The sequence below is a fragment of the Pelomonas caseinilytica genome, from assembly GCF_021353235.1.
Taxonomy (GTDB): Bacteria; Pseudomonadota; Gammaproteobacteria; order Burkholderiales; family Burkholderiaceae_C; genus Pelomonas; species Pelomonas caseinilytica.
In genome coordinates this window covers 389866-446106 of sequence record NZ_JAJTWT010000005.1, presented here as the reverse complement: position 1 = coordinate 446106, position 56241 = coordinate 389866, and the positions used below count along the sequence as shown (strand labels likewise).

At 67.2% G+C, this 56241-nt stretch carries 51 protein-coding genes, 2 tRNA genes, 1 pseudogene and 1 riboswitch (2 of these 55 cut by a window edge); of the genes and pseudogenes, 22 read left to right on the top strand and 32 right to left on the bottom strand.

The genetic code is table 11. The annotated features are described in order from the left end of the window. The 5 genes and pseudogenes from LXT12_RS14900 to LXT12_RS14880 form a co-directional block, all read left to right on the top strand. A protein-coding gene (locus LXT12_RS14900) for an ABC transporter permease/substrate-binding protein (protein ID WP_233392969.1) crosses the window boundary here: on the top strand, positions 1-1127 show its 3' portion. It extends 430 nt beyond the left edge of the window; only the last 1127 of its 1557 coding nucleotides appear in the window; its start codon lies off the left edge, out of view; its stop codon occupies positions 1125-1127. A 188-nt stretch (positions 1128-1315) separates the two neighbouring features. Further along, on the top strand, positions 1316-1726 hold the full coding sequence (locus LXT12_RS14895) for a DUF4398 domain-containing protein (protein WP_233392968.1): 411 nt from the start codon (positions 1316-1318) through the stop codon (positions 1724-1726). A 33-nt stretch (positions 1727-1759) separates the two neighbouring features. Continuing rightward, a complete protein-coding gene (locus tag LXT12_RS14890) occupies positions 1760-2701 on the top strand; it encodes an OmpA family protein (protein WP_233392967.1) in 942 nt (313 codons plus the stop codon). 71 nt (positions 2702-2772) lie between these two features. Then, positions 2773-3255 (top strand): annotated as a pseudogene (locus tag LXT12_RS14885) (DUF1003 domain-containing protein); the annotation flags it as partial. A 279-nt stretch (positions 3256-3534) separates the two neighbouring features. Continuing rightward, positions 3535-4257, top strand: coding sequence for a Crp/Fnr family transcriptional regulator (locus LXT12_RS14880; protein WP_233392966.1), 723 nt, complete (start codon positions 3535-3537; stop codon positions 4255-4257). A 54-nt stretch (positions 4258-4311) separates the two neighbouring features. Here the strand turns inward: LXT12_RS14880 and LXT12_RS14875 are convergent, their stop codons facing one another. Beyond that, positions 4312-5217 (bottom strand): sensor histidine kinase, encoded by a 906-nt coding sequence (locus LXT12_RS14875; RefSeq protein ID WP_233392965.1) that lies wholly within the window; start codon positions 5215-5217, stop codon positions 4312-4314. Positions 5218-5432: 215 nt separating this feature from the next. Here LXT12_RS14875 and LXT12_RS14870 point away from each other — a divergent pair, with 215 nt between their 5' ends. Continuing rightward, entirely contained in the window at positions 5433-6089 is a 657-nt protein-coding gene (locus tag LXT12_RS14870) for a BON domain-containing protein (protein ID WP_233392964.1), read from the top strand. Between the two features lie 35 nt (positions 6090-6124). On the opposite strand, the gene arsA is transcribed toward LXT12_RS14870, so the two are convergent. From arsA to LXT12_RS14845, 5 genes are all read right to left on the bottom strand, one after another. Next, complete coding sequence (arsA, locus tag LXT12_RS14865) at positions 6125-7885, bottom strand: arsenical pump-driving ATPase (protein ID WP_233392963.1); 1761 nt, start codon at positions 7883-7885, stop codon at positions 6125-6127. 13 nt (positions 7886-7898) lie between these two features. Beyond that, positions 7899-8267 (bottom strand): arsenite efflux transporter metallochaperone ArsD, encoded by a 369-nt coding sequence (arsD, locus tag LXT12_RS14860; RefSeq protein WP_233392962.1) that lies wholly within the window; start codon positions 8265-8267, stop codon positions 7899-7901. 360 nt (positions 8268-8627) lie between these two features. Next, complete coding sequence (locus LXT12_RS14855; RefSeq protein ID WP_233392961.1) at positions 8628-8909, bottom strand: helix-turn-helix domain-containing protein; 282 nt, start codon at positions 8907-8909, stop codon at positions 8628-8630. Continuing rightward, complete coding sequence (locus LXT12_RS14850; RefSeq protein ID WP_233392960.1) at positions 8906-9244, bottom strand: type II toxin-antitoxin system RelE/ParE family toxin; 339 nt, start codon at positions 9242-9244, stop codon at positions 8906-8908. Before LXT12_RS14850 ends, LXT12_RS14855 begins: the two co-directional genes overlap by 4 nt. A gap of 566 nt (positions 9245-9810) precedes the next feature. Then, positions 9811-10062 carry a helix-turn-helix domain-containing protein gene (locus LXT12_RS14845; RefSeq protein WP_233392959.1) on the bottom strand — a complete coding sequence of 84 codons (252 nt, stop codon included), beginning with the start codon at positions 10060-10062 and terminating at the stop codon, positions 9811-9813. Between the two features lie 156 nt (positions 10063-10218). Between LXT12_RS14845 and LXT12_RS14840 the strand changes: the two genes are divergently transcribed. The 5 genes from LXT12_RS14840 to LXT12_RS14820 all read left to right on the top strand — a co-directional run bounded on the left by LXT12_RS14840 (position 10219) and on the right by LXT12_RS14820 (position 14274). Next, positions 10219-10812: a transposase gene (locus tag LXT12_RS14840; protein ID WP_233392958.1), complete on the top strand. Its 594-nt coding sequence runs from the start codon at positions 10219-10221 to the stop codon at positions 10810-10812. A 5-nt stretch (positions 10813-10817) separates the two neighbouring features. Beyond that, entirely contained in the window at positions 10818-11312 is a 495-nt protein-coding gene (locus tag LXT12_RS14835) for an RNA polymerase sigma factor (protein WP_233392957.1), read from the top strand. A 53-nt stretch (positions 11313-11365) separates the two neighbouring features. Next, positions 11366-12364: a FecR family protein gene (locus tag LXT12_RS14830; protein ID WP_233392956.1), complete on the top strand. Its 999-nt coding sequence runs from the start codon at positions 11366-11368 to the stop codon at positions 12362-12364. 489 nt (positions 12365-12853) lie between these two features. Beyond that, positions 12854-13285: a hypothetical protein gene (locus tag LXT12_RS14825; RefSeq protein ID WP_233392955.1), complete on the top strand. Its 432-nt coding sequence runs from the start codon at positions 12854-12856 to the stop codon at positions 13283-13285. Next, on the top strand, positions 13282-14274 hold the full coding sequence (locus tag LXT12_RS14820; RefSeq protein ID WP_233392954.1) for a relaxase/mobilization nuclease domain-containing protein: 993 nt from the start codon (positions 13282-13284) through the stop codon (positions 14272-14274). The genes LXT12_RS14825 and LXT12_RS14820 overlap by 4 nt, the downstream gene beginning before the upstream one ends. 250 nt (positions 14275-14524) lie before the next feature. On the opposite strand, the gene LXT12_RS14815 is transcribed toward LXT12_RS14820, so the two are convergent. After that, positions 14525-14728 carry a hypothetical protein gene (locus tag LXT12_RS14815; protein WP_233392953.1) on the bottom strand — a complete coding sequence of 68 codons (204 nt, stop codon included), beginning with the start codon at positions 14726-14728 and terminating at the stop codon, positions 14525-14527. Between the two features lie 480 nt (positions 14729-15208). Between LXT12_RS14815 and LXT12_RS14810 the strand changes: the two genes are divergently transcribed. From LXT12_RS14810 to LXT12_RS14800, 3 genes are all read left to right on the top strand, one after another. Continuing rightward, entirely contained in the window at positions 15209-16417 is a 1209-nt protein-coding gene (locus tag LXT12_RS14810) for a Druantia anti-phage system protein DruA (protein WP_233392952.1), read from the top strand. A 2862-nt stretch (positions 16418-19279) separates the two neighbouring features. Further along, the gene (locus tag LXT12_RS14805; protein ID WP_233392951.1) at positions 19280-20365 is read left to right on the top strand and encodes a hypothetical protein; all 1086 of its coding nucleotides are present in this window, start codon (positions 19280-19282) and stop codon (positions 20363-20365) included. Between the two features lie 20 nt (positions 20366-20385). Then, on the top strand, positions 20386-26034 hold the full coding sequence (locus LXT12_RS14800) for a DEAD/DEAH box helicase (RefSeq protein ID WP_233392950.1): 5649 nt from the start codon (positions 20386-20388) through the stop codon (positions 26032-26034). Positions 26035-26218: 184 nt separating this feature from the next. Here the strand turns inward: LXT12_RS14800 and LXT12_RS14795 are convergent, their stop codons facing one another. The 19 genes from LXT12_RS14795 to LXT12_RS14705 form a co-directional block, all read right to left on the bottom strand. Then, a complete protein-coding gene (locus tag LXT12_RS14795; protein WP_233392949.1) occupies positions 26219-27292 on the bottom strand; it encodes an ATP-binding protein in 1074 nt (357 codons plus the stop codon). Positions 27293-27471: 179 nt separating this feature from the next. Further along, positions 27472-28863: a HipA domain-containing protein gene (locus LXT12_RS14790; protein ID WP_233392948.1), complete on the bottom strand. Its 1392-nt coding sequence runs from the start codon at positions 28861-28863 to the stop codon at positions 27472-27474. Then, positions 28860-29156 (bottom strand): helix-turn-helix domain-containing protein, encoded by a 297-nt coding sequence (locus tag LXT12_RS14785; protein ID WP_233392947.1) that lies wholly within the window; start codon positions 29154-29156, stop codon positions 28860-28862. The genes LXT12_RS14790 and LXT12_RS14785 overlap by 4 nt, the downstream gene beginning before the upstream one ends. A 216-nt stretch (positions 29157-29372) precedes the next feature. Then, positions 29373-30644: a tyrosine-type recombinase/integrase gene (locus tag LXT12_RS14780; RefSeq protein WP_255763614.1), complete on the bottom strand. Its 1272-nt coding sequence runs from the start codon at positions 30642-30644 to the stop codon at positions 29373-29375. A gap of 173 nt (positions 30645-30817) precedes the next feature. Beyond that, positions 30818-30893: transfer RNA gene (locus LXT12_RS14775), tRNA-Lys, on the bottom strand. Between the two features lie 72 nt (positions 30894-30965). Beyond that, positions 30966-31041, bottom strand: a tRNA-Lys gene (locus LXT12_RS14770). 69 nt (positions 31042-31110) lie between these two features. Further along, positions 31111-31899: a tRNA threonylcarbamoyladenosine dehydratase gene (locus tag LXT12_RS14765; RefSeq protein WP_233392945.1), complete on the bottom strand. Its 789-nt coding sequence runs from the start codon at positions 31897-31899 to the stop codon at positions 31111-31113. Then, positions 31899-32678 carry a tol-pal system protein YbgF gene (ybgF, locus tag LXT12_RS14760; protein ID WP_233392944.1) on the bottom strand — a complete coding sequence of 260 codons (780 nt, stop codon included), beginning with the start codon at positions 32676-32678 and terminating at the stop codon, positions 31899-31901. The genes LXT12_RS14765 and ybgF overlap by 1 nt, the downstream gene beginning before the upstream one ends. After that, complete coding sequence (gene pal / locus LXT12_RS14755; protein ID WP_233392943.1) at positions 32678-33214, bottom strand: peptidoglycan-associated lipoprotein Pal; 537 nt, start codon at positions 33212-33214, stop codon at positions 32678-32680. Before pal ends, ybgF begins: the two co-directional genes overlap by 1 nt. A gap of 74 nt (positions 33215-33288) precedes the next feature. Beyond that, positions 33289-34578, bottom strand: a complete 1290-nt coding sequence (gene tolB, locus LXT12_RS14750) for a Tol-Pal system beta propeller repeat protein TolB (protein WP_233392942.1) — start codon at positions 34576-34578, stop codon at positions 33289-33291. Between the two features lie 89 nt (positions 34579-34667). After that, positions 34668-36155 (bottom strand): ribonuclease G, encoded by a 1488-nt coding sequence (gene rng, locus LXT12_RS14745; RefSeq protein WP_233392941.1) that lies wholly within the window; start codon positions 36153-36155, stop codon positions 34668-34670. A gap of 46 nt (positions 36156-36201) precedes the next feature. Next, positions 36202-36804, bottom strand: coding sequence for a Maf family protein (locus LXT12_RS14740; RefSeq protein ID WP_233392940.1), 603 nt, complete (start codon positions 36802-36804; stop codon positions 36202-36204). Further along, a complete protein-coding gene (gene rlmH, locus LXT12_RS14735; protein ID WP_233392939.1) occupies positions 36797-37264 on the bottom strand; it encodes a 23S rRNA (pseudouridine(1915)-N(3))-methyltransferase RlmH in 468 nt (155 codons plus the stop codon). The genes LXT12_RS14740 and rlmH overlap by 8 nt, the downstream gene beginning before the upstream one ends. Next, entirely contained in the window at positions 37264-37935 is a 672-nt protein-coding gene (rsfS, locus tag LXT12_RS14730; protein ID WP_233392938.1) for a ribosome silencing factor, read from the bottom strand. Before rsfS ends, rlmH begins: the two co-directional genes overlap by 1 nt. Then, positions 37936-38523, bottom strand: coding sequence for a nicotinate (nicotinamide) nucleotide adenylyltransferase (gene nadD / locus LXT12_RS14725; RefSeq protein WP_233392937.1), 588 nt, complete (start codon positions 38521-38523; stop codon positions 37936-37938). After that, entirely contained in the window at positions 38520-39467 is a 948-nt protein-coding gene (gene hemF, locus LXT12_RS14720) for an oxygen-dependent coproporphyrinogen oxidase (protein WP_233392936.1), read from the bottom strand. Before hemF ends, nadD begins: the two co-directional genes overlap by 4 nt. Continuing rightward, entirely contained in the window at positions 39464-40084 is a 621-nt protein-coding gene (locus LXT12_RS14715; RefSeq protein ID WP_233392935.1) for a 1-acyl-sn-glycerol-3-phosphate acyltransferase, read from the bottom strand. Before LXT12_RS14715 ends, hemF begins: the two co-directional genes overlap by 4 nt. After that, positions 40081-41361, bottom strand: coding sequence for a phosphoribosylamine--glycine ligase (gene purD, locus LXT12_RS14710; RefSeq protein WP_233392934.1), 1281 nt, complete (start codon positions 41359-41361; stop codon positions 40081-40083). Before purD ends, LXT12_RS14715 begins: the two co-directional genes overlap by 4 nt. Positions 41362-41364: 3 nt before the next feature. Further along, complete coding sequence (locus tag LXT12_RS14705) at positions 41365-42087, bottom strand: YebC/PmpR family DNA-binding transcriptional regulator (protein WP_233392933.1); 723 nt, start codon at positions 42085-42087, stop codon at positions 41365-41367. A gap of 86 nt (positions 42088-42173) precedes the next feature. Here LXT12_RS14705 and LXT12_RS14700 point away from each other — a divergent pair, with 86 nt between their 5' ends. The 4 genes from LXT12_RS14700 to LXT12_RS14680 all read left to right on the top strand — a co-directional run bounded on the left by LXT12_RS14700 (position 42174) and on the right by LXT12_RS14680 (position 48158). Then, complete coding sequence (locus LXT12_RS14700; protein ID WP_233392932.1) at positions 42174-43751, top strand: helicase HerA-like domain-containing protein; 1578 nt, start codon at positions 42174-42176, stop codon at positions 43749-43751. 121 nt (positions 43752-43872) lie between these two features. Then, complete coding sequence (locus tag LXT12_RS26760; protein WP_255763613.1) at positions 43873-45432, top strand: methyl-accepting chemotaxis protein; 1560 nt, start codon at positions 43873-43875, stop codon at positions 45430-45432. 80 nt (positions 45433-45512) lie between these two features. Beyond that, positions 45513-46322, top strand: coding sequence for a hypothetical protein (locus LXT12_RS14685; RefSeq protein ID WP_233392931.1), 810 nt, complete (start codon positions 45513-45515; stop codon positions 46320-46322). Between the two features lie 69 nt (positions 46323-46391). Continuing rightward, positions 46392-48158 carry a glutamine--tRNA ligase/YqeY domain fusion protein gene (locus LXT12_RS14680; RefSeq protein ID WP_233392930.1) on the top strand — a complete coding sequence of 589 codons (1767 nt, stop codon included), beginning with the start codon at positions 46392-46394 and terminating at the stop codon, positions 48156-48158. Between the two features lie 21 nt (positions 48159-48179). Here the strand turns inward: LXT12_RS14680 and LXT12_RS14675 are convergent, their stop codons facing one another. Continuing rightward, a complete protein-coding gene (locus LXT12_RS14675; protein WP_233392929.1) occupies positions 48180-48878 on the bottom strand; it encodes a substrate-binding periplasmic protein in 699 nt (232 codons plus the stop codon). Positions 48879-49067: 189 nt separating this feature from the next. Next, complete coding sequence (locus LXT12_RS14670) at positions 49068-49286, bottom strand: hypothetical protein (RefSeq protein WP_233392928.1); 219 nt, start codon at positions 49284-49286, stop codon at positions 49068-49070. A gap of 297 nt (positions 49287-49583) precedes the next feature. On the opposite strand from LXT12_RS14670, the gene LXT12_RS14665 reads away from it, so the two are divergent. Beyond that, positions 49584-50093 (top strand): hypothetical protein, encoded by a 510-nt coding sequence (locus tag LXT12_RS14665; protein WP_233392927.1) that lies wholly within the window; start codon positions 49584-49586, stop codon positions 50091-50093. 33 nt (positions 50094-50126) lie between these two features. Here the strand turns inward: LXT12_RS14665 and LXT12_RS14660 are convergent, their stop codons facing one another. Beyond that, positions 50127-52364 carry a S9 family peptidase gene (locus LXT12_RS14660; protein ID WP_233392926.1) on the bottom strand — a complete coding sequence of 746 codons (2238 nt, stop codon included), beginning with the start codon at positions 52362-52364 and terminating at the stop codon, positions 50127-50129. Between the two features lie 177 nt (positions 52365-52541). Between LXT12_RS14660 and LXT12_RS14655 the strand changes: the two genes are divergently transcribed. Further along, a complete protein-coding gene (locus LXT12_RS14655; protein WP_233392925.1) occupies positions 52542-53222 on the top strand; it encodes a Crp/Fnr family transcriptional regulator in 681 nt (226 codons plus the stop codon). Here the strand turns inward: LXT12_RS14655 and LXT12_RS14650 are convergent. Genes LXT12_RS14650 through LXT12_RS14640 form a run of 3 tightly spaced genes read right to left on the bottom strand, consistent with a single transcriptional unit; the run spans position 53216 to position 55207 of the window. Beyond that, positions 53216-54160 carry a tRNA dihydrouridine synthase gene (locus tag LXT12_RS14650; RefSeq protein WP_233392924.1) on the bottom strand — a complete coding sequence of 315 codons (945 nt, stop codon included), beginning with the start codon at positions 54158-54160 and terminating at the stop codon, positions 53216-53218. The two genes, LXT12_RS14655 and LXT12_RS14650, sit on opposite strands and share 7 nt — an antisense overlap. Next, the gene (locus tag LXT12_RS14645; protein WP_233392923.1) at positions 54157-54666 is read right to left on the bottom strand and encodes a M48 family metallopeptidase; all 510 of its coding nucleotides are present in this window, start codon (positions 54664-54666) and stop codon (positions 54157-54159) included. Before LXT12_RS14645 ends, LXT12_RS14650 begins: the two co-directional genes overlap by 4 nt. A 49-nt stretch (positions 54667-54715) precedes the next feature. Next, entirely contained in the window at positions 54716-55207 is a 492-nt protein-coding gene (locus LXT12_RS14640; RefSeq protein ID WP_233392922.1) for a 6,7-dimethyl-8-ribityllumazine synthase, read from the bottom strand. Between the two features lie 87 nt (positions 55208-55294). Next, a riboswitch (FMN riboswitch) is annotated at positions 55295-55447 on the bottom strand. A gap of 56 nt (positions 55448-55503) precedes the next feature. On the opposite strand from LXT12_RS14640, the gene LXT12_RS14635 reads away from it, so the two are divergent. Both LXT12_RS14635 and LXT12_RS14630 read left to right on the top strand, forming a co-directional pair. Then, positions 55504-55779 carry a 2Fe-2S iron-sulfur cluster-binding protein gene (locus tag LXT12_RS14635; RefSeq protein WP_233392921.1) on the top strand — a complete coding sequence of 92 codons (276 nt, stop codon included), beginning with the start codon at positions 55504-55506 and terminating at the stop codon, positions 55777-55779. 147 nt (positions 55780-55926) lie between these two features. Next, positions 55927-56241: the 5' portion of a lysophospholipid acyltransferase family protein gene (locus tag LXT12_RS14630; protein WP_233392920.1), read on the top strand. The gene runs 276 nt beyond the window's last position; 315 of the gene's 591 nt are visible here — the first part of the coding sequence; its start codon is at positions 55927-55929; its stop codon lies off the right edge, out of view.

The window sequence follows — 56241 nt, the reverse complement described above, 5'->3', positions numbered from 1 at the left end:
CGATCTCCGAGCTGGCCGCGCGGGCACCCGCCCTCGAGCCGGGATTCAAGCTGGGCCTGTCCCACGAGTTCATCGCGCGGGCCGACGGCTGGCCGGCGCTGCAGCGCGCCTACGGCCTGCCGCAGAAGGCGGGCGCGGGGCTGGACCATGGCCTGGCCTACCAGGCCCTGGCCAGCGGCGAGGTCGACCTCATCGACGTCTACACCACCGACGCCCAGCTCGCCCGCCAGCCGGTGCGCGTGCTGCGCGACGACCGCGGCTTCTTCCCCCGCTACGACGCCGTGCTGCTGATGCGCGAGGGGGTAGACGAGCGCCCGCTGCAGCGCCTGGCCGGCCGCCTGCCCGAGGCTGCCATGATCCGCCTGAACGCGGCGGCAGAGCTCGAGGGCCGGCCCTTTGCCGAGGTGGCGCGCGGCTTTCTGCAGCAGGCGGCGAGCGCGCCGGCATCGGCGGCAGCGGTCGCCGATGCGGCGCCGGGCCTGACGGCGCGACTGCTCGCACCCGACCTGGCGCGGCTGCTCGGCCAGCACCTGGCACTGGTGCTGGCCTCGCTGGCCCTGGCCGTGGCGGTGGCCGTGCCGCTGGGCATCGCCGCCCACCGCCTGCCGCGCCTGGCCGGCCCGGTGATGGCAGGCGTCGGCCTGCTGCAGACCCTGCCCTCCCTGGCGCTGCTGGCCTTCCTCATCGCCCTGGTGGGCCGCATCGGCTTCGTGCCGGCGCTGCTGGCCCTCTTTGTCTACGCGCTGCTGCCCATCGTGCGCAACACCCATGCCGGCCTGCAGGCCGTGCCGGACGGCCTGCGCCAGGCCGCGCTCGCCCTGGGGCTCACGCGCGGGCAGGCGCTGCGGTCCATCGAACTGCCGCTGGCCTTGCCGACGCTGATGGCCGGCGTGAAGACGGCGGCCGTCACCAACGTCGGCACGGCCACCGTCGCGGCCTTCGTCGGCGCGGGCGGCCTGGGCGAGCGCATCGTCGCGGGGCTGGCGGTCAACGACACGACCCTCATGCTGGCCGGTGCCCTGCCGGCCGCGGCTCTGGCGGTCGTGGTGCAGGCGGTGTTCGACGGCCTGGAGCGGTGGTCCAGGGGCGCTCGCCCGGCCGGCTTCGCCACCGCACAGCAGCGTTAGGCACCGCTCAACGCCGCGCCGCGGCGCCACCTGCTCCGGGCAGCGTGCGCTGGCGGACAGACATGCGCAAGCGCATCCCCCAGAGTCCGTCACACAGCGCGCTGAAGCGGGACAGTCCCCGGCAGGCACTGGGTTGCCGGACTTCCCGGCGCGTCGCCGCCACTGCGGCCTGACCCCGAGGAACCCTGATGAACTCGACCTCCCACCCCCTCTCCCCGCCTGGCGCCACGCGCTTCACCTTCCAGGGGATGGCCGCAGCCACGGCCGCCGTCCTGCTGCTCGGCGCCTGCGCCACGACGCCTCAGGCGCCACCGCAACTCGCCGTGGCCGAAGCCGCCGTGCTGCGCGCCAGCACCCCCTCCACGGCCACAGATGCACCTGCCGAGTTGCGCGTGGCCCAGGACAAGCTCGCCGCGGCCCGCGCCGCCGTTGCCGCCGGCGACACCGAGCGCGCCCGCCGGCTCAGCGAGCAGGCCGATATCGATGCGCGCGTGGCCGAACTCCATGCCGAGGCCGTGCGCTCGAACAAGGCGGCGCAGGAGTCGCAGTCCGCGGCTCGCGCCCTCGCCGAAGAAATCCAGCGCAAGGCGGTCCGTTGACCGCCCGCCCCACTTCACCCTGAAAGACATGCCATGAACACCCGTTTTCCCCTCACTCCGAACCGTCCGTTCGCGCTGGCCGGCCCGGTTGCCGCTGCCTGCCTGGCCCTGCTGGCCGCCTGCTCGTCCATGCCGGCCCGCAATGCCGCGCTGGACCAGGCCCACAGCCGCCTGGATGCCGCCCAGTCCCAGCCCAAGACCGTGGCACTGGCCGCGGACGAACTGGCCCGTGCCCGGGACGCGCTGCGGCGCGCCGACCAGGCCCAGGTCCAGGGTGGCGACGTGGCCCAGGTGAACCACCTGTCCCATCTCGCCCTGCAGCAGGTGGTCATCGCCGAAGAGACGGCGGCCAGCCGCAGCGCCCAGGCGGTGGTGGCCGGCGCGGCAGCCGAGCGCGACCGCATGCGCCTGGAGCTGCGCACCCGCGAAGCCGACACGGCGCTCTCGCAGAAGTCCGCCGCCGAGGCGGCCAGCGCCGACAAGACGGCGCAACTCGCCCGGTCCGAGGCCGACACCCAGGCCGAGCGTGACCGCGTCGCGCGGCGCGACCAGACCGTGAGCGACCTCCAATCGCAGTTGCACGAGATGAACGCCCGCGACACCGACCGCGGCGTCGTCGTCACGCTGGGCGACCTGCTGTTCGACACCGGCGACGCCGAGCTGCGCCGCGATGGCCAGCACCGCATGGATCAGTTGGCCAGCTTCATGAAGCGCTATCCGGACCGGCATGCCTCCATCGACGGCTACACCGACAACGTCGGCAAGGCGGCTTCCAACCAGGTGCTGTCCGACCGCCGCGCCCGCGCCGTGCGCGTGGCGCTGATGGACCTGGGCGTGCCGGGCAGCCAGCTCAGCACCCAGGGCTTCGGCGAGCAGCGCCCGGTGGCCAGCAACGGCACCTCGGCCGGCCGGCAGATGAACCGCCGCGTCGAGGTGGTGTTCGCCCGCGAGGCGGGGGACCAGGTCCGCAAGTGAGCGCGTCCGCGGCGGCTGGCAGCGGCTGGCGCCGACCCGACGACCTCCACGACGACCAAGCGGCCGCCCTGATGGGGCGGCCCTTCGCCGAACTGGACGCGCGGGCGCAGCGCGTGGCGCTCCACATCGGGCAGCGCCTGCCGATCTCCCGGCATCCTCCGGCCGCGGCAACGCCCACGCCCGGACAGCGCGCGGCCGACGCGGTCACCGCCTTCGGCGGTTCATGGGTGTTCGTGGGCCTGTTCGCGGCCATCATGGTGGCCTGGGTGGCGATCAACGTCGGCCTGCTGGCGCTGCACGGCAGCACCTTCGACCCCTACCCCTTCATCCTGCTCAACCTCTTCCTGTCCATGCTGGCGGCCGTGCAGGCGCCCATCATCCTGATGTCGCAGAACCGCCAGTCCGAGAAGGACAGGGACTCCGCGGGACACGATTACGAGGTCAACCTCAAGGCCGAGCTGGAGATCATGCTGCTGCACGACAAGCTCGACCAGTTGCGGCAGCAGCAATGGAGCGAGCTGCTGGCGCTGCAGGCCGAGCAGATGCGGCTGCTGGCCGTCTGCGCGGCCGCCTGCGCCCACCCGCCGATGCCGGCCGCGCCCCGACCGGCGGGCCGGGCCGAGGCAGGCGCGCAGCAATGGAGAGGCCGGCCAGACGGCGGCCCGGAGTTCGCTCGCCACGGCACGGTGCGCCCGGTGCTGGTAGCCGCCGGCACCGGCCTGGCGATGGCCTGGCTGATGCGGGCATGGCGCCGCCGTTGACGGGAGGGCATGCCGGAGCCGCTGGGTGCGTTGCCGCACAGCCTAGCTGGCAGGTTGCACGCAGACTGGCTCATGATTGCCAACCAGTTGCTCGATCACCTGCCGGCCGCCGAATTGCGGCGCCTGCTCGCCAGTTGCGCCCAGGTGCCGCTGCTGGAGGGCCAGCCGCTGGCCAGCCAGGACAGGCCCTCGCATGGGCTGCTGTTCCCGCTGCAGGGCTTCATCTGCCTCGTCACGTCGCTGGATGCCCATTTGCCGGTGCAGGTGGGCATGGTCGGCCGCGAAGGCGTGCTGGGCGTGCAGTTGCAACTGGGCGTGGCGGCCAGCCCCGTGAGCGCCCTCGTACAGGAAAGCGGCCAGGCCTGGAGCATGACGGCCACCACGCTGCGCCGCGCGCTGCCGGTCAGCCCGGGCCTGCGGCGGCTGCTGATGCGCTATCTGGGCGTGCAACTGCGCCATTCGGTCACGGCCGCATCCTGCCTGCACTTCCATGCCTTGCAGGCGCGGCTGGCGCGCTGGCTGCTGATGGGGCAGGACCGCGCTCAGGGTGACGGCTTCGCGGTGACGCAGGAGGAGCTGGCCCACCTGCTGGGCGTGCGGCGCGTGGGCGTGACGGTGGCGGCGAGCGGGCTGCAGGAGGCGGGCCTGATCCGGTACCACCGCGGCTGGATGGAGGTCTGCGACCGCGCAGGCCTGGAGCGCGCGGCCTGCAGCTGCTACGCGCAGGACCTGACGAGCTACAGGCTGGGCATGAAGTTCGCCGAAGACCGCCCGCCCGGTTCGGCCATGCATTGAGTCGGGCGGCCAGGGCCGCGGCGCGGCCACAAGGCCGATCCGGGCCCTGCCGGCTCAACTGCGCGGCGTCCCGCTGCCGCCTCCGGCGTCCGCGCCGGCCGGCCGGCCACGGCCGGTGGCGGCGATGGTGAATTCCTCGAGCGAGCCAGCGTAGTGCCGCGGCAGCCGGATGCGGGTGGACCTGCCAGCGCTGCCGCACACGACCTGCATCGTGCCGCCGAGCGCGCCGCACAGCCGCCTGACGATGGACAGGCCGATGCCCTGGCCGGCTTCAGGCGCCGGGGCGGCAGTGCGCAATGGCGCCGCCGGCGCCAGCCCGGGTGCGGGCACGGCGGCGACGGCATAGGGCATGTCGCAGGCCTCGAAATACCAATGGGGAGACTGTGCGTCGCCGCACGGCCCCCAAGTCAGCGTCACGCCGCCGGCTTGCGTGTAGCTGATGGCGTTGAGCATCAGGTTCTGCACCATCCGGGTCACCATCAGCGCATCGCTCTCGGCGAGCAGGCTGGCGGGCCCCCGGCAGTCCAGATGGAGGCCGCGGGACCCCGCCAGCTCGCGCAGGCTGCCGCACAGGCCGTCGAGCACCGTGCCGACGTCGACCGCGCGGAGGTGCGGCCGCTCCTGCACCGCGTCGAGTGCGGCGAGGTCGGCCACGCCGTTGAGCAGGTCGCGCAGCGCGGCCACGCTGCGGTCGAGCACGACCAGCAGGTCCGCGCGGCGCTCGTCGCTGATGGGGCGCTGCAGCAGCAGCGTGGCATTCGAGACCACGCCGAGCAGTCCGCGCAGGTCATGCACGGCCTGCCGCCAGAGGGCGGCCGGATCGGCCCCGGCGTGAGACAACTCGCCGGCCGTGCCGGGGTGCCTGCCAGGCTCCGTACCGAGGGAGACCGGCGAGCCGAGCAGGCCAGCGGAGCCCAGCGGGGGGCCGGAAGCGGTGGTGGACGCGCGTTGCTGGTTCATAAGGGCTCCCGGGAATGTTGGACCCACCGAGCGTGGCCGACGGCCCTGGCCCGGGTCAGTGCGCTGGCGTACCCACGATGCGGGGAGCCCCCCCGCGCCGACCCGACGGCCCGGCCGGCCGCGAGGGGCAATGAAGCGGTCTGTCAGCAGGCGCACAGACCCCGCGCGGGCGCGGGCGCAGGCTCGGCCTCCCGCAGGAACAGCAGGAGGCCCTCATGAAGACCGACAGCCAATTGCAGCGCGACGTGATCGAGGAACTGGGCTGGGAGCCGTCCGTGCACGCCGCGCGGATTGGCGTGGAGGTCAGGGACGGCATCGTGACGCTGGCCGGCCAGGTCGACTCGTATGCCGAGAAGCTGAATGCCGAGCGGGCCGCGCAACGCGTGGCGGGCGTCAGGGCGATGACCACAGAGCTCGAGGTCAGGCTCCCCGAGCCGAGCCGGCGGTCCGACACGGACATCGCCGCCGCGGTGCAGAACGCCCTGGAATGGTCCTTCTCGCTGGCGGTCAGCCGGCGCATCCACGTGATGGTGGCGAACGGCTGGGTGACGCTGTCGGGCGACGTGGACTGGCAGTTCCAGCGGCAGGCGGCGGTCGACACCGTGCGCCCGATGATGGGAGTGGCCGGCATCGACAACCAGATCCGCATCAAGCCGTCGCCTTCGGCCGCGCTGGTCAGGGCGGACGTCGAGTCCGCACTCGGGCGCGCCGCGATCGCCGCGCCGGGAAAGATCTCGGTCGCCATCGAGGGCAGCGAAGTCATGCTCTCGGGCACCGTCCGCTCCTGGGCCGAACGCGAGACCGCCACCAACGCGGCGTGGAACACGCCGGGCGTCACCCAGGTGGTCGACAGGATGACCATCACCCATTGAGGGGCGGCCCGGAAGGCGGCCCGGAAGGCGGCAGACTAAGGGGCAGCGCCTGCCAGGGCCAGCAGCCTCGCGATGCCCACGGGCTCCTGCGCCAGCAGGGGCACCACGGCATACCGGCTGGCATGCCGGCTCGCGACCGCGTCGATGAAGGGCAGCTCCTTGGCCGCCCGAGCGCGCAACAGCGGCGACGTGACGGCCGTGGCTGCCACGCAGTTGTTGATGACCCAGGCCCAGGGCTCGATGCCCGCGCGGCGCAGGTCGCCTTGCAGGAGGGCGGCCTCCCGCACGGGCGTGTCTTCGGCCAGCGTGGCGATCAGCACCTTGGTGCGGGCCTCGTCCTGGAGCTGCATCATGGGCGTGGTGAAGTGCACGCCCGAGCCGCTCATCTGCCGCTCGATCTCGCGGTGGTAGGCGCCGGTGGCGTCGAGCAGCAGCAGGGTGTGGCCGGTCGGCGCCGTGTCCATGACCACGAACTTGCGGCCCGCCTCGCGGATGGCCCGGGAGAAGGCCTGGAAGACGGCAATCTCCTCGGTGCAGGGCGAGCGCAAGTCCTCCTCCAGCAGGGCGCGGCCCTGGGCGTCCAGGCCCTTGCCCTTGCTCGCCAGGACCTGGTCGCGGTAGCGCTGGGTCTCGATCTGCGGGTCGATGCGGCTCACCGTCAACTGCGCCATCTGGCCGGCCAGGGTGTCGGTCAGGTGGGCGGCCGGGTCGGAGGTGGTCAGGTGCACGGGCAGGCCGCGGCGTGCCAGCTCCACGGCGATGGCGGCGGCCAGGGTCGTCTTGCCGACGCCGCCCTTGCCCATCACCATGATGAGGCCGTGCCCCGGCTCGGCGAGGCCGTCCACCAACTGGGCCAGCGTGGGCGCAGCCAATGGCCCGACGGGCTCGACGGCCGCAGCCGCGGCGGACGGCGCCTCGTCGAAGAACCGCCGCAGCGCCTCCAGCCCGACCAGGTCGAAGGCCTTCAAGGGCAGGCTGTCCATGGGCAGGCCGCGAAGGATGTCGGGCAAGGCCGCCAGGGCAGCCTGCTCGCGCCGGACGATGGCGGCGGCCAGCGGGTCATGCGCGGCCTCGCCTTCGGGCATGACGCCATTGATGACCAAGTATTGGCGCGCCAACCCGATGCGGGCGAGTTCGTCGTGGGTGCGAGCCACCTCCCGCAACGCGGACCCCTGCGCCCGGGCGACCAGGACGAGTCGGGTTCGCGCGGGGTCGGCCAGCGCATCGACCGCCGCCTTGTACTGGGCGCGCTGCTTCTCCAGGCCGGCCAGCGGGCCCAGGCAGGAGGCATCGCCCTTCCCAGCCTCCAGGAAGCTGTTCCAGGCGCCGGGCAATTGCAGCAGCCGGATGGTGTGGCCCGTGGGCGCGGTGTCGAAGATGACGTGCTCGAAGCGGGCGATCAGCACCTCGTCGGTCAGCAGCCCGGTGAACTCGTCGAAGGCGGCGATCTCGGTGGTGCAGGCGCCCGAGAGCTGCTCCTCGATGCCCTTGACGACGTCCGCCGGCAGCACGCCGCGCACCGGGCCGACGATGCGGTCCCGGTAGCCCTGGGCGGCGGCCTGGGGGTCGATCTCCATCGCCCACAGGTTGGGCACGGCGGACACCGCGGTGACGTGGTTGCCGATGTCGATGCCGAAGACCTGGCCGACGTTGGAGGCCGGGTCGGTGCTGACCAGCAGCACGCGCCGGCCGGCATCCGCGAGCCGCACGGCCGTGGCGCAGGCCAGCGAGGTCTTGCCGACGCCGCCCTTGCCGGTGAAGAAGACGAAGCGCGGCAGTTGTTCGATGAAATTCATGCGCTGCCTGCCCTCAGCAGCACTTGCCGCCGCCGCAGCAGCGGCTCGCCGCGGCCTCTTCGACAGGGGCTGCAGGCGCCGGCAGGCCGGCCCACTGGCTCAACTGCTGGCGGCTGGGGTAGCGCCCGGCCAGGACGACCTGGCCATCGAGCACGGTGATGGGCAAGGCCTCCTGCCCGGAGCGCTCGAGGAAGCCGCGGACGGCCTCGTTCTGCGCAAAGGCGAGGGGCTGCTGCGCGAGGTTGAAGCGTTCGATCTGCGCGCCCTGGCTCCTGGCCCACTCGATGTCGGCCGCCGCCTGCACCAGCCGGGCATCGACGTCCTGACCACACACGCCGCTGCTGCAGCACAAGGCGGGATCAAAGACCTGGAGGGTGGACATGCGGGCTCCTTCAATGCAAACGCCCAAGTCTGGCGCAGGGCGGAAGGCCGGGGCTTGTCCTTGGTCAATGCTTGCCGGGGGCCCGGCAACTGGCGGCGCCGCCTGTTTCCCAAGCTGGGAATCCGGCGATCGAAACCTGAAAAGCAAACCGGCGACAAGAATCCAAGTCCTTGTCGCCGCTGCGATAGCCCCGGGCCGGCTCCTACCGGCCTCCTGCCCTGCCTCCCGGACAGGGCACCGCGAAATACTCCTCTGGTGACGACGGTGGTCTACCGAGGCCCTGGATACCGCGTATGAGGAAGGTGGCCCGCGAAGGCCAGTGTGAAGACCGCGGCTCAGCACCTCGGCGAAGCCGAAAGGTCAGGCAGCCTCAAGAACGCGAAGTTCGACATGCAGGCCGGCAGCAGTCGCCATGTTCACCAAAGCATCCAAGCCAAAGAGGTTGATCTTGCCCCGCACCAGGTCGGACACGCGCGGCTGAGTCACGCCGAACAGTTCAGCCGCTTGCGCCTGGCTGATTCCGCTTTGAGCAATGCGGTCCTTCAACGCGGTCATGAGCGTCGCGCGCAGCTTCATGTTCTCGGCCTGCTCGGGCGTGTCCTCGATGGCGTCCCACACGCTGGCGAATCGTTGGTCGGTCATGGCTTCAACTCCTGCATCAAGTCGCGGAAGCGCCGCGCCGCCAAGTCCAAATCCGGTTTGCTGGTCTTCTCGGTCTTCTTCTGGAAACAATGAAGAACGTACACGGCATCAGCCAGCTTCGCCAGGTAGATCACGCGGAAGGCGCCTGCAGCGTCCCGGATGCGAATTTCCCTGACTCCGGCACCCACGGTGTTCATCGGCTTCCAATCGTCGGGGTCGCGACCGCCTTGCACCAGGTCAAGCTGATAGCCCGCCTCGCGCCGTGCATCCAACGGGAAGGCGCGCAGATCATCCAGGGAACTGCCCCGGAACTCGATAGGCTTGACATCGGCCACGCCATCGAAGATACAAGTTTTTGTATATCAGCGCAAGCGTTCCCCACGGGAAACGGTCCTGCCAGTCCTGGCAAGCTGGCGCTGTGAAAGGGGCTCACCACATGAGCAACCTGCCAGAAGCAAATGCCGCCGGGCTCACGAACAGGCTGGCCAGCACATGCATTTCGGGGCAGAGGGAGGCTTTCCAGTCAGCCAGCGCTTGTTCAACGGCCTGTGCGGTACCCATCGTCCGTCCCAAAACTATGTCGCTCACTGCAACCGCGCGCTGCAGACGCCCCGCTTACCGCGGCCCCACAAAGCAAAAAGCACTTACCGCGGAACCGCTGCAAGTGCTTGCTGCTAAATGGAAATTTTGGTGGCCCTGTAGCACTCACATCCTCTATGAAAAGTGAGGCTTTTTCGCGACAAGTTACCCGCAAAGTTACCCGCAAATCTCGGCTGCTGGCGGCCAGGAATCGAACCCCAGCCCTATGGCCAGATCAGCAGCTTGACCGCGACTGTGCAGAAGCGTCGCCCGTACCAGGAAGGATGAATTTAACGTCCCTTCTTCAGCGCCTCAAGCGCGCTCAGCCTGCTTGCAGATAGCGCGACTCGACGCGTCCCACGAAGTCGGCGAAAGACAGCTCAAGAGCCGACGCCAGCCTGTACAGAACGCTGATCGTGGGCTGCTTCTTGCCCACTTCAATCAACGAGATAAACGGACGGTCAAGGTCGCACCGACCTGCAAGGTCTTCTTGCGTCAGCGCCAGTTCCTGCCGGCGCGCCTTTATCTCCACGGCGAGCGCCTCGATGAGCTTCTGATTTCGGCTGGGTCGCATCGACCCGAAGTGTTTTGGCTTCGTACACTAAAGACACGTGTCTATTGACAGCAAACAGGCTTTGGGTGATCGTTGAACGCGTCCGCCATCACCGACGTTCAACGGGCCCGCCGTCCATCGACCGCCTTGAGAAGCAAGGCTGCTGGGAGCTACTCGATGTCCTACTTCTTCTGGAAATCCACCCACTGGTTCAGTTGCGCGCTCTGCTGCCGCTACCTGGTCGTCCGCTTCGACAGGCTGCGCATTCCGATGCGAAACGAAGGGACGGCCGGCACCGCCGAATGGCACTGGGCGCTCGGCCTCTTCACCGACGGCCGGTTCGAGGTGCTTGGCGCGTGGCGTGACGAAGGCGCTGCAACGGCGCAGCGGATCGCCACAGACATCCATGACCGAGGCGTCGAGAGGATCAAGGCGCTCGCGGGCAACGACAGCCTGGTTGCGGCCATGGAAGGCTTCCGTCCCAAGGTCTGTCGTTCGACCGTGGCTGAACTCGCCGAGTGCAGCGCCTTCGGCCCGCGCATGCGGCAGGCCATCCGCTGGACCGACGCCGCAACGCAGCAGTTGCAGAACCGCATGCAGCGCGTCATAGGAAACCAGCCCCCGTTTGCCGACGATGCAGCGGCGGCCGAATTCATCGCGCAGGCGTTCCAACGGGCGGACCGCGATCTGCTGGACGACCGGTGGGGGCGCGCCCGGCCGGCGCCCTATGGTGCCAGCGCGTCAGCCGCGGCCTTGGCCGCTGCCGCCTGAGCGCCATGTCGTTCCGACTCCTGAAGAATTGGCAGGACGTCCTGGCACGGGCGCGGGGTGCGTTGCAGCGTCGCGGGCGTACCGAGCACGAAGCCGAGGATCTGGTTGAGGAGGCGTGGTTGCGCCTGGCTTGCTATGAGGACGAAAAGCAGCCCGTCGAGCAGCCCGAGGCCTTCCTGATGCGGACGGCGCTGAACCTGTCCATCGATGCCCACCGCATGAGCTCAGGCCGCGGCGAGCATGTGCTGCTGGAGGACGTGGTGCTGATCGATACGGCCCCTTCCACAGAGGCTGTCGTGCTGGCCAGGGAGCGCATGGCTCGTTTGACGCTGGGTGTGAGCCGTTTGAGCGGGAGGACGCGTGACGTCTTCCTGGCGCACCGACTCGACGGCCTGCCCTATACGGAAATCGCGAAGCTCCACGGCATCAGTGTCACGACCGTGCATCAGCACCTTGCCAAGGCGACACTGCGGCTGACCGAGTGGATGGAAGGCTGGTAGCCGTGCAACCGTTGGACGCCTCCGGGACGCAGGGGGCAAGCGAAGAGCCGCTGATGACGCGCGAGATCTTGGCAGAGGCGGCCGTGTGGGTGACCCGGTTGCATGGTCCTGACCGGTCGCGAACAATGCAGCGCGAATGCCTGGCATGGCAGGCGCGGTCGGCCGCGCACCGTCTTGCTTTCGAACGCTGCACCGACACCTGGCAGGACGTTGCAGGTGTCCGGCGCACCGACATCCCCGCGTCGACCTCCGAGGATCAGGTACGCAGCTCAGAAGTCGGCGGGAAGGGCTGGCGCCTGGCGACGGCCATCGCAGCGCTCGGCTGCGCGGGCGCGTTTGCCCTGAGCCTTTGGCCTGACGGCACCTACACCACCGGCGTTGGCGAGCAGCGGCTGATCGTCCTGGCGGACGGCAGCCGAGTGACGCTGAACACGTCCACCGACGTCCGTGTGAAGCTGACGGACGCGTTGCGCACGGTGACGGTGGCGCGCGGCGAGGCGCTGTTCGAAGTCGCAAAGGATGCCGGCCGGCCCTTCGTCGTCAGCGTGTCCGATGCCAAGGTCGTCGCCACGGGGACGGCCTTCCTGGTCCGATCCACGCCGCCGGCAAAGGCTGGTGGCGACGCCTTTGGCGTGACATTGCTTGAAGGCCAGGTGATCGTGCAGCGCTCGGACGCCGCCGTGCAGAGCGCGCTGAGCAGTGCGGTTGTCATGACCCCCGGCGACCGCTTGCGCGTGGGCCAGGCGATCGGCGAGAACGGGCGCGCCGGGCCCACAGGGGCGCGCCTGGACCGTCCGCAGCTCAACCCGCTGCTGGCCTGGAAGCGCGGCGTTGCCGAGCTGGATGACGTCGCTCTGGCCGATGCCGTGGCCGACATGAACCGCTACAGCAAGGTGCCGATCATGCTGGCCGACTCGGCAGCGCTGAGGGCCCTGCGTGTCAGCGGGGTATTCCGTACTGGCGACAACCAGGCCTTTGCGCAGGCTGTGGCGAAGCTGCTTGGCCTGGTCGTACGGACACGCGACGGTGGGCTGGAGCTGGCGGGCAAATAGCCCTCCGCTTTGTCGCGCTCCTCCCACAAGGCAGAGATGCAGCCCCTCCTGGCGCCGCAGGTGGCCTGCATCATCAAATGAGTTGAAACGGTTCGTTAGCCGAACGGAGACGGCAGGAGACGAGGCGGATCTTCCCGAGATCGCCAGGGACGTTCGGATGCGTCAGAGCTGCCCCTCCTTCGGGCTACCCACGCCGTCAGCGGACGGGCACGATACGGCGCCATGCCCACGTCAACGAGTTCGTCCAACGGGCTGCAGCTGGAGCTTCTGCCTGATGCAGCGCCGGGGCCGTCGTCACGTCGCGCGCTGCCGCACCCCAGTGGCGCCAGCGGTCGTGCGAACCTTAGGCCCGCTTGTCGGACTACGGCAGGCGAGAACATCCATCGTCGCGACCGCATCACGGTTGACCTGCGTGGTTTGCGATCTCGCCTGGAGGCGCGGGCGACGCAACGCGGGATCACCCCCGCGGCGCTGGTGAGGCGCGCGGTCGTGTTCCTGCTTGACGACGGCAGCCCTGAGCGCGGCGACATGGCTTGCGCCGCAAAGCCGACCTGCGGCCAGTTTGTCAAGGTCACGCTGCGCATGTCGCCCGTGTACGCGGCGATGCTGGCCAGGCAGGCGCGTGCTGCCGACGTGGCCCAGGGGCAGTACGTCTGCACGCTGCTGGATGGCGCGCCCGCGCCACCGCTCTGCGCCGACCACTCGGCGTCGGTCAGCGCGTTGAGGGCGTCGACTGACCGGGTCGCCGCCATGTCCGCCGATCTCAACGCTTTTCTGCGGCTGCTGGGGCATGTCCCGGCCGGCGAGTTGGCGGGCTATCGGGCCGGGTTGAAATCGCTGGCCAGCGACATGCGAGCACACCTGGCCAAGGCCTCGGCATTGATCGCCGACCTCGCGCCTACGAGGAGGCCACGGCGATGAGGGGCCAACAGGTTGACGGCGTTCTGGTGCAGTGGGGCGAGCGACTGTTCTATCCCGCCAATCGCATCGTCAAGTCGCTGCCGACGCCCAGGCTGGGCACGCTGATGCGGCGCAAGGCCGCAGTGATCCGCCAGCGCATCGAGGCGACGGTGCGGCGCGCGCCGCAGGTGATGGTCAAGGTCACCGGCGGTGGCCGAGGCATGGCCGCCATCGCGGCGCACTTCCGCTACATCAGCAAGAACGGCCGGCTCGACATCGAAGACGACCGGGAGGTCGTGCGCAGCGGCAGGGAGGCGGTGCGCGACCTGGTGGATCAATGGCGCTATGGGGGATCGCTGATCGGCGCGGAAGGGCATCGGCGCGAGGCCTTCAACATCATGTTGTCCATGCCGGCCGGGACGAACGCCGATCTGCTGAAGAAGGCGGCGCGCGAGTTCGCACAGGCCGAGCTGGCAGGGCACCGCTACGTGATGGTCCTGCACGAGCACCAGGCCAATCCGCATATCCATCTGAGCGTGAAGGCTGAGGCCGCATCCGGCAAACGCCTGAACCCTCGCAAGGCGGACCTGCATCGCTGGCGTGAGACGTTCGCCGAGAAGCTGCGCGGGTGGGGCATCGAGGCCGAAGCCACTCGCCAGGTGACCCGCGGCGAGAGCGGCGCCTACGAGCCTTTGTGGCGGCTCAAGGCCAGGCAGGAGGGGCGGCTGCGCCCGCAGCCTGGGACAGCCAAGGCGGAGCCGCGCGCTTCGCGCGGCGGAGCCGACGCTATGGTCAGTTGGGCTCACATCTTGAAGGCGCTCGCGGCGTCCGAGATCGACGGAGATCGAGAACTTGCGGAGCGCATCGGCAGCTTTGTGCGCGGCTCGTCAGTCTTCAAGGAGGCCGCGCGTCGCCGACTCGGGCAGGAGGTTCCAGTGACCCGGGAGCCCGTGAAGGTGCCGCGCCATGACGTGTCAAAGGGCAGGCCGGATCCGAAGCTTGAGCGCTGATGGCGGTCGCACTGCAATGGGCATTGGCAGCGGCCCTTCCCGTGCCCAGGAAGCGCCGGCTTCATTCCTTCACGCGATGCGTGAACGAGCCGGCTTGGTGAACTTGCCGGCGTGACGGCGCACGGCGCGGTGCCGGCAAGATCCCCACCCTGGTCACCCGCCACGCCCGATGCCGGGCCGCTGTCGTCGGCGCTTCGCACCGGCGACGGGTTCAAGGGGCAGGCTCAATCGTCTTCGTCGCTAGGTGTGGCTAAGGCCGGCTGCCGATGTTGGCGTGCCGAAGTCGCGCCACCTCGCGCTGCACCGTGCTGTTGCTCACGTTGACGCCAGCGTCGGCAAGGGCCTCGCGAATGGCCTCGAAGGTGTAGCCCTGCAAGCGCAGTTCCAGCATCTGTGACGCATAGCGGCGCGCCCTGCGGTAGCCGGTTGGTGGGCCTACGGGATCCAGCTTCATGGCGACTCCCCTTTTCAGCGGCGTGTCGGTAACGGGTCAGCTGCTGTGCAGATTTGCCGCTGCTTGGTCAGTTTTCTCGCTCTTGTGGCGGCTCCTATGCAGATTGCTCGCCTTCGGTTCGCATGCGGGTCAGTTCTTGCGCGGTTGATGCAGTTTCGTCGCTGCCAAGGCAACGACTTCCGCTGGAAACGGGCCTCGAATCCATCGGAGCAACACCGCGGCAGGAGGGGAAAGGACGAGGGCAGGAGGGGAAAGGACGAGGGCAGGATAGGCCGAGTGCCAGCATGTGGATGCCTTGTAGCCGAGGACGGCATTACACTAAAAATGAGCCGGGCGAGCGAAAAACATGATCGCGGTTGCGGGCGCACAGCGGGGAAGACCGACCTGACGACCGCTAGGGGGGGCTCCAGCCAGACTTTGGTACAGGGCGCTACCATAGGCAAAAAATGGGGAGGGGCGCGCGACACTGCGCGTGGAAGTATGGCGAGCATCAAGAAGGCTGCGGACGCCTTCACGCGTGAAGCGAGTATCAAGCGGCATTTGCGCAAGCACCTTGCGGTGCTTGGATTTCAAAAGGCAAAAGACGGGTCGCTGGTACTTCCTGAGGGTGGGAAGGAAGTCGTGCGGACGCTGCACAGCGCTCAGCGCGAAGAGCGGCTCCGCGAGGCACAAGGGTTCGTGGCTTCTGCCAGTACCAAGCTCCTTGGAAAGCTTGCGTCCGGTGCCGACGTCGTTCCTTCTAGGATTCGACCATCGCTCCAGCGCGTGAGCAGCGGCACCTGGGAGTCTGACCTCTTCCGCTTGGTCGCTCTTTCCTGGTCTGTTCCGGTGTCTGTCGGGTTTGGCCGAAGGATTCGCTACCTCGTCTGGGACGAGAGCAATGGCAAGCTGATAGGAATAGCTGCCATCGGTGACCCCGTCTACAACCTTTCCGTTCGAGACAAGCTTATCGGGTGGAGCGTTGAGGACAGAGGCGCGCGCCTTGTGAACCTCATGGACGCGTACGTGCTGGGTGCCATACCGCCCTATAGCTCACTCCTTGGTGGAAAACTCGTGGCGTGCCTGCTTCGCTCCCGAGACGTCTACGACGACTTTGCGAAGATCTATGGAAGCACTGAAGGGGTCATTTCAGGCGAGAAAAAGAAGGCGAGGCTGCTCGGAATCACAACAACGTCTTCCATGGGAAGATCCTCGGTATACAACCGGTTGAAGCTTCACGGCGTCGATTACTTTCGACCAATTGGCTATACGGGCGGGTGGGGACACTTCCACATCCCGGAGGAGCTGTTCTCCGAAATTCGCGACTACCTTCGGAGCATCGGGCATCCATACGCCGACAAGCATGAATTCGGAGACGGGCCGAATTGGCGGCTTCGGACGGTACGGGCGGCTCTCGACACCCTGGGCTTTAAGCAAGACTTGATGAAGCACGGGATTCAGCGTGAGGTCTTCCTCTGCGAGACGGCCTCGAACTCTCTGAAGATTCTTGGCGGCAAGTCCGGAAGCCCAAAGCTGGATAGCCTATTGTCAGCAGAAGAGGTCGGTGCGCTCGCAGTGGAGCGATGGATGATTGGTCGCGCGGACCGTCGGCCGGACTACCAAACTTGGACGAGGGAGGACTTTCTTAACCTCCTCGCCGCACACCCCGTCGGAGTAGCTACTACGGTGGCTCGGAAGACCGCCAGGTAGGCAGCGAATGCTCTCAAAGTTGGCATCTCGACTGGACCAATGGGAGCGAAAGCTCGAAAGTCATTTCGAGACTCTGGCCGCGACGAGACACCTTGAGGGCCAACCTGTTTTCGCGCTAGAACACGAGCTGTCCGAAGGTGAGGTGACGGCGATTGCGACGGATTTGCGCGAGTGGCTTTCCATGGGGGAGTCGCTCCGACATCACTGGTTGCTTTGGGTGATTTACGCGACCGAGCTTGGATACGACTATGACGGCCTCGAGTTCTGGCATTCGTTCGAGCGGAGAACGCCGCACTGGCGCTCCGACCCGACGAGGCGGTCCCAGCTCCGCTGGTGCTTTATTCGCTTTCAGTCCGCTTATGGCGGCTTTCAGCCGAGCGGACCCTGGGCGAGCCAGTTCTCCATCATTGCTTGGCCAATCACGCATGCCTTACTGCCGAAAGACCTGCAGCAGCAATTGGCGCGGCTGTTGTACGAAGAGCGGTACTTAGTTGCCGAACTCGCGGGGTCATCGCCATCGCAGGTCGGCAGGGTCCTCCGGCTCTATGCACACGGGTCGGCTCGACTGGTCAACCTGCTTGAGCAGGAGGAACTGGTTGGCTGGATTGTTGGCGCTCTGCTCAGGAAAGGCAGCGAATCGAATCAGCCAACCCTCGCACCTACGGCGCTGGCTCGCATCATCCAAGACCTGGAATCCAGGCGCGACGCTAGGGCCTGGCTGCACGAGGCGAGGAAGGTTGCGGACGCAGTCGCTGTACGAGCTGCCAGCGTACGGCTGAATCGCCACGGCGTATCCAAAGTAGCGGACTCTGCCTCTACGGCACTGCGCGAAGCGCAGATGCGATCCATCAGGCCCAGTCTCAGGGTGACGAGAAATGACGCCGCGTCTTGGCAGTGCACCTTGGAATTGCCGTCGTTTTCAGGCATCGCGACCTTAGACCCTAAGTTCGCCTCGTTCCTTCGTGAGAACCGCTGCACAGTGCCATCCGCAGGGACTACTTGGTATCCCCGAGGCTGGCTACTCAACGGTGGGCAACGGCGAAAGGTTATCGAATGGCCGGACCCGTCCAAGCCCGTCCTGCGATTTGAAGCTTGGGATGGAGCTATCCATCACATCCTGCAATCTGAGTGTCGAATCTCTGAAGGCCCAAGTTGGCTGTTTCGAATTGGTGGTGATGGAACTGCGGCGCAGGTGCTAATTCCTAAGGTACGCCCAGGACATAGATACTTGCTGGTTGCTACAGCCCAGGTCCACCCTGGTAGCGATCTTCCTTTTCGCGAGGCGAAGCTCGACTGCAAAGACGTCACTGCCATCGAGTTCTCCGTCGACGAGCGTCCATCGGAAGAGGCGATACAGTGCCTTGGTGCCCTTGGCCTGTCAGTTGAGCGCGCGCTTCGGGTTTGGCCGGTCGGCCTCCCGCCGGTTCACTGGGATGGCGAAGGGCACGCGGAGTGGTTGTCAGGCGACGAGATATGCATCGCCGTATCTCATAGCGAGGCCTGCGAGGAACTAGTCGTACAAGTCGGTAGTCAACAACTCAAGTTGAGCCAATCGGAAACCTCTCCGACTCTAATCTCCCTCGGCAAGCTCTCAGATGGCGTTCATGCCGTATCCGTCTCCGCGACATATCAAAACTGCGCAGGGGGGAACCATCTCCGCCGCGCGGGCGCCCGAACGGCGCTGGATGTCGTCGTCCGGCCTCGACGCACTTGGGTACCCGGGGTGTCAGCACACGATGGGCTTATAGTCAGTACGCTCCCCGCGCAGCCAAGCTTAGGCGCGCTTCTCGACGGCAAGGTCGTCGTTCACATTGCAGGCCCAGAGAACCGCACCGTTCGCTGCTTTGTCGACCTGCGAGATGCAAGTGGTGGCGGCGTAGGTCGAATTCCCCTCGGCGAGGTGCAAATTCCAGCAAGTCAGGACTGGTTGCGGTTGGCGTTGGAGTCGGCCGACCTCGTGGCTGATAGCTCCGACGTACTTCTCAGAGCTGGCAGTGCGGTGCTGGTCGTAGATGGGGACGAGTTGGGGACGATTCGGTACCCACTGTTGCATAGGGTGGCTCCAATTCGTTGGCTTTCTAGGAGCACCAAGGGAATTGAGGTTCAACTCCTCGACGACAGTGATGGTGAGGGGAATCTGCAGGTTGCGTATTCGTCCTTCCGCCACCCTACGCAGCCACACCTCGTAGAGCTAGAGCGGGGCACCTATAGGCAGATTTCCGACGGAGGGCTTTACCTTGCACGATGCGGTGACGAATGTGCAGCCATAGTTGTTAGCCCCCCCACGAGGATCGCATCGCTTGAGCAGCTTGCGGCTTGGCCCGAGCTTCATGAACCGCTTCAGAACGGCCCTGCGGTCATTTCGCTACTTAGCGCAATGGCCGCTTGGGCGAGCGCAAAACTTGTCGGCCCTCTCGCACGCCAGCGACGCGCCATTGCCCTCCGAGGCATGGAGGATCAACTGGTGGCAACCATGTGCTGGCCGCAGTGGCTCGCCGCAGAACTGATTCAGCGTGGCCGTGACTTAGAGGATCAGCGAACCGCCCTTGAGAACGAATTCACTCGGCCTCATCTCAGTTATGCAATCGCGGTTTCTGGGGCACACGCCGAAATCATCGCACCGTCAATAGAGGACGGTCGCCAGTCGCTCCTGGCTGTTTCTATCCGACATCACGTATGTGGAGACGAGCGGCTGTGCGAGGCGGCAATTCGCCTTGTAGCGTCCCCCACCAGCTTTTTGACGTGGGCAGGACCCGCTGCCCTCGCGATTCTGGATGGACTGAGTCAGCACCCGGTCCTAGTTCGAGCGGCTCGCTTAGCCGCCATTCTTGGTCGGGAGAGCATCGAGCACTCCTCAGTTGGGTGGACCAGATGATTTCCATTGTGTCGGCTGACCACGTGGTGCAGGCGGCGGCGACCGGCTTGGGCTTGAACGTCGCCACCGCGCATGAAGAGGCTGCGACGGAAGCACTGCTCGCAGGCGCAGTCCGGCGAATTGCTGGCGTTCGGGCACCCTGCTCAGCTCGAACGCTGGTATTCGCTACAAAGGCATGCCTGGCAGGTGTTCTCGCAGAAGACGGTCTCTCGGAACTCATTGAGCATGTCGTTGATCGCCTCCTGACGAATGGCGATCTACTGGAGCTGTCGTCAGTGTCTAGCCTTGACGAATCACTGCCGCAGACATCCCTGTTCGTGGCGCCACCCAGCTTTGTGCGTCTTGAAGGCGGTGACGCACTACTGTTCGGGATGAGCGAAGAAGATGCAATGCCCCTTCCTGACGATCTGCGCCGTCGCGTTGTTCATCGCGGTGTGCGACGAATACTTCTTTCGCTTGGGGCGGACGATATTGCTCAACAGTTGCTGGCGTATGGATACCGAGAGCAATCACTTGATGGATGGCTACGTATGCCAGCGAAAGTCGCCGCCTCAGAACTGCTAAGCCGAACTCGTCGCATCCTTGCTAAGAACCCAAGTGCCGGTCAAGTGGAAGGTCTAGCGCTCTTCGGCGGCGATGCATCTATGGGCTACTCAAAGCGCTGGTGCGAGCCGAAGGGCAATAGTGGCAGTTTCGTTGCCAGACGATCACAGGCATATGGTTCGAAGCGTTGGTGCTTTGTTGAGGTCCAAGATGGTGACGTGAGTCATCTCGTTGACCTCCCGCTTGCTGGCGAGGCTTTCCGAGGCTGTGACGCGGCATGGCGTCTCCTGCACGCACTCGAAGCAGAGAACGGACACCCGTCACACTTCGACCTGGTCACATCTGGTGCCAGCAGCACGATCAAGCTGTACTGCCCAATTCCAATGTGGGCTGAACGGCGCCTGGAACTGTCAGGAATTCGCATTGATGACAGTAGCTGCCTATTGGCGTTCAGATTTGCTAACGCATCGAGCAGCGGAATAGTCGATTTCTTGCAGGACAACCTCTGGCTCCGTCGCCGGACCTCATAGCGTCTTCTTGGGAGAGCTGAATGGCGAAGACCATCCACGAGACTATCGAGTCCCTTCACCGCGCGCTTTGTGACTACATTGAAGCCACGTATCACATCGGGGACCCGGCGCTTATCGAACAGCGGAAGAAGCTCCTTCAGCAGATTGGCGTAACCCGGCAGATCCCGTTTCTTGAATCAACGCCGCGATACCAGTCTGGGTGCACCTTCTCAGAGATTGAAGAGCTCCCTGCGGGCGCCCTTGCCGCATATCAAACGCTCTCCGTCGCCAGCGATGGGTGCCCTCAGGTATTGCATGACCCCGCATATTCACACCAGGTAGATGCGATTCGCCTGTCATTGGTGGAGGAACGAAACCTCGTCATCATGACGGGCACAGGCTCTGGCAAGACAGAGTCATTCCTACTCCCTATCCTCGGGCAGCTCGCCCGCGAAGCGAGCACCTCGCCGGAATCCTTTGCCGTACCGGCAATGCGCGCACTGATTCTTTACCCGATGAATGCGCTCGTGAACGACCAGCTTGGCCGCCTAAGAGCAATATTCGGAGACCCTCGCCTTGTAGGCCAATTCACAGCATGGAGTGGTCGACCGGCGCGCTTTGCACGATACACAAGCCGAACGCCATACGCAGGCGTCCGCACCGCCAAGAAGGACCCGCGCAAGCTGAAGTCTTTTGAGGACTTCTATGTAGACACCGAGAGGACTGCGCACGACGCAGATTCGGAGCATCAGGTAGAAGCCGCACAGCTCCTTTCGGAACTCAAGAAGCGTGGGAAATGGCCGGCCAAGCCGAGCCTCACCGATTGGTACGGAAGGAAGGGAGCGCGCTGGCAAGACAAGAATCAAGAATTTACCCGCGCCGTAACGCTACCCGGCGACGCGGAACTCCTAACCAGGCATGAAGTTCAAGAGAACCCGCCAGACCTCTTAGTGACGAACTACTCCATGCTGGAGTACATGCTGATGCGGCCGATCGAGCGAGACATCTTCGACGCTACGTCGAGATGGCTCAGAGACAACCCGAACGAGAAGTTTCTTGTCGTTCTAGACGAGGCGCATCTCTACCGAGGTGCACCTGGCGCAGAAGTTGGGCTGCTATTGAGGCGGTTTCGTGACCGCCTGGGCGTCGGAGTTGACCGACTAAAGTTTATTTGCGCCACGGCGAGCTTCTCAGACCGAGACTACGCGCCTGAGTTCGGCGCACAGCTGTCTGGCGCGAGCGCGGAGAGCTTTGTACCGATTACGGGGCTTCTCAAGCTCGCACCGGTCGCATCAACCGGCTCCTCCTCCGACGCCGCTGCTCTCGCTGCCGTTGACCTAGATGGGTTCTATGCACAGGCGCCGACTCAGCGCGCTGCAGCGGTTGAGTCATTTCTAAAGCATAGAGGCGTATCGACCACCACAAACGCCGAAGCCGATCTCTACGAGGCTCTCCGCTCTTTCGGCGTTATGGGCATGCTTACCAATACGACTATGAGAGAGGCAACACCTCTCAGCCAACTAGGGGGACTGCTTTTCCCCAGCGTTTCTCAGGACGTCGGCGACCGTGCCGTCACTAGCCTGCTTGCACTTGGCAGCGTTGCTCGCCCCTCGCCTGAGGCTCCAGGACTGCTGCCGTGCCGAATTCACAACTTCTTCCGTGGCCTGCCCGGACTGTGGGCGTGCATGGACCCGTCCTGTACAGCGATTTCGGAGCCGAGCCATCGGAGCTCAGCATGCGGACGTCTGTATGCACAGCCAAGGGAGAGGTGCGAATGCGAGGCGCAGGTGCTGCAGCTCTTCACGTGCAGGAACTGCGGCACCGCGTATGGCAGAGCCTACTCGGATGACATAGAGAACCCAAACTCTCTTTGGAGCGAGCCGGGTAGGCAGCTTCGATTCGCTAGCGGCGAAGTTGAGCCTCTTCTTCCCATCGATTTGCTCCTTGAGCAGCCAAGGGAAGTCGACGAAGTCGAAGAGGCCTACTACGACCTTGAGACGGGCCGCCTCAATTCGCCCACTCAGGGCCCCCGCATGCGCTCCGTCTTTCTCCGAAAGAATCGGTTCTCGGCTGCCGTAGGTGATGATGGTGAGCAAGACACACGGCGCGAAGCGCGAGGGCAGTTTGCCCCCTGCGGTGCTTGCAAGACCTACGCGGCGTCGTCAAGAAGCCCCGTTCAGGACCACCAAACGAAGGGTGACCAGCCCTTTCAGACGCTGGTGGCTCGGCAGCTTCAGGTTCAGCCGCCAAATCAAGCTGGCAATTGGGCCTTTGCCCCACTACGAGGTCGCAAGGTATTGGTCTTCTCCGACTCGCGCCAAGTCGCTGCGAGGCTCGCGCCAAACCTGCAAATGTACTCAACGCGTGACTCCCTCCGGCCGATGCTGATTTGGGGCTTGCAGAAGCTGCAGTCGGTGCCCGCTATAGCGCGGAAACTGAGCCTAGACGACGTATACCTCGCCGTGCTACTTGCGTCTTGCGCCTTGCCGGTTCGCCTTCGCCCGGAAACCATGGCTGGCGAGTCGTTTGACGCTATGCGTATTGTCGAAAGAGCTGTCCATGAAGAGGACGCGCTAAACGATTCGACTGCGCTTGTTGGGCTATGCACTGAGCTGCGCTCTGAGCGCCCGCCAGTCGCCCTGCTCGACGACATTTACAAAACCGTTCAAGACCTACACCTAGGATTGGAGGCACTTGCTCTCGCCTCTCTGGCCGAACGGGCCGACAAGTCATCTGCACTTGCAAAAGCGCTAGAGAACATTGACGGGATCGCCGAGACGGATGAACACAAGCTTGCGCTTGCGCGTGCATGGCTGCGATGTTGGAGCCGGCGTCGTCTAGGCTTCTGGTTGAACGCAATGCCGACCAGTTGGTGGATGCGCCCAACTTCAACTGGCACGAGCATTCGCGGGCAGAAGGGAAAGTTCTCGGCCATGGAGCGAGTCATTCCTGATCGCGCGGCGAGAAAGAAGTTTGATACGAAGTGGCTTCCTGTCTTGATGAAGGAGTTCACGTCCGCTCAGGACGGTACTTACAGGCTAGAAGGACGGAACCTTCGGCTGCTACTCGAAGGGAGTTGGGTAACTTGCCGGACCTGCAAGTCTGTGCACAGGCCGATTTCTACAATCCATCACTGCTTGGACTGCGGATCGACAGACGTGCAGGCGCTAGAGCCGGACGCCGATGCAATCTTCGTTGCCCGAAAAGGTTACTACCGCAGGCCGGTCCTCGAAGCTCTCTGCGCCCCCCCAATTGCACCGCTTGCCTTGATTGCAGCCGAGCACACCGCACAATTGAACGCTCCCCAAAGTGAAGACGTTTTCTCTAAGGCTGAGGAGAACGAGCTTCTGTTTCAGGACGTCGACCTATCGTGGAAGTCCGAAGGAACGAAGAGCACAGCTATCGATGTACTGTCGAGTACCACCACGATGGAGGTCGGCATCGACATTGGCGCACTTTCTGGAGTGGCGCTGCGGAACATGCCTCCGGGTCGGGCGAACTATCAGCAGCGTGCAGGTCGGGCCGGCCGTCGAGGGAACGCCGTGGCCACCGTCGTTGCCTTCGGCAGCGCCGACAGCCACGATGAGCACTACTTCTCTAAGCCCGACTCGATGATTCGCGGTGCGGTGGTGGACCCGAGGCTCACCTTAAACAACGTTGAGGTTGCTCGCAGGCACATCCGCGCATTCTTGCTACAAACCTACCATCAGGCGCGTGTCCCGACTTCAGTCGGCGCTGCTCATCACAGTCTGTTCTCAGTGCTCGGAACAGTTGCGGCGTTCAGGCTTCCGGAGTCCCGCCTGAACATTCACGACTTCGAGATTTGGCTTGCTGAAAATCATGAAGTCCTTGAGGCGCGCGTCCGTTCATGGCTACCGACGGAACTCGGCAGTGAAGCCATCGGAGAGTTGGTTCACACCATGGCGGCCGACTGCCTTAAGGAAGTCCAACTCGCCATAGAGCCCAGCGCAGATGAGCGCGCACCAGAACCTGCTGACGACGATGATGAGGACGACGAGGCTGACAACGCCGAGACGCCCACTGAGGTTGAAGACGAAAAGCCAGCTCAGCTCGGCCGTGTAGATACGCTTCTCGACCGATTGCTGTATTGCGGCATCCTTCCGCGTTACGCATTTCCGACCGACGTTGCCACGTTCGCCGTCTTTGACATCGCTCGGTCGAGCGAATTTCGTCATGTCATGCGGTTTGCGCCTTCTCAGAGCTTGCCCATTGCGCTTTCTCAGTACGCTCCCGGCAAGGAGGTCTGGATATCTGGCAAATGCTACATATCAGGCGCGATCTACTCGCCTATGAGAAACGAGCGGTACGAAGCGTTCAAACACAGACGCCTCTACCGGGAGTGCTCTGTTTGCGGCTTCGCACACACTCTCGATCTTGCGCAAGGTGTCGAAGTGCGGTCTGTCGCTGACTGCTCCGCTTGCGGAAGCGAGGGGACATTCGGCCCGGCCCGGTTCTGGTTGCGTCCTCCGGGATTCGCGCATCCCATTGATGTTCCAGAAGTAACATCGCCTGATGACATGCCTGAGACCAGTTACGCCACTAGGGCGAAGCTGACCATAGAGACGCCGCCGGACAGCGGAAACTGGTTTCATGTCAACGACCGCCTGCGGGTGCTGCCCACTCGGCAGCATTTGCTCGTCTCCAATACGGGACCTGACAGAGACGGCTATACGTATTGCGTCAAATGCGGCCGTATTGAGGCAAGCAGTAGCCCCACGCCGACCCTCTTTAGCCCTCATGCAAAGCCGTTCCCTGCCGGCGCTGACTCGACGTGCGACGGAACTTTCGCCTTTCGGCACTTTGTTTTGGGCACCGATTTCATAACCGACGTGGCCCTGGTGTCGCTTAGGCTTTCCGAGCCGCTGCGGCTCAGGCCAGGGACCTATCCGACGCAAGTAGCGCTACGGACTGTGAGCGAGGCATTGGCGAAGGCGGCAGGCATCATGCTCAACATTGAGCCTGGCGAGGTATTAGCAGAATTCCGCCCTGCGGTGACAAAGGACTCGACTGGACGAGACGGCCTCGAAGCGGAGATTTTTCTCTATGACACGTTGCCTGGCGGTGCCGGATTCTCAACGCTAGTGGCTCAAGACACACACCGCCTTTTTGAGATCGCACTCGATGTCCTGAAGTCCTGCGCGGAAGGCTGCGAGGCGTCCTGCTACAGGTGCCTACGCTCTTTCAAGAACAAGATCGAACATGCAATGCTGGATCGCCACGTCGGCATCGAGTTGCTTGAGCATCTCCTCAATGGGACTATTCCAGAGTTCTCTCCGCTGCGGCTTCAGAAGGCAATACATCTGCTTAGCTGTGACCTAGCTCGTCAGACGGACGGTACTGAGACGTTTGCTGTCAATACTCAACTAACGCGGAAGAATGGCGAGCCCTTCGCGATACACATATTTGCGCAAAGTGAGTCAGGAAAGCGTGTCGGCGTGCTGATTTCAGCACCTCTCGTCGACGAGGAGGAAATCGTTGCAGACACCTTGGACGAACTGGAGGATGGGCAATTGGACTCAATCGTGGTTGTCAGCGAGCTTGTGGTTCGAGGGAACCTCGCGGCTGCCAGCTTGATGGTCATTGAGGAGATGAAAGGCAGTCGAAGCGGCAAGGCTATTGAGGACAACGACGCTCCGGATATTCACTGGATAGACATGCCGGCCACCTAGCTGGCAAGCTCGTCAGCGACGACATCGCAGGCGATGAGCCTGCCTTGACCTCGGCATGACAGTCGTCCGTCCGTCGCGAGTTCCACGACCAATCCGCGTAAGCAACCTCATCATCAAGGTTGGGGCGCCGAACGCTTACTTTCTTCACCACTTGCTGTCAGCTTAGCCTGCCAAACCGTGGCCACTAACCTAGCGCTCGCCTTAATTTGAGAAGAATGCTATCGACAGCGGATTTGTCGAAATCCTCTGACAGCATGAGAGATGCGGAAGACGGGTCTATGTTGACAATCTCCCTGTATTTTCTCTGTATCTCATAGCCTTCCTCTCTGTACCGCCCCAGAGCGTCACGCAGACCGACCAGTGCTGAGGTGTCCATGACCATCCGCACGGCTGTGCCGTCGAGACCACAGTTGAAGTATCTTTTCCCGGCAGTCTTGGTTAGCAGCATTCCGGTATCGCCGCTAGCGATGAAAAAGTTTCCACCATTCCGGCAGATTCTATTAGTCATATACAGCCCAAATCCGGAATTTGCCCAATTCCCCTTTGCATTAATTCGCGAGCCTTTAAATGCTCGACCTGAGACGGCGGGCATTAATGCGTAATTGAGCGCTTTTTTGTCATCGGAGACATCAATGTGTGGGTTTCTGAATAGGCTTGACCTAAGCCCAATTCCACGATCCAAAATGGCAACTTCCACTCGGCGGTTTTTCGGCCAATGCTGTGCGCATATGCCGAAACGCTCGGCACCACTGTGCTCCACCACATTCCGAATTATCTCGCGAATGGAATAGACCAGAGTGTCGAACATGTCACCTGTGTCTGCGCCGCACAAGACCGCAGACATTCTCTTGCTAATCGACTCGACTTGGCTGCCTACTTCAATCCCTTGCTCCAGGGCCTCTCGCTCTAAATCGCGCGTTTCGAATACAGTAATCGGTAAGTAATTTTCATTTCCCCGAGCTTGTCCAGGCGCATTTCCGTGCTCTAGATTAAAAGAGCGAAAGAACCCCATGTGAGCCGCGTAGGTGCATTGCTTGAAATTGGAGCAACCTACCCGAGGCCGATGTTCACGGCGAGCCAATTTGCGAATTTCACTTGAAATCAGCAACATCGGGAACGGCTCCACATGACCCATCCTCGAAAAGTCGATTATATATTCATCGGCCTGCGGTACTGAGGCAATGTCTTTAGCGAAACGCAGTGCCCCGGATAGATCAAGTGTTGAAGGGACGCGGAGAATTGAAGAGTGGTTCGCCATTGATCCATGTTAACTCGTGAATAACGCAGGCCTACCGGCGAATTGCCGGCCCCCACCGACTCACGCACTGGCGCCGAACTGGCTCAGTTGGCCGGCATATGCCGCTCCCAGCGGTGGCCGGTTTAGCCGGCCGGTGACACCTATTCAGGGGTTTGGCAAGGCAGGCTCTCTGAAGCCCATCACAGGTATTCCCCCTTTATCTTGGCGGCGGCGTCGGCCAGCTGAGTCAGCCGTGCTGCCTGGCCCACAATGAAATCCCGCAGTTGCCTTGTGAAGGCCCGCTCGGCCTCGTCGATGTAGTCGGCGGCCTGCGCCAGCTGCGGCGCGTGTTCGCCGGCGAGTTTGGCCATCCGCCTGGCCTCGCGCTTGAGCAGTTGCCGGTCGACCCCGCATCGCTGCGCAAAGTCCGCCAACGCAAACGCCGTCACCTCTTCCAGCGTGAACGCGTCGCCCCAGGCCATCGCCAGCTCGTGGTCGATGCTGGGGTACTGAACAACGCTGACCAGGTCGTACCAAGGCGCCGGCTCCAGACCCTCGCGATGGACGAAAAACGAGAAGTTCTTGCCGTGGGCATCGCTGTTGCCGATCAGGAACTGGAACAACGCCCACCTGAGCAAGGTCATGCGCGCGGCGGCCTTGTTCACGGTCTGCTCGACGCGGTCGAACAAGACCTCGAAGCTCACGCCGTCGCGGACGTGGCGCACGTGCTCGCCGTTGCCGAGGTTGCGTTCATACTTGTAGGTCACTGGCAGGTCCGATGCCTGGCAGGCGTCGATGACGTGCAGGCGCTGGACGACAGGGCCGGCGTCCCCTTGCGATGCGATGCGGTCGAAGCGCCGGACGAGCAGTACGGGCCGCGGCGTCCTGTAGATGGCGACGTCCGCCACCGGCAACTTCATGTGCCGTGCCAGCGTCATGCAGTAGTGCTCGTTGACGACGAGATGCGGCGTTAGCTCGCGCCCGGGCTCGGGCTTGAGGATGTGTGTCGAGGCCAGCGGCGGCTCGACGAGGAACAAGCGACCGCCCTCGTCCAGCGGACGGTCGAGGTAGACCATCAACTTGTCTTGGACGCCCGCGATGGACATGCGGACCTTGCCATCCCAAACGGCCAAGGGCATCTGGTCGCGCTCAGCCAGCCGTTTGTCGAGTTCCCCGCGCGTCACCTCCCGCGGTGGTGTCGACACGACGGCCGGAGGAGTTTGGTCCACGCGCCAGAAACGGAATGCCCCCGTGGTCTCGGCGCCGAGGGCGCTGATGAGCGCGTAGATGTTCGACTTCGACACATGGATGGTCGAGGCGGTGATGTCGAGCGCGCGTCCCTCGGGCAGCAGGTTCTCCACGAAGCGCTTCACGGCGCCGACCGCGTAGCCGGCGGCAGGAGGCTGGAAGGGAAGCGCAGGCGACAGCGCAAACGCCCCCGGCCTGGCCACCCACGCCGCTTCATAGTCCAGCGACCACCGGTCGTTCAACGGCTCGTGCGCCAGTGTGGCCACCTTCTGGCCGTCGGCCCAAAGGGCCAATGCGTGTATGGGAGGGTGGGCGGTAGGGGTTGGGGCGCCGAAACCACTCATGACTGCTCCGGCAACTCAACGCCAGCCTGCAGCGCGGCCTGCATCACGGGGTGGCTCTTGGGCCCGAGCACAAGCGCGAGGCCCAGGCTATCCAACACGGTCAGCAGCTTGTCCACGCGCACGGAGCCCTTGCCATTCTCCAGACGGGACAGCAAGTCAACGGAGACGCCGCTCAGCGAAGCAGCGTCGTCGATCCTGAGTGATTGCTCGCGACGTCGAGCGCGGATGGCGGGACCGAGGTCCGCGGGTGAGCCGATGCGTAGGAGGTCGTTGGAAGGGGCGATGCGCGTCATTTCGGAATTCCAGAAATCTCAACCTCACCATGCCGGGCAGAGGAATAATTTCTTTAATTCCTAAATCGTACCGCTACCAAGCATCCGATGGCAAGGAGTTCCTGGAACTCCGAAATTCTCAAGCACTGACGGGGAGGTTCAAAGCCCGGTGACGTGCCCCAGTCCGGCGAGAGCCCAAGCCGGCCCCTACGCCGCCCTGTCACTCATCGACAAGGCCTAAGTGCCGTTGCACAAACGGTCCAAGTAGTCCGCCCACGTCTGCATCATGGTCCGGCGCATGTCGATCCATTGCGTGCGGTTGTAGGCCCGACCCAGCGCATCGGGCACGCTGTGCGCCAGTTGCGCTTCGATCACAGCCTCAGGCTGCCCCAGACGCTCGGCCAGCAATGTGCGTGCGGTGGCTCGGAAGCCATGCCCCGTGACCGTTTCCTTGCCGAAACCCAAGCCGCGCAGCGCCGCGTTCACCGTGTTCTCGCTGATCGGCTTGTCTCGCTTGCGCTCGCCGGGGAAGACCCAGCCGGTGGCAACGGTGAGAGGCCGCAGCGTGCGCAGCACATCGAGAGCCTGTCGCGGCAGCGGAACCCAGTGCGGAGCGCCGTTCAGCTTGTCATGCCTGTTCCGCTTCATCCTCGCCGCCGGGATCGTCCAGGTCGCGGCTTCCAGGTCGAACTCCGACCAGGCAGCAAAGCGCAGCTCGCCGGGACGGACGAAGAGCATGGGCGCCAGCTTCAGCGCGGCACGCACGATCGGCGTCCCCGTGTAGCCCTCGCAGGCGCGCAGGAGCTGGGCAAGCTGGGCAGGGTCGGTGACGGCCGCGAAGTGACGGACCGTTGGCGTCTGCAGCGCGCCGGTCAAATCACGGCACGGATCACTCTGCACCAGGCCCTTGACCACCGCGAAGCGGAACACCTGGGAGCACTCCGCGCGGGCGCGCAGCGCCGTCTCGATGGCGCCCCGGGCCTGTATCCCCTGGAAGACCTTCAGCAACTCCGGCGGGGTCAGCTCCGCGACCTGGCGCGTCCCGATGAACGGGAACACGTCCGCCTTGAACCGGGCCAGGACCTTTTCACCGTAGCTGCTCGCCCATTTGCTGGACTGGACCGCGTACCAGTCGAGTGCGACGGCCTGAAAACTCCCCTCCTGGGGCTCACCCGCCGCGGCTCGACGATTCGCCTCCTGCAGCCGCTTCGCTTCGGTCTTGTCGGCCTTGCGCTGATCGCTGGGGTTGTGACCTGCGGCGAGCTGGCGCCGCATGTCTGTGCGTCGTTCACGCGCCTGGGCCAGGCTGACCTCCGGGTACGTGCCCAAGGACAACATGCCTTCCTTGCCGTCATGCCGGTAGCGAAGTCGCCACCACCCCGAGCCGGTCGGCCTGACGTCCAGCCGCAGGCCGTCGCTATCGGTCAGGCGGAGCGGCGCGCCGTCCTTCTGGGCCTTGCTCATCGCAGCCCGTATTGCCTTGTCCGTCAGGGGAGAAACGGTAGCCATGCGGGTCACTCTACGCCCGAGTTACCCGCAGCGGGCACCTTACCCGCAAAGTTACCCGCCGAGGGGGTGAGCACCTGGGGGACTTACCCGCACCGCTTGGGACAACAAAAAACCCCTTAAGCGTTGATTCTTAAGGGGTTTTTGACTTCCCGGGACGCCCCGGGATGATTAATTGGTGGGCCCTGTAGGATTCGAACCTACGACCAACGGATTAAGAGTCCGCTGCTCTACCAACTGAGCTAAGAGCCCTGATTCAGCTTAGGCGGTGCCTCGCTGAGCCAATAATTGTAGCGCGATTCTTGCGAATCAACACCAGAATTCTGGTGGGATGTGCAGGATTCGAACCTGCGACCAACGGATTAAAAGTCCGCTGCTCTACCGACTGAGCTAACATCCCGCGTCAAGCAGAGCCTGCCATTATAGGCAGGTTTTTCGGCGCCCAGCAAGAATTTTCGAGGCGTTGCCGTCAGGCCGATGGGCGGGCGATGTGCTGGCGCTGCAGTTCGGCCGCGGCGCACAGGCCGAAGGTGGCGGTGACGGTCACGCTGGAGCCGTAGCCGTGGCAGTTGAGGCTGCCGTCGCCCACGTCGCAGGCCTCGCCCTCACCCGCCACGGGCAGGTGCACCGGTTCGCGCGAGTAGATGCAGGCCACGCCCATGCGCTCGCTGCGGGCGAACCCGTGCTGCTTGCGCAGCCGCTGGCGCAGCGAGGCCAGCAAGGGGTCGTGCGTGGCGGCGCCGAGGTCGTCGAGCTGCACGCGGTGCGGCTCGCGTTTGCCGCCGGCAGCGCCCACGGTGACGAAGGGCAGTTCCTGCGCCTTCGCCCAAGCGGCGAGCGTGGCCTTGGCGCGGACCTGGTCGCAGCAGTCGATGAGGCCGTCGAGCTCGAAGCCGTCGACGAGGGCGGGCCAGTTGTCGGGCTCCACGAACTCCTCGATCACGTGGACGGCGCAGCCGGGGTGGATGTCGGCGATGCGCCGTCGCAGCGCTTCGGCCTTGGCCATGCCGACGGTCGACCCGAGCGCCTGGATCTGGCGGTTGATGTTGGATTCGGCGACGTGATCGAGGTCGATCAGCGTGAGCGCCGCGACGCCACTGCGGGCCAGGGCCTCGACGGCCCAGGACCCGACGCCGCCCAGGCCGACGACGGCGAAGCGGGCGGCGCGCAGGCGCTGGTAGGCGGCGTCGCCATGCAGGCGACGCAGGCCACCGAAGCGGCGTTCGAGATCAGCATCGGGCTGATCTGCCGGCGCCATCACCGCAGCGTCGCCAGCCGTTCCTTGGCGGCCTGCGCGGCCTCGGTGCCGGGGTAGGCCTTGACGACTTCCTCGAAGCTGCGCCGGGCGGCCTTGTTGTCCTTCAGCTCGACCTGGCAGTTGCCCAGCGCCAGCAGCGCCTCGGCGGCACGGGGATGGTCGCCGTTGGCCGCGATGAAGGCGCGGAAGGTCGCGATGGCGTCCTTGTAGTCGCGCTTGCCGTATTGGGCGTTGCCGAGCCAGAAGCGCACCGAGTCGGTGTAGCCGCTGGCGGGGTAGCGCTTGAGGAAGGCGTTCAGCGCGGCCACGGCCTCGGTGAAGTCACCGCGGCGCACGAGGCCGATGGCGGCCTCGTACTGGTTGCGCTCGTCCGGGGCGACCTGGAACTCGCGGCCATCGAGGCTGACCTTCTGGGGCTCCAGCGGCTTGAGGCGCGCGTCGACGGACTGCGACTGGTCGGTCAGCTTGCGCTGGGTGTCGGCGAGGTCGCGCGCGAGCTGCTCGTTGGCACCACGCAGCTTGGCGATCTCGCTGCGCAGCATGTCGATCTGCGCGTTCAGGTCGAGCACGCTGCGGCGCAGCGGCTGGATCTGGTCCTGCACCAGCGAATTGACCTCGGCAGCCCGCTTGTTGGCGAGATCCTCGTTGGCCTGCACCTTGGCGCGCAGCTCGAGGAGGGCCTTGCGGGCCTCGTCGTCCTCGAACAGGCCGGCCCGGGCCGGCTGCGCGAGGAACAGGCCCGCGGCCAGCGCCGCGAGCGTGAGACGCAGACCCCGCATCACTTGTCCTTGAGCTCGACGCGGCGGTTCTTGGCCCACGCTTCCTCGCCGCTACCCTGCACGGCAGGGCGCTCCTTGCCGAAGCTGACCGCTTCGACCTGGGAGGCCTGCACGCCCAGCAGCGTCAGCGACTTGGCGACGGCTTCGGCGCGGCGCTGGCCCAGGGCCAGGTTGTATTCGCGGCCACCGCGCTCGTCGGTGTGGCCTTCGAGGTTGAGGGCCAGCTTGCGGTTGTTGTTCAGGCGCTTGGCATGCAGCTCGACGAGGGGGCGGTACTCTTCCTTAACGACGTCGCTGTCGAAGTCGAAGTAGACGACACGCTTGTCGCGGACCTGCTGGCTGAGTTGCTCGTCCAGCGACACGGTCTTGACGGCGCTGTCGGCCACGGCGGCGGTGCTGCCTTGCGAGGTGTTGTTGACCGGCGGCGCGGTGGAGATGTCCTTGACCGGCGCGGGCTCGTCGAGCTTGACGGCGGAACCGCAGCCGGCAAGCGCGGCGGCGGCAATCAGGGTGAGCGCATAGCGAGTCAGCTTCATTCGAGTGGTCTCCACAACAGACAGGGGGCGGGAAATACGGCGCGTCATTGTCCTACATGGCGTGGACTGTCAAGTTACTGGCGCGTAAAAGGACCCCAGGTGGGTTCGCGGACTTCGGCCAATGTGACGAGCAGCGGCGTCTTGATCTTGCCGTCCAGCGTCGTCGTCATGAGCACTTCCTTGCCACCGGCGCGGCTGGCGTAGACGATGAGCTTGCCATTGGGCGCGAAGGCCGGGCTCTCGTCGTCGTTGCCGTCGCTGATCTGCTGCGACTGCCCGCTGGCCAGGTCCATGACCGTCAGCCTGAAGGCGCCGTTGACGCGGCTGATGTAGGCCAGCGTGCGGCCGTCGGGGCTGACGGCCGGGCTGATGTTGTAGTTGCCGCCGAAGGTGACACGCTCCGCCGAACCACCGCTGGCGGGCATGCGGTAGATCTGCGGGCCGCCGCCGCGGTCGCTGACGAAATAGATCTTGCTGCCGTCGGGCGCGTAGCAGGCCTCGGTGTCGATGGCGCCGCTTTGCGTCAAGCGGCGCAGGCCCGAGCCGTCGCGGTTGATGACGAAGAGCTGGGTGCCGCCCTCGCGCGAGAGGCTGAGCGCGAGTTGCGAGCCGTCGGGCGACCAGGCGGGGGCGCTGTTGGTGCCCTTGAAGTCGGCCAGCACGCGGCGCTGGCCGGTCTGCACGTCCTGGATGCGCACGGTGGCCTTGCGGCTTTCGAAGGAGACGTAGGCCAGCTCGCGGCCGTTGGGCGCCCAGGCCGGCGAGATGATGGGTTCGGGGCTGGTGAGGGCGACGCGTGCGCCCTCGCCGTCGGCGTCGGCCACCACGAGGCTGAAGCGCGAGCCGGCCTTGGTGACGTAGGCCATGCGGGTGGCGAAGACGCCGCGCTCGCCGGTGAGCTTTTCGTAGATGGCGTCGGCAATGCGATGGGCCGCCAGGCGGGCGTCGTCCGGGAGCACGGCCTGGGCCTGACCCATCAGCTCGCTGCCCTTGACCACGTCCCAGAGCTTGAAGCGGATGTCCAGGCGCCCGTCGGCCAGGCGGGTCACCGAGCCCGCGGCCAGCGCGTCGGCCTGCCGGCTGCGCCAGTCGCCGAAGACCGGCACCGAGGTCTCGCTCAAGCCGGCCGGCGCATCGACGCTGCGGAACTGGCCGCTGCGTTCCAGGTCGGCGCGGATGATGGCGGCGATGGGCTGGGGCGAGCGCGACTCGTCGCGAAAGTCGACGATGGCCACCGGCACCCGGGTGCCGCCGACGCCGGCGATGTCGATGCGCAGTTGCGCCAGCGCAGTGCCGGCGCCGAACGAGCCGCCCAGGGCGGCCAGGGCCGCGAGGGAGCGGCGACGTGAAACGGATGCGAGCATGGCGCGCGATTCTGCCGCAGCCGCGTCACTTGTAACGTCAGACAAGGCCGCGTCGGCGGCAACCGTCCGCCGCCGCAGCGACCGGCGCTTCAGAGCAGCACGATGTCGTAATGCTCGGTCTGGTTGGTCGGCTCGGCGGTCAGCGAGATGGGCTTGCCGATGAAGTCCGACAGGCCGGCCAGGTGGGCACTCTCCTCATCCAGCAGCATTTCCACGACGTTGGCCGCGGCCACGACGCGGAACTCCTTCGGCGAGAACTGGCGCGCCTCGCGCAGGATCTCGCGCAGGATGTCGTAGCAGACCGAGCGCGCCGTCTTCACCTGGCCGCGGCCTTCGCAGGTCGGGCAGGGCTCGCACAGCATGCGGGCCAGCGACTCGCGCGTGCGCTTGCGCGTCATCTCCACGAGGCCGAGCTGGGTGAAGCCGCCGACCGTCACCTTGGTGCGGTCGCGGGCGAGCTGCTTCTTGAACTCGGCCAGCACGGCCGCCCGGTGCTCCTCGCGCGTCATGTCGATGAAGTCGACGATGATGATGCCGCCCAGGTTGCGCAGGCGCAGCTGGCGGGCGATGGCGCCGGCCGCTTCAAGGTTGGTCTTGAAGATGGTGTCGTCGAAGTTCCGGGCGCCGACGAAACCGCCGGTGTTGACGTCGATGGTCGTCATGGCCTCCGTCTGGTCGAACACCAGCGTGCCGCCGGACTTCAGCTCGACCTTGCGGGCCAGGGCCCGGGCGATCTCGGCATCGACGTTGCACAGGTCGAAGATGGGCCGCTCGCCGCGGTAATGCTCCAGCTTGGCGGTGGCTGCCGGCATGAAGGTCTCGCCGAACTGGCGCAGCACGTCGTACTGCATCTTGGAGTCGATGCGGATGGAGCCGGTGCGCTCGTTGGTGAGGTCGCGGAGCACGCGCTCCACGAGGCTCAGGTCCTGGTGCAGCAGACTGGCGGGCGGCAGCGTCAGCGCCTTCTCGCGGATCTGTTGCCAGGTCTTGCGCAGGTAGGCGATGTCGGCGGCCAGCTCCTCGTCGCTGGCATCCTCGGCGTTGGTGCGCAGGATGAACCCCCCGCCGCCGCCCTGCTCCTTGGTGCCCACGAGGGCCTGCACGCGCGCGCGCAGAGCCTCGCGCGCCTCGGGCGAGCCGATTTTCTGGCTGATGCCGATGTGCTCGTCCTGCGGCAGGTAGACCAGCATGCGGCCGGCGATGCTAATCTGGCTGGACAGCCGCGCACCCTTGGTGCCGATGGGGTCCTTGATGACCTGCACCGTGAGGGGCTGGCCCTCGAAGACCAGGCGCTCGATGGGCGTGGGCGGGCTGTCGGTGCCGCCCTGGTGACGCCCGTGGCCGAACTGCGAGGCGCTGTGCAGGTCGGCCACGTGCAGGAAGGCCGCACGCTCGAGGCCGATGTCGATGAAGGCGCTCTGCATGCCGGGCAGCACGCGCACCACCTTGCCGAGGTAGACGTTGCCCACCAGGCCCCGCTCCAACGTGCGCTCGATGTGCAGCTCCTGCACGGCGCCGTTCTCGACCACGGCCACTCGCGTCTCCTGCGGCGACCAGTTGATCAGGATGTCTTCCATCGCGAACCTTTGAATGCTGACCCTTGCGTGCCGCGGCACGCAAGCGTCAAAACTCAAAGCCGAATTGTTCGAGCAGCCGCGCCGTCTCAAAGAGGGGCAACCCCATGATGCCCGAGTAGCTGCCGGCAATCTTCACGATCCAGGCGGCCGCCTGGCTCTGGATGGCATAGCCGCCCGCCTTGCCGAAGGGCTCGCGGCTGGCCACATAGCGCTCGATCTGGGGGGCAGCCAGGGGCGCAAACTCGACGTGGGACACGTTCAACGCGGCGGCGCGGCGTGTCCCGTCGGCCACCGCCACCGCCGTGACCACCCGGTGGGTGCGGCCCGACATCAGGCCCAGCATGCGCCGGGCATCGGCCTCGTCCTGCGGCTTGCCGAGGATGAGGTCGTCGATGGCGACGGTCGTGTCGGCACACAGCACCGGCGCCGAAGGCAGGCCGCGCGCCGCCAGCCGCGCCAGTGCGGCGTCGAGCTTGGCACCAGTGACCCGGGCGCAGTAGACCTCGGGCGGCTCGCCGGCCAGCACGGCCTCCAGCGCCTCGGCGTCTTCATCCGCGCCTGGCAGCAGCAGCTCGTGGCGCACGCCGATCTGCTCCAGCAACTGGCGGCGGCGCGGGCTCTGCGATGCGAGGTAGATCAGCTCACTCACGATGGTAGGGGTGGCCGGTCGTGACCGTCCAGGCACGGTAGAGGCCCTCGGCCAGCAGCACGCGGGCGAAGGCGTGCGGCAGGGTCAGATCCGACAGGCGCAGCGTCTCGTCGGCCGTGGCCTTGAGGTCGGGATGCAGGCCGTCCGGCCCGCCGATGACGAGGGCGGCGTCGCGGCCTTCGCCCATCCACAGCTTCAGCCGCTCCGCCAACTGCACCGTCGTGCGGCGCTCGCCGCGCTCGTCCAGGATGATGCGGCGCACGCCCTTGGGCAACGCCGCCTCGATGCGGGCCGCCTCGGCGGCCATCAGCTGCTCGGCCGTCTTGCTGCCGCGCGTCTCGGCCTTGACGGCCTTCAGCTCCAGCCTGAGTTCCGGCGGGAAGCGCTTGGCGAAATCCTCGTAGGCGGTGTCGGCCCAGGCCGGCTGGCGCTGGCCCACGGCGACGAGGAGGAGGCGCATCAGGCCTTCTTCTTGGCGGGAGCCTTCCTGGCGGCGGTCTTGCCGGCGGGCGCGGCCTTGCGGGCGGGCGCCGCCTTCTTCGCCGGCGCGGCCTTCCTGGCCGGCGCAGCCTTGGCGGCGGGCTTCTTCGCGGCCGGCTTGGGCGCGCCGACCTTGACCGTCTTGGCCGCCGGCGTCTTGGTGCCGACCACGCGGCTGACGCCCTTCCTGGCCGGCGCCGCCTTCTTGGCGGCCGGGGCCTTCTTGGCCGCGGGCGCCTTCTTGGCCGCGGCCTTCTTCGCGGCCGGCGCCGGTTCCTCGGAGGCCTTCACGAGCTTGGTCTCGGCACTGCCGAGCTTGAGCTTGACCGGCTTCTCGCCCCAGATCTCCTCGAGGTGGTAGTAGTCGCGGATAGCCGGCTGCATCACGTGGACAACGGCGGCGCCGCAGTCGACGATGATCCATTCGCCGTTGTCCTCACCTTCGGTGCGCATCACCTGCATGCCGCGGCCCTTGACCGTTTCACGCACGCTGGAAGCAAGCGCCTTGGTCTGGCGGTTGCTTGTACCCGAGGCGATGATGACCCGTTCGAACAGCGGCGACAGGTGCTCGGTATTGAACACCACGATGTTCTGGGCCTTGACGTCCTCGAGACCATCGACGATGGCGCGTTGCAACTTGCGAATGTCCATTCAGGGCTTCTTCTCGTAAAGGCGGTGCGAGGCAATATAGCTTGCGACTTCGGCGCCCACCATGGGGCCGATGTCCTGGCCGTGCGCGACGGCCTCGCGCACGGCGGTGGATGAAATGGGTGTCTCGGGCAGGGGCAGCACGCGCAGGCGGTGCGGCCCCAGGCCCGCGGGCGTCACGACGGCCTCGCCGGCGCGGGGCACGACGACGAGGGTGGCCAGCTCGGTCACGGACTCCGCCTGGTACCAGGTCGGCAGCCGGGCGTATTGGTCCTGGCCGATCAGGAACATCAGCTCGGCACCCGGATGCTGGGCGGCGAATTCTCGCAGGGTATCGGCCGTGAAGCTGGGGCCGCGGCGGTGCAGCTCGCGCTCGTCGACGGCGAAGCGCGGCTCGCCGGCGATCAGCCGCTTGAGCATCTGCACGCGGTGGATGCCTGCCGCCATGATCTGGTCGGGCTTCTGCCATTGCCGGCCTGCCGGCAACCACAGCAGCTGGTCGGGCTCCAGCGCGTCGAGGGCGTAGCGCGCGAAGGCCAGGTGGCCGAGGTGGGGCGGGTCGAAGCTGCCGCCGAACAGGGCGAGCTTCAAAGCCACAGCGCCGTCGCCGGCTCGTCGGCCCAGTCGCGTGGCCGCAGGAAGTCGGCATAGAGCCGCGCCTCCGGCGTGCCGGGCTCCGGGGCCCAGTCATAACGCCACGACGCCTGGGGCGGCATGGACATCAGGATGGATTCCGTGCGTCCGCCCGATTGCAGGCCGAACAGCGTGCCACGGTCCCAGACGAGGTTGAACTCGACGTAGCGCCCGCGGCGATAGGCCTGGAAGTCGCGCTCGCGCTCTCCGTAGGCGTAGCCCTGGCGGCGCTCGACGATGGGCAGGTAGGCCGCCAGGAAGGCGTCGCCGACCGAACGGATGACCGCGAAGCCAGCGTCGAAGCCGCCAGAACCTTCAGGAACAGCGAAGTCATCGAAGAAGATGCCGCCGATGCCGCGCGGCTCCTGGCGGTGCTTGAGGAAGAAGTACTCGTCGCACCAGCTCTTGAAGCGTGGGTAGAGGGCCTCGCCGTGCGGCTCGAGGGCGTCGCGGCAGACGCGGTGGAAATGCTGGGCGTCGCGTTCGTAGCCGTAGTAGGGCGTGAGGTCCATGCCGCCGCCGAACCAGGTCACCGCCGGGGCGTTGGCCGGCAGGGCCGCGAACATGCGCACGTTCATGTGCACCGTCGGCACGAAGGGGTTGTGCGGATGCAGCACGAGGGAGACGCCCATCGCCTCGAAGGGCGCGCCGGCGAGCTCGGGCCGGTGCTGCGTGGCCGAGGGCGGCAGAACCCGGCCTTTGACGTGCGAAAAGTTGACGCCGCCGCGCTCGAAGACGGAGCCGCCCTCGATCAGCCGCGACAGGCCGTCGCCCTCGAGCCGGCCGCCGGGCTCGCGGGTCCAGGCATCGCTGAGGAAGGCATTGCCATCGGCGGCCTCCAGGGCGCTCACGATGCGCTGCTGGAGGTCGAGCAGGTAGTCACGGACGGCTTGGGAATTCATGGGCGTGGACGGATGGGGCTGGCCAGGGCGGGACGCCTGCCGACCCGCGAGCCGAGATAGTCGGCGAAAGCGGCGAAGTCCGCCTGCGGGTCTCCGCTGAGTTGCAGGAAACGCGTCAGCGAGACGATACGCCGTTCGAAATCGAAGTAAGCCAGGCCGACCGGCACGCCGGCCTGCACCGCCACCTGGTAGGCGCCGGTACGCCAGCCCGCGGTGAGCGAGCGGGTGCCCTCGGGCGCCACGGCCAGCCAGAAGCGCTCGCCGCGCTCGCCGGCCTCGCGCATCTGCCTCACGGTGTCGCCCACGAGGCCGCGGCGGCTGCTGCGGTCCACGGCGACGCCGCCGAGATAGCGCATCCAGGCCCCGAGCAGCGGCGCCTTGAAGAGGCTGTCCTTGCCCCAGAAGCGCAGTTGCAGGCCGATGGCCCATTTGGCCAGCAGGCCGACGACGAAGTCCCAGTTCGACGTGTGGGGATAGACGAGGATGACGCCCTGTTCGGCCGGCAGCCCCGGCGCGTCGACCGTCCAGCCGAAGAGCCGGAGCAGCCCGCGCGCCAGATGACTCGGGCGGCCATGGGGTCGCAGCGGCCCGGTCAGGACGACGGGCGCCGCACTCAACGCTTGATGGCCCGGTGGCCGATGTCGCTGCGGTACTGGCGGCCGGCGAACTGGATGCCTGTCGCCAGCTCGTAGGCCCGCTGCGCGGCCGTGCGAGCCGATTCGCCCAGCGCCGTCACGCACAGCACGCGTCCGCCGCTGGTCACGAGCTGGCCGTCCACCTCGGCGGTGCCGGCGTGAAAGACCATGCCGTCCTCCGCGTCGGCGGGCAGGCCGGTGATGACGTCGCCCTTGCGGGGGTTGAGCGGGTAGCCCTCAGCGGCCAGCACCACGCCCAGGGCCACGCGCCGGTCCCACTGCAGCTCGACCTGGTCGAGCGTGCCGTCGGTGGCGTGCATCAGCAGCTCGAAGAGGTCGCTCTTGAGCCGCATCATGATGGGCTGGGTCTCGGGGTCGCCCATGCGGGTGTTGAACTCGACGGTGCGCGGCTGGCCGTGCTCGTCGATCATCAGCCCGGCGTAGAGGAAGCCGGTGAAGGGATGCCCGTCCTTGGCCATGCCGGCGATGGTGGGCTGGATGATCTCGTGCAGCACCTTGGCGTGCACGTTGGGCGTCACGACCGGGGCCGGCGAGTAGGCGCCCATGCCACCGGTGTTGGGGCCCTGGTCGCCGTCGAGCAGGCGCTTGTGGTCCTGGCTGGTAGCCAGGGACACGACGTGCCGGCCGTCGCAGACGACGATGAAGCTCGCCTCCTCGCCCTGCATGAACTCCTCGATGACGACCCGCGCGCCGCCGGCGTTGTGGGCCACGCCCAGCTTGTTGTCCTGCAGGATCCAGTCGATGGCCTCGTGGGCCTCGTCCAGCGTCATCGCCACGACCACGCCCTTGCCCGCCGCCAGGCCGTCGGCCTTGATGACGATGGGGGCGCCGCGCTCGTCCACGTAGGCATGGGCGGCCGTGGGGTCGGAGAAGGTTTCGTAGGCCGCCGTCGGGATGCCGTGGCGCTTCATGAAGTCCTTGGCGAAGGCCTTGGAGCTTTCGAGCTGGGCCGCGGCCTTGGTGGGACCGAAGATGCGCAGGCCGCGGCTGCGGAATTCGTCGACGACGCCGGCGGCCAGGGCCGCCTCGGGGCCGACGACGGTCAGGGTGACCTTGGCATCCGCGGCGAAGTCGGCCAGGGCCTTGACGTCGGTGATGGGCAGGTTCTCCAGCCTTTCGTCGCGTGCCGTGCCCCCGTTGCCCGGGGCCACGAAGACCTGGCTGACGCGCTCGCTCTGCGCCAGCTTCCAGGCGAGGGCATGTTCACGGCCGCCGTTGCCGATGACGAGGACTTTCATCGATCAGCCCAGTTCCGCGTTGTGATAGACGGCCTGCACGTCGTCGAGGTCCTCGAGCACGTCGAGCAGCTTCTGCATGCGCTCGGCATCGTCGCCCGTGAGCTCGATGGGGTTCTCGGCGCGCATGGTCACTTCGGCCAGTTCGGGCGTCAGGCCGGCGGCTTCCAGGGCGGCCTTGACCGTCTCGTAGTCGGCCGGGGCGGTCAGCACCTCGATGGAGCCGTCATCGCCGGCGATGACGTCCTCGGCACCGGCGTCCAGCGCCACTTCCATGATCCTGTCCTCTGACGTGCCCGGCGCGAACACCAGTTGCCCGCAATGCTTGAACTGGAAGGCCACCGAGCCCTCGGTGCCGAGGTTGCCGCCGTACTTGCTGAAGGCGTGGCGCACCTCCGCCACCGTGCGCACGCGGTTGTCGGTCATGGTGTCGAGGATGATGGCCGCGCCGCCGATGCCGTAGCCCTCGTAGCGGATCTCCTCGTAGCTCAGGCCGTCGAGGTTGCCGCTGGCCTTGTCGATGTTGTACTTGATGCGGTCCGCCGGCATGTTGGCGGCCTTGGCCTTGTCCACGGCCAGGCGCAGGCGCGGGTTGTCCTTGATGTCGGGGCCGCCCTGGCGGGCCGCGACGGTGATTTCACGGATGATGCGCGTCCAGATCTTGCCGCGCTTCTCGTCCTGGCGGCCCTTGCGATGCTGGATGTTGGCCCATTTGGAATGTCCGGCCATGGGTTGTCCTCTTCTGACGGCCAGCGTTGCGGCGGCCTGATTTATCGTTGGCAGAACGGCGATTTTAGAGGAGGCCCTTCAGCACCATGACGACCGACCCCATCCTGCTGGCCCGCCACGGCGACACCGAGTGCCTGCTGCTGCCCGCGCTGGCCAACCGCCACGGCCTCATCACGGGTGCCACCGGCACCGGCAAGACCATCAGCCTGCAGAAGCTCGCGGAGAGTTTTTCCAGGCTCGGCGTGCCGATCTTCATGGCCGACGTGAAGGGCGACCTGACCGGCATCAGCCAGGCCGGCCAGGCCAGCGACAAGCTGCTGGCCACTTTGAAGGACCGCGGCCTGGAGCCGCCCGAGCCCGTGGCCTGCCCCACGACGCTGTGGGACGTGTTCGGCGAGCAGGGCCATCCGGTGCGGGCCACCGTGTCCGACATGGGGCCGCTGCTGCTGGCACGCATGCTGGCCCTGAACGACACCCAGGCCGGCGTGCTGCAGATGGTGTTCAAGATCGCCGACGACAACGGCCTGCTGCTGCTGGACCTGAAGGACCTGCGCGCCATGCTGCAGCACGTGGGCGACAACGCCAGCCAGTTCACGACCCAGTACGGCAACGTCTCGGCGGCCAGCATCGGCGCCATCCAGCGCGGCCTGCTGCAGATCGAGGCCCAGGGCGGCGACCGGTTCTTCGGCGAGCCCATGCTCAACATCGCCGACTTCATGCAGACCGATGGCGGTGCCGGCGTCGTCAACATCCTGGCCGCCGACAAGCTGATGAACGCGCCGCGGCTGTACGCGACCTTCCTGCTGTGGATGCTGTCCGAGCTGTTCGAGACCCTGCCCGAGGTGGGCGACCTGGAGAGACCGAAGCTCGTCTTCTTCTTCGACGAGGCCCACCTGCTGTTCAAGGACGCGCCTGACGCGCTCGTCGAGCGCATCGAGCTGGTGGTGCGCCTGGTGCGCTCCAAGGGCGTGGGCGTCTACTTCGTGACGCAGAACCCGCTGGACATCCCCGACGCCGTGCTCGGCCAGCTGGGCAACCGCGTGCAGCACGCACTGCGGGCCTTCACGCCGCGCGACCAGAAGGCCGTCAAGAGCGCGGCAGACACCATGCGCGCCAAGCCCGGGCTGGACATCGCCGCGGCCATCACCGAGCTGGGCGTCGGCGAGGCCCTGGTGAGTTTGCTCGACGACAAGGGCAGGCCCAGCGTCACCGAGCGCGTCTACGTGCTGCCCCCGGGCAGCCAGATCGGGCCCATCACGGCGGCGCAGCGCCAGGCGCTGATCGCGAATTCCCTGGTCGCAGGCGTCTACGACAAGGCCCTGGACCGCGAATCCGCCTACGAGAAGCTGACCGGCCGGGCCGGCGGCGCACCGGCAACGGCGCCCGGCGGAACCGGAGGTGGCATCGCCGCCGAGGCTGGCAGCGTTTTCAAGGGCGGCCCGGCAGTGCCGGCACCCGCACCCGCCGACACCGGCGGCGGCATGCTCGATGGCCTCAAGGACGTGCTCTTTGGCACCACCGGCCCGCGAGGCGGGCGGCATCCGGGCCTGGCCGAGCAGGCAGCCCGCTCGGCGGTGCGCAGCATGGGCACGGCCGTGGGCCGCGAGATCATCCGCGGCGTGCTGGGCAGCCTGCTCGGCGGCGGAGGGTCGCGGCGGCGCTGAATCGCGCACACCGTTGCGGTGAAACCGCACACCGGGCAAGTTAGACGACGTTCTCCTGATCGACGCCGCCACGGCGATGCGGCAGACTGGTGCGCACACCAAGAGATAGACGGGAGACGCCATGAAAGCTCTGACGCAATTGCGCATCGGCTACCGACTCGGCATCGCCTTCGCGGTCGTGCTGGCCCTGATGCTGGTGGTGGCGGTGGTCAGCGTGGGCGGCACCTTCCGCGTCGCGGCGGGGCTGGAGCGGGTCTACCGGGACCGCACCGTGCCGCTGTCCCAGCTGGCCGAACTCAACAACCTCTCGACGCGCAACCGCCTCGTCATCGTGGAGATGCTGCGCGCGCCGGGCTTCGACGAGATCAAGCGGCGCAGCGACGAACTCAACGCCAACCTCAAACGCGGCCAGGAGCTGCTCGACGCTTACCTCGCCACGCAGCTGACCGAGCGGGAGCGCGAGCTGCTGAAGCGCTTCGCCGCCATGCGCAAGGCCTATATCGACGAAGGCCTGCTGCCGGTCAGCACGGCGCTGTCCACGGGCGGCATGAGCACGGCGCTGCAGATCTATGAGGAGAAGACACTGCCTCTGGCCGGCAAGACCCGTGACCTGGCGGACCAACTCGTCAAGCTGCAGGTCGAGGAGGCCGCCGCCGAATACCAGCGCGGCCAGGAAACCCGGGCCATGGCCGTCGCCACCACCGCCATCCTCACGGCCGTCGCCCTCGCGCTCGGCGCCGCCCTGGCCTGGATGATCACGCGGTCCATCACCGAACCGGTGGGACGCGCCGTCGGCTTCGCGCAGGCGGTGGCGGGCGGCGACCTCACCTCGGCCATCCGTGCCGACGGCCGCGATGAGATCGCCACATTGCTGGCGGCCCTGGGCCAGATGAGCGATGGCCTGGTCCACATCGTGCGCCAGGTGCGCCAGGGTGCCGACTCCATCCTGACCGGCGCCGGCGAGATCGCCAGCGGCAACGCCGACCTGTCCCAGCGCACCGAGCAGCAGGCCGCCAATCTCGAAGAGACGGCCGCCTCCATGGAGCAGATGAACGCGACCGTGCGCCAGAACGCCGACACCGCGCAGACGGCCACGCGGCTCGCCGAGTCGGCCAGCGGCGTCGCGGCGCGCGGGGGACAGGTCGTGCAGCAGGTCATCGCCACCATGGGCGACATCAGCGCCAGCTCGCGCAAGATCGCCGACATCATCGGCACCATCGACGGCATCGCCTTCCAGACCAACATCCTGGCGCTCAATGCCGCCGTCGAGGCGGCACGCGCCGGCGAGCAGGGCCGCGGCTTCGCGGTCGTGGCCGGCGAGGTCCGGGCCCTCGCCCAGCGCAGCGCCCAGGCAGCGCGGGAGATCAAGACCTTGATCGGCCACAGCGTGGACAACGTCGACGCCGGTTCCCGCCTCGTCGGCGAGGCGGGCGAGACCATGACCGAGATCGTCACCCAGGTGCGCCGCGTGGCCGATCTCATCGCCGAGATCGGCTCGGCCACCCAGGAGCAGACGACGGGCATCGGCCAGGTGAGCGAGGCCGTGTCCCAGCTCGACAAGGTCACGCAGCAGAACGCCGCCCTCGTGGAGGAGGCTGCTGCCGCCGCCGACAGCCTGCGCGGCCAGGCCCAGCACATGCACGAGGTGGTGGGCGTCTTCAAGGTCGGCTCCGGCGGCTGAGCAGGCATCCCGCTTGCCGGCGCAGCCTTCCGCGGCGCCGCAGACGGCCGGCCGCATCAACCTTCGAGGAGATCGCGATGATGGACGCGACGACCCTGACCTGGTGGCACCTGCTGTGCGCCATCGCCGGCCTGAACCTGCTCGCCTGGACCGCCTCCACCGCCTGGCTGCATCGCCACCGGCCTGACGGCACCACCTGGCCCCATCAGCGCCTGCAATTGCTGCTGTCAGCCCTGTACGTGCTGGGCTGCGGCTACCGCTCCTTCCTGCCGGTCTTCGACGTGCCACGCGTCGTCATGGTCGACAGCTGGGCCTCCAGCGTGCTGGTCGGCCGCACCGTCGCCACCATCGCCGAGCTGAGCTTCGCCGCGCAATGGGCGCTGCTGTTGCGCGGCTGCGCCCTGGCGACCGGACGACGCTTCAGCCTGCAGGTGGCCCACGCCATCGTGCCGATGATCGCCATCGCCGAGCTGCACTCCTGGTACGCCGTGCTGACGACGCGCAACATCGGCCACGTCGTCGAGGAGACGCTGTGGGGCAGCGCGGCGGTGCTCAGCGTGCTGGCCATGCTGGTGATCTGGCCGCGGGCCACGGCGCGCGGCCGGCGCTGGCTGGCCCTGGCCATCGCGGCCGGCGCCCTCTACGCCGCCTACATGTTCGCCGTCGACGTGCCCATGTACTGGGCCCGCTGGGTGGCCGACGAGGCGGCCGGCAGCAGCTATGCCAGCCTGGCCGCCGGCATCGCCGATGCGGCGAGCCGCTGGACGGTCTCGCACGACTGGGCACGCTGGCGCAGCGAGGTGGTCTGGATGACGCTCTACTTCAGCGTCGCAGTGTGGATCAGCATTGGCCTGGCGCATGTGCGGCTGCCGCTGCGGGCCCGTCCTTAGAATCGACGCCAACCCTGCCGGGCCGCCGTGCAACAACAGGCGGCCCGTTTGTCTTTTCCCGAGTCGCCGATGAGCCACAACGCTTCCGCCGCCCCTGCCACCAATTTCCTGCGCCAGCGCATCGAGCACGACCTGGAGACGGGCACCTTCGCCGGCCGCCATTTCGCAGGCACGCCCGGCGACGCGGCCCACCATGCCGCCGGCCCGCTGGACGAGGCCCGCATCCGCACCCGCTTCCCGCCCGAACCCAACGGCTACCTGCACATCGGCCATGCCAAGAGCATCTGCCTGAACTTCGGCCTGGCCCGCGACTACGGCGGCGCCTGCCACTTGCGCTTCGACGACACCAACCCCGAGAAGGAGGAGCTGGAGTACGTCAAGGCCATCAAGGAGATGGTGCAGTGGCTGGGCTGGAGCTGGGGCGACAACCTCTACGAGGCCAGCAGCTATTTCGACTTCATGTACCGGGCCGCGGAGGCGCTGATCCAGGCCGGCCACGCCTACGTCGACGAGCAGAGCGCCGAGGAGATGCGCGCCAACCGCGGCGACTTCGGCCGGCCGGGCGTGAACAGCCCCTTCCGCGACCGCAGCCCCGAGGACAACCTCGCGCGCTTTCGCGAGATGCGCGATGGCCGGCATGCCGACGGCGCCATGGTGCTGCGGGCCAAGATCGACATGGCCTCGCCCAACATCAACCTGCGCGACCCGACGCTCTACCGCATCAAGCACGCGGAGCACCACGCCACGGGCAACACCTGGTGCATCTACCCGATGTACACCTACGCCCATCCCATCGAGGACGCGCTGGAGCGCATCACCCACAGCATCTGCACGCTGGAGTTCGAAGACCAGCGGCCCTTCTACGACTGGCTGCTGGAGCGCCTGGCCGACCTCGGCCTGCTCGCGCGCCCGCTGCCCCAGCAGATCGAGTTCGGCCGCCTGAACCTCAACTACGTCGTCACCAGCAAGCGCAAGCTGCGCCAGCTGGTCGAGGAAGGCCACGTGACCGGCTGGGACGACCCACGCATGCCCACCCTCGTCGGCCTGCGCCGCCGCGGATTCACGCCCGAGAGCATCCGCGCCATGGTGGAGGCCACGGGCGCCAGCAAGCAGAACGCCTGGATCGAGGACACCGTGCTCGACCAGGCCCTGCGCGCCGACCTCGAACCCCAGGCGCCGCGCGCCTTCGCCGTGCTGCAGCCGCTCAAGCTCAAGCTCACCAACTTCGCCGAGGTCTTCGGCAGCGCCGACCACCGCGAGCCCTGCGAGGTGGCCGCCCACCCGCACAAGCCCGAACTCGGCCTGCGCCGCTTCTCCCTCGGCCCCGAGCTGTGGATCGAGGCCGAGGACTTCATGGAAGTGCCGGTCAAGGGCTATTTCCGCCTCTTCCCGGGCAACAAGGTGAGACTCAAGGCCGGCTACGTCATCGAGTGCACGGGCTGCGAGAAGGACTCCGAGGGCCGGGTGACGGCCGTGCTGGCCACGGTCGTGCCCGACACCAAGAGTGGCACGCCCGGCGCCGACGCCGTCAAGGTCAAGGGCGTGATCGGCTGGGTGGGCGCGCACGAGGCGGTGGCGGCCGAGGTGAGGCTGTACGAGCGCCTCTTCGCCGAGCCCCAGCCCGATGTGGGCGGGCGCGACTTCCTCGAGTTCCTGAACCCGAACTCGCTGCGCGTCGTGCAGGCCTTCGTCGAGCCGTCGCTGGCCCATGCGCCCGCCGACGCACGCTGGCAGTTCGAGCGCCACGGCTACTTCGTGACCGACCGCGTCGACCACCGCGCCGACCGGCCGGTGTTCAACAAGATCACCGGCCTCAAGGACAGCTTCAGCCGCTGAACGGCGCGGCCGATGCCGGACTCACTCCGGCATCCGGTCGTCGCCGAAGTCCTGCAGCGCGCGCTGGTACAGGCGCTGGATGCTGCCGTCGCGTTGCAGGGAGTCGACGGCGCGGCTGAGGCGGTCGATCAGCTCCGGCGTGGCGCTGCGGCGCGACAGGTGCAGCCAGAAGGTCTGCCGCTCCACCAGCACCGGCCGCGCGAACTCCTGCATGCGCAGGCCCAGGCCGCGGGCCGCGCCGAAAAGGCCCAGCGTGCTGCCGTAGGCCGCGTCCACGCGTCGCGTCATCAGCATCTGGATGGCGTGCTCGTTGCTGTTGACCCACTGCACGTGCAGGCCCGGCACGGCGGCCAGGCTCTCGGGCACGGGGAAGCTGCGCGGCACGGCGAGTGCCAGGCGGGCCAGATCCTCCATCCGCAGCACGGGCGCATCGCGCCGGCTGACCAGCACCGTCGGCAGGGCCAGCACGGGCGCCACCTGGTGGGCCACCGACTTCAGTTCGTCGTTCGAGAAGCGCAGCACCATGTCGGAGGTGCCGCTTTGCAGGCTCAGCACCGTGCGGGCATAGGGCACGACGCGGTTCTCGGCCGCCAGCCCCGCACGCTGGACGATGAGGTTGCCGATGTCGTACATGAGGCCGCTGCCGCCCTGCGGGCCGATGCGGCCGAAGGGTTCGGACTGGATGGTCTCGATGCGCAGCACCGGGGTCTCGGCCGCCAAGGCGCCACCGCTTCCCAACCACGCCAGCAAGGCGGCCGCGCACAGCCTGCGCCGCTCACCGGACATCGCCCCGTCAACGGGGCCTCCCCTGTCAACTCCCATCCAGTCATTGCACCACAGCTGGGCGTGGCCGCGCCCCTCGCGGCGTCATTTGTGGCGCGGCGACCCCACCGCGCGCGAATAAACCCCTCAATCGTGGGCACCGCAGCACAGCACGATGGGGCTGGCGTAGTCCCGGCCCACCACCGCTCGGGCAAACAGGTAGTTCTGTCGCGCCTTCTCCGTCAGGGCGTCCAGCTGCACGCCGCCCCTGGCATCGCAGGGAAAGGCCAGCGCCCGGCCGGTGTGGAAGAGGGACTCGAAGCGCAGTTCGTAGCCAGTCGTCAGGGGCAGGGGACGTGAGTTCATGGGGCACCTCTCTGGCAAGCAGACTAGGCGCCGCATCGCCCCACCGCGCGTGAAAACGTCGCGGCCGTCATCGGCCCTCCCGTCGGTGGGGGGCCCGCGCGCCAAGATGTCACGGCGGGTCCATCCGCCAGGGCCGGTCGTCCGGCTCGACGACGGTCGTCCCGCCGGGCCCCGGCCACGGCGGCCGTGACATCCGCCACGAATCGCCGCGCTTGCCACGCCAGGCTTTCAATTGCTCACAGGTGGCGCCGGAGGGTGCCCCCTAGCATCGCTTCGCCGCCAAGCCGTCCGTCCCGCATGCCCGAGTCCCCGCCCGCCACCGCCTCCCGCCCTGCCCCGCCCCGGCTGCTCAGCGGCACCGGCGGCGGGCGCCAGGCCACACGCACGGCATCCACCACGGCCACCGAGGCCACGAGCTTCACCGCCACCGTGCCGTTCAAGCGGCCCGAAGCCACACCGTCCCAGGCTGCTGCCGATTCGGCGGCGGCCCCTCTGCCGCGCTGGCTCAAAGGCGTGGTCATCGGCGGCGTGCTGCTGGCCGTGGGCATGCCGGTGTCTGTGCTGCTGTCGCGCTCCATGCTCGTGCAGTCGGTACTGGCCGAGCAGAGCGGCTCCAAGGCCGCCATGGTCTGCACCGGCGGCGACGCACGGGCGCTGGATGACTCCAGCGTGCTGGGCTGGCTGTTCGGCGGCTCCTATTTCCAATGCGGCGACTGGGAGACCCGCGACGCCCGCGTGCAGCGCGAGCGCGACCAGTACGAGGCCAACTACCTTGCGCGCCAGCGGGGCCGGCAGGGCCTGAACTGAGCGCGCCTTGCGCCGCCCGGCCGTCGCGCAGGCTCAGCGGCCCGGCTGGAGATGCCGCTCGAAGAAGGCGTCCATGGTGCGATACAGGTGCAGCCGTGACGCCCGGCCCGCGATGCCGTGGGCCTTGCCGGGGTAGATCTGCAGGTCGAAGGTCTTGCCGGCGGCCTGCAGCGCCTCGACCAGTCTGAGGGTGTGCTCGAACAGCACGTTGTCGTCGGCCGTGCCGTGCATCAGCAGCAGCGGCCGAGACAGCAGCGCCGCGCGGGCGGGCAGGTTGGCCGAAGCGTAGGTCTCGGCCTTGCCGCCCTCGGGCTGGCCGAGGTAACGCTCCGTGTAGGCGGTGTCGTAGAGGGTCCAGTCCGTCACCGGTGCCACGGCGACCGAAGCCGCGAAGGGCGTGTCCGCATCCAGCACCGCGCGGGCGCCGAGGAAGCCGCCATAGCTCCAGCCGAAGAAGCCGATGCGCGCCGGGTCCACGCCCGGCACTCGGTTCGGCAGTTCGCGCACGGCGGCGAAGAGGTCGGCCACCTCCACCTTGCCGAAGGCGTGGAAGTGCGCACGGGTGAAGTCGCGGTCACGATGCTCCATGCCACGCGTGTCCAGCGTCAGCACGCCATAGCCGCGCATCTGCCAGTAGGCGATCAGCGGCAGGTCGCGTCCCCAGGCCCAGCTCACGGTCGCGGCACCGGGGCCACCGTAGGCCATGACGATGACGGGGTGCCGGCCCTCGCGGCGGTCCTGGGCGGCAAAGAAGAAGGCGTTCAGCGGCGTGCGGCCGTCGGCCGCGGTCAGCTCCAGGGCCAGCGGCAGGCTGGCGATCTGGCGCAGCAGCGGGTCCGGCGGGTCGCCGGCCAGGGGGATGGCGCGGTCGGAGCCGTCCAGGGCGCGCAGTTCCAGCCGCGGCGGCATGCCCCAGGCCGAGCGCGTGACGAGCAGCCGCGTGCAGGCGCGGTCGGCCTTGGCGTCGCGCCATTGGCGGCTGGCCGCGCCGGGCAGGGCCTGCACCTTGCCGCCGGCCAGCGGCAGGCTGTAGAGCTCCTGGGCCTTGCCGCGGTCACCGGCGGCGGCGAAGACCACCTGACGGGCATCGGCGCAGACGGCATGGGCGACCGGTTCGGCCATCTGCGTGAGCGGGGTGCGGGCGCCGCTGGCGCGGTCCAGCAGCAGCAGCTGGCGCCGGCCCGAAGCCTCGCTGGACCAGAGCAGGCCGCGCGGCGTCTCGATGAGGTCGTCGTGCACCTCGACCCAGGCGGGGTCGGTCTCGACGGTGATGTCCCGCGGCGCGGCGCCGGCCTTGAACTCGGTTAGCGTGAGGCGGGTCTGGTCGCGCGTGAACCACTGCAGCCAGGGCGTGCCGTCGGCGAACCAGCCGGCGCGGGCGATGTACTCCGCACTCGCCGGCAGCGGCAGCTCGCGCCGCTGGCCGGTGGCGGCGTCGATGACGAAGGCCGTGACCTTGGCATTGGCCTCCCCCGCCGCCGGGTAGCGCTGCTGGGTCATGGCGGTGCGGTCGGCGAAGATCTGCGCCCTCGTCTTGACGGTCACGCCCGCCTCGTCCACCCGCAGGGCGAGCAGCGACTTGCCGTCCGGCGACCACCAGTAGCCGCGCTGGCGCGACAGCTCCTCGGCGGCGATGAACTCGGCCAGGCCCCAGCCCAGCGTGGCGCCGCCATCGGCGGTCAGGCGGCGCGGGCTGGCGCCCTCGTCGAGGGGCAGCACGAACAGGTTGCCGCCCTGCACATAGGCCAGGCGCCGGCCGTCGGCGGTGCAGCGCGGGTCCTGCTTGGGCGCACCGGTCGGCAGGGCCAGCTTGCGTGCCTGGGGGCCGGTGGCCGTCAGCCGCACGAGGTAGAGGTCGCCCGAAAGCGGGAAGAGCAGCGTGCTGTCGTCCCGGCCGCACCACTGGTAGCCGGTGATGCCGCGCTGGCTGATGCGCTGGCGCTCCAGGGCCATCTTCTCGGCCTCGCTGAGCTGCTGGGCGGCCCCGCCGAGCAGGTCGGCCGCGGCCACGAGCTTGCGCGGCTCGCCGCCCTGGACCTCCGCGCCCACGGGCTGGGCCCAAAGCTCCAGCACCTCGCTGTCGGCCTGCGAGGGCCGCAGGAAGCTGACCCATTTGCCGCCCGGCGAGACCTCGGCCTGACGCGGCAGCCGGCCCGCCAGCGGCGGGTCGGCGGTGATGCGTTCGAGGGTGAGGGGCTGGGCCTGGGAGGGCTGGGCGGCGGCGGCGCTCGTGACGCAGGCGCAGGCGAGCAGGGACAGGAGGGTCTTCATCGCCGCATGCTAGCCGCGCCATCCAGCGTCAAGGGCGGGCCTAGGCGACGCGGCCATCAGGGCAAGCCCGGGGGTCGGCTGGCGCTGGCGCCTGTCACCCGCCGAGCGCCGGCCGCTGGGCTTTCAGGTCGATGCGCGCCGCCTTCGATGGAAAGCCGCCCCCTAAACTGCGCGCCCATGCTGGATGCGCGCGCCCATCTCGAGACCACGCCGCTGGCGAAGCTGCTGGCGCCGGAAGACCTGCGCGACCTGCAGGCTTCGGCCGTGGAGCGCAGCTTCGCGCGCGGCGCCCACCTCGCGGCCGTGGGCAGCCCGCTGACGTCCTGGTTCGGCGTCATCGACGGGCTGGTGTCGCTGTCCGTCACGCATGCGGACGGCGATCAGACCATGCTGGACGTCGTCGGAGACGGCGGCTGGTTCGGAGAGGGCACGCTGATGAAGGCCCAGCCCTGCCTGTTCGACGCCGTCGCCCTGCGCAACACCCGCGCGGTGCTCATCCCCGCGGCGCAGTTCCGCCGCCTGCGCGCCGCCAGTCTCGGCTTCAACCACTTCCTGCAGGACCTGCTGAACGCCCGGCTGGGCACCATGATCAGCGCAGCCCTCAGCACGCGGCTGGATTCGCTGGAATCACGCGTGGCACGCGCGGTGGCCGAGCTGGCGCAACGCTCGTCGACCCGCGATGCCGTGCTGCGCATTTCCCAGGCGGAGGTCGCCATGCTCGCCGGCACGTCGAGGCAGCGCGCGAATATCGCGCTCAAGCGACTCGGCGAACTGGGCCTGGTCGACGTGGTTCGCGGCGGCCTGCGGGTGCACGACCTCGGCCGCCTCGTGGCGGCGAGCTGCGCGCCGGCTCAGTAGGCCGCGGCCGGCGCCGCGAACAGGCGCCGCGCGAGTTCGTCGGCCGCATTGACCGTGCGCAGCTCGGCGTAGGCCGCCTCGGCCTCGGGGTAGACGCGCTTCAGGTAGTGCAGCCACTGCTTGAGGCGGCCGCCCTGGTGGCGCGGCGCGACGGTGGCGCGTACCTGGGCGAAGAAGTCCTGCATCAGCGGCAGCAGCTCGATCCAGGGCAGGCCGCCGGCGCGCTGGCCGGTGACCCGCAGGGCGAGGCCGGGGTCGGCCACCATGCCGCGGCCCAGCATCAGGTGCTCGCAACCGCTGCGTTCGCGGGCCAGGGCGGCGTGCTCGACGGTCCAGATCTCGCCGTTGGCGATGACGGTCAGGTCCACGGCCTCGCGCACGGCCGCGATGCGCTCCCAGTAGGCGGGCGGCTTGTAGCCGTCGGCCTTGGTGCGGGCGTGGACGACGATCTCGCTGCCACCGCCCTCGGCGATGGCGCGAGCGACGTCGAGCGTGCGGTGGGCGTCCATGTAGCCCAGGCGCATCTTGGCCGACACCATCACCTCGGCCGGCACCGCACGGCGCACGGCGGCGACGATGGCATGGATGAGTTCGGGCTCGTCCAGCAGCACCGCCCCGCCGCGGTGGCGGTTCACGCATTTGGCGGGGCAGCCGAAGTTGAGGTCGATGCCTTCGGGCCGCAGCTCGGCCAGGCGGGCGGCGTTCTCGGCCAGGCAGCTCACGTCCGAGCCCAGCAGCTGCGGATGCACCGGCACGCCCGCCGCCGTGCGCCCGCCGTTCCTCAGCTCCGGCACGATGCGGGTGAAGACGCGGCTGGGCAGCAGCTGGTCGGTCACGCGGATGAATTCGGACACGCAGCGATCCACGCCGCCGATGCGGGTCAGCACGTCGCGCAGGATGTGGTCGAGCAGGCCCTCCATGGGCGCCAGCAGGATCATGGCGCGGCTCCGCCCGGGGGCTGGTCCAGGTGCATCAGGTACAGCCGCAGGTCGAACTCCAGCTGGAAGTAGTCCGGCTCCATGTGCTGGCAGAGCTGGTAGAAGGCCTTGTCGTGGTCGAGCTCGCGCAGGTGGGCCAGTTCGTGCACGACGATCATGCGCAGCAGCGCGGCCGGCGCCTCCTTGAACAGGGTGGCGACGCGGATCTCGCGGCGGGTCCTGAGCCGGGCGCCCTGCACCTGCGTGCGCCGGGTGTGCGTGCCGAGTGCCTGCTGCAGCACGCGCAGCTTGGCGTCGAAGCCGACGAACTGCAGCGGGCCGGCGTTGCGCATGTGGCGGCTCTTCAACTCGTTCACGTAGTCGAACAGTGCCACATCGCTGCGCACCTCGTGGCGCTCGGGCAGGCGTTGCGCGAGGTGGCTGGCGAGGCGGCCCTGCAGGCGCAGGGTCTCCGCCTGGGCGATGAGTTCGGGGGGATAGCCGGCGAGGTAGCGGGCGGCAAGCATGGCGCGATTCAAGGGCGCGGCGCCGTGGTGGGCGCCGCGCGGTGCAGGGTCAGGCGGCCAGCGCGTCGAGCTGGTCCAGGCTCGCCATTGTCGCCAGGCAGGCGCGCGCCACCTCCACGCCCTTGGTGGAGAAATGCTCGGCGAAGAAGCGCTTGTGCTCGCCGTGCTCGTGGAAATGGTGGGGCGTCAGCACGGCCGAAAACACCGGCACGTCGGTGTCCAGCTGGACCCGCATCAAGCCATCGATGACGGCGTGCGCGACGAACTCGTGGCGGTAGATGCCACCGTCGACGACGAGGCCGCAGGCGATGACGGCGTCGAAGCGGCCCGAACGGGCCAATCGCCTGGCATGCAGCGGGATCTCGAAGGCGCCGGGCACGTCGACGACGGTGACCTGGTCGGGCGGGATGCGACATCGGTCGAACTCATGGCGTATGGCGGACACGGCCACGCCGACGATGTCCTTGTGCCAGCTGGCGGCCACGATGGCCACCCGCGGCAGGCGGTTGAGCTTGAAGCTGGGATTGAGGGGCTGATTCATGGTGTCCTCTTGAAAGACGGTTTTCCAGAATCAGGGCAAGCGCACGCAGCGGCGGCGCCGCCCGCCTGCACGGGAGCGCCGTCACTGACGCGATCTCTTTCATCCGGACTGTGACCGTCGGCCCTGGCCTCTCACCAGGTCTGCTGACCCTCCACCGCGCAGCGGCGAAGGCGCTCGCGGGCTCGCGCTCATGGAGCGCATACCGCCGGTGGGGAGTTCCACCCCGCCCTGAGAACGCTGCCGGACTCGCGTCCGGCGGGCGGCATCCTAACGGCCGCCCGGGCATGATGGCGATCATGTCCGAGACATTCCGAGTCACCGTGCTGCCGGGCGGCGAAAGCTTCGAGGCGCCGGCCGACCGGCCCGTCCTGCTGGCGGGCCTGACGGCCGGCGTGGCCCTGCCCTGGTCCTGCCGCAACGGCACCTGCCGCACCTGCATCTCGCGCCTGGAAGCCGGCCGCATCGAGCATCGCATCGCCTGGCCGGGGCTGTCCGCCGAGGAAAAGGCCGAGGGCTTCTTCCTGCCCTGCGTGGCCGAGCCGCGCAGCGACCTGACGATGCGACCGGGCTGACCGTTCGCCAGACCGTGACATCGTCCACAGCCGCTGTGGACAAACCCGTGAACAGCCTGCGGGCGGACACCGCAAGTTGTTGGCGCAACAGGCCTTTTCTTGCGCTGCCTCAGATTGAGGCAGGCCGGGCGCCGGAACAATCGCGGCATGCATCGCACCATCTTCACGACGCCCGTCGTCAGCACCCTGCTGAGGGGCTTCTCGCTGGCGTGGCTGCGCCTGGCCGGCTGGACCGTGCAAGGCCAACTGGCACCCGAGGCGCGCAAGAGCGTCTTCATCGCCGCGCCCCACACCAGCAACTGGGACCTGCCCTACACGCTCTTCGCCGCCTTCGCGCTGCGGCTCACGCCCTACTGGATGGGCAAGGCCTCGATCTTCCGCTTCCCCTTCGGCGGCCTGATGCGCTATCTCGGCGGCATCCCGGTGGACCGCAGCAAATCCAGCAACCTCGTCTCGGCCTCG

Coding starts and splice junctions, on each gene's coding strand:
- LXT12_RS14680 (WP_233392930.1), top strand. CDS start 46,392: ATGAGCCACAACGCTTCCGCCGCCCCTGCCACCAATTTCCTGCGCCAG.
- rng (WP_233392941.1), bottom strand. CDS start 36,155: ATGGAAGACATCCTGATCAACTGGTCGCCGCAGGAGACGCGAGTGGCC.
- LXT12_RS14660 (WP_233392926.1), bottom strand. CDS start 52,364: ATGAAGACCCTCCTGTCCCTGCTCGCCTGCGCCTGCGTCACGAGCGCC.
- LXT12_RS14685 (WP_233392931.1), top strand. CDS start 45,513: ATGGACGCGACGACCCTGACCTGGTGGCACCTGCTGTGCGCCATCGCC.
- LXT12_RS14640 (WP_233392922.1), bottom strand. CDS start 55,207: ATGAATCAGCCCCTCAATCCCAGCTTCAAGCTCAACCGCCTGCCGCGG.
- LXT12_RS14790 (WP_233392948.1), bottom strand. CDS start 28,863: ATGAGTGGTTTCGGCGCCCCAACCCCTACCGCCCACCCTCCCATACAC.
- LXT12_RS14665 (WP_233392927.1), top strand. CDS start 49,584: ATGCCCGAGTCCCCGCCCGCCACCGCCTCCCGCCCTGCCCCGCCCCGG.
- rsfS (WP_233392938.1), bottom strand. CDS start 37,935: ATGGACATTCGCAAGTTGCAACGCGCCATCGTCGATGGTCTCGAGGAC.
- LXT12_RS14645 (WP_233392923.1), bottom strand. CDS start 54,666: ATGCTTGCCGCCCGCTACCTCGCCGGCTATCCCCCCGAACTCATCGCC.
- LXT12_RS14895 (WP_233392968.1), top strand. CDS start 1,316: ATGAACTCGACCTCCCACCCCCTCTCCCCGCCTGGCGCCACGCGCTTC.
- LXT12_RS14840 (WP_233392958.1), top strand. CDS start 10,219: ATGTCCTACTTCTTCTGGAAATCCACCCACTGGTTCAGTTGCGCGCTC.
- pal (WP_233392943.1), bottom strand. CDS start 33,214: ATGAAGCTGACTCGCTATGCGCTCACCCTGATTGCCGCCGCCGCGCTT.
- LXT12_RS14820 (WP_233392954.1), top strand. CDS start 13,282: ATGAGGGGCCAACAGGTTGACGGCGTTCTGGTGCAGTGGGGCGAGCGA.
- LXT12_RS14855 (WP_233392961.1), bottom strand. CDS start 8,909: ATGACCGACCAACGATTCGCCAGCGTGTGGGACGCCATCGAGGACACG.
- LXT12_RS14700 (WP_233392932.1), top strand. CDS start 42,174: ATGACGACCGACCCCATCCTGCTGGCCCGCCACGGCGACACCGAGTGC.
- LXT12_RS14650 (WP_233392924.1), bottom strand. CDS start 54,160: ATGATCCTGCTGGCGCCCATGGAGGGCCTGCTCGACCACATCCTGCGC.
- LXT12_RS14845 (WP_233392959.1), bottom strand. CDS start 10,062: ATGCGACCCAGCCGAAATCAGAAGCTCATCGAGGCGCTCGCCGTGGAG.
- arsA (WP_233392963.1), bottom strand. CDS start 7,885: ATGAATTTCATCGAACAACTGCCGCGCTTCGTCTTCTTCACCGGCAAG.
- LXT12_RS14875 (WP_233392965.1), bottom strand. CDS start 5,217: ATGAACCAGCAACGCGCGTCCACCACCGCTTCCGGCCCCCCGCTGGGC.
- purD (WP_233392934.1), bottom strand. CDS start 41,361: ATGAAAGTCCTCGTCATCGGCAACGGCGGCCGTGAACATGCCCTCGCC.
- LXT12_RS26760 (WP_255763613.1), top strand. CDS start 43,873: ATGAAAGCTCTGACGCAATTGCGCATCGGCTACCGACTCGGCATCGCC.
- LXT12_RS14670 (WP_233392928.1), bottom strand. CDS start 49,286: ATGAACTCACGTCCCCTGCCCCTGACGACTGGCTACGAACTGCGCTTC.
- LXT12_RS14830 (WP_233392956.1), top strand. CDS start 11,366: ATGACGCGCGAGATCTTGGCAGAGGCGGCCGTGTGGGTGACCCGGTTG.
- LXT12_RS14705 (WP_233392933.1), bottom strand. CDS start 42,087: ATGGCCGGACATTCCAAATGGGCCAACATCCAGCATCGCAAGGGCCGC.
- LXT12_RS14835 (WP_233392957.1), top strand. CDS start 10,818: ATGTCGTTCCGACTCCTGAAGAATTGGCAGGACGTCCTGGCACGGGCG.
- LXT12_RS14655 (WP_233392925.1), top strand. CDS start 52,542: ATGCTGGATGCGCGCGCCCATCTCGAGACCACGCCGCTGGCGAAGCTG.
- LXT12_RS14800 (WP_233392950.1), top strand. CDS start 20,386: ATGGCGAAGACCATCCACGAGACTATCGAGTCCCTTCACCGCGCGCTT.
- LXT12_RS14870 (WP_233392964.1), top strand. CDS start 5,433: ATGAAGACCGACAGCCAATTGCAGCGCGACGTGATCGAGGAACTGGGC.
- rlmH (WP_233392939.1), bottom strand. CDS start 37,264: ATGCGCCTCCTCCTCGTCGCCGTGGGCCAGCGCCAGCCGGCCTGGGCC.
- tolB (WP_233392942.1), bottom strand. CDS start 34,578: ATGCTCGCATCCGTTTCACGTCGCCGCTCCCTCGCGGCCCTGGCCGCC.
- ybgF (WP_233392944.1), bottom strand. CDS start 32,678: ATGCGGGGTCTGCGTCTCACGCTCGCGGCGCTGGCCGCGGGCCTGTTC.
- LXT12_RS14880 (WP_233392966.1), top strand. CDS start 3,535: ATGATTGCCAACCAGTTGCTCGATCACCTGCCGGCCGCCGAATTGCGG.
- LXT12_RS14815 (WP_233392953.1), bottom strand. CDS start 14,728: ATGAAGCTGGATCCCGTAGGCCCACCAACCGGCTACCGCAGGGCGCGC.
- hemF (WP_233392936.1), bottom strand. CDS start 39,467: ATGAATTCCCAAGCCGTCCGTGACTACCTGCTCGACCTCCAGCAGCGC.
- LXT12_RS14810 (WP_233392952.1), top strand. CDS start 15,209: ATGGCGAGCATCAAGAAGGCTGCGGACGCCTTCACGCGTGAAGCGAGT.
- LXT12_RS14890 (WP_233392967.1), top strand. CDS start 1,760: ATGAACACCCGTTTTCCCCTCACTCCGAACCGTCCGTTCGCGCTGGCC.
- arsD (WP_233392962.1), bottom strand. CDS start 8,267: ATGTCCACCCTCCAGGTCTTTGATCCCGCCTTGTGCTGCAGCAGCGGC.
- LXT12_RS14785 (WP_233392947.1), bottom strand. CDS start 29,156: ATGACGCGCATCGCCCCTTCCAACGACCTCCTACGCATCGGCTCACCC.
- LXT12_RS14635 (WP_233392921.1), top strand. CDS start 55,504: ATGTCCGAGACATTCCGAGTCACCGTGCTGCCGGGCGGCGAAAGCTTC.
- LXT12_RS14795 (WP_233392949.1), bottom strand. CDS start 27,292: ATGGCGAACCACTCTTCAATTCTCCGCGTCCCTTCAACACTTGATCTA.
- LXT12_RS14780 (WP_255763614.1), bottom strand. CDS start 30,644: ATGGCTACCGTTTCTCCCCTGACGGACAAGGCAATACGGGCTGCGATG.
- LXT12_RS14765 (WP_233392945.1), bottom strand. CDS start 31,899: ATGGCGCCGGCAGATCAGCCCGATGCTGATCTCGAACGCCGCTTCGGT.